The 57,671-nt window shown below is 70.5% G+C and carries 42 protein-coding genes and 1 pseudogene (2 of these 43 cut by a window edge); 24 read left to right on the top strand and 19 right to left on the bottom strand.

The window, feature by feature from the left end; translation table 11 throughout:
* Together ACTOWY_RS34890 and ACTOWY_RS34885 are read right to left on the bottom strand one after the other, a co-directional pair.
* Positions 1 to 1,904 carry the 5' portion of an alpha-L-arabinofuranosidase C-terminal domain-containing protein gene (locus tag ACTOWY_RS34890; RefSeq protein WP_441313864.1) on the bottom strand. The gene continues 580 nt to the left of window position 1, outside the view, so 1,904 of the gene's 2,484 nt are visible here — the first part of the coding sequence; its start codon is at positions 1,902 to 1,904; its stop codon lies beyond the left edge, outside the window.
* A gap of 16 nt (positions 1,905 to 1,920) precedes the next feature.
* Positions 1,921 to 3,246 (bottom strand): immunoglobulin-like domain-containing protein, encoded by a 1,326-nt coding sequence (locus ACTOWY_RS34885; RefSeq protein ID WP_441313863.1) that lies wholly within the window; start codon positions 3,244 to 3,246, stop codon positions 1,921 to 1,923.
* A 172-nt stretch (positions 3,247 to 3,418) separates the two neighbouring features.
* Here ACTOWY_RS34885 and ACTOWY_RS34880 point away from each other — a divergent pair, with 172 nt between their 5' ends.
* The 4 genes from ACTOWY_RS34880 to yjfF are packed head-to-tail and all read left to right on the top strand — an operon-like array spanning position 3,419 to position 7,940.
* Entirely contained in the window at positions 3,419 to 4,378 is a 960-nt protein-coding gene (locus ACTOWY_RS34880; protein WP_441313862.1) for an ABC transporter substrate-binding protein, read from the top strand.
* A 27-nt stretch (positions 4,379 to 4,405) separates the two neighbouring features.
* On the top strand, positions 4,406 to 5,938 hold the full coding sequence (locus ACTOWY_RS34875) for a sugar ABC transporter ATP-binding protein (RefSeq protein WP_441313861.1): 1,533 nt from the start codon (positions 4,406 to 4,408) through the stop codon (positions 5,936 to 5,938).
* Positions 5,935 to 6,951: an ABC transporter permease gene (locus tag ACTOWY_RS34870; RefSeq protein WP_441313860.1), complete on the top strand. Its 1,017-nt coding sequence runs from the start codon at positions 5,935 to 5,937 to the stop codon at positions 6,949 to 6,951. Before ACTOWY_RS34875 ends, ACTOWY_RS34870 begins: the two co-directional genes overlap by 4 nt.
* Positions 6,948 to 7,940, top strand: coding sequence for a galactofuranose ABC transporter, permease protein YjfF (gene yjfF / locus ACTOWY_RS34865; RefSeq protein WP_441313859.1), 993 nt, complete (start codon positions 6,948 to 6,950; stop codon positions 7,938 to 7,940). Before ACTOWY_RS34870 ends, yjfF begins: the two co-directional genes overlap by 4 nt.
* Before the next feature lie 72 nt (positions 7,941 to 8,012).
* Here yjfF and soxR read toward each other — a convergent pair whose 3' ends face one another.
* Positions 8,013 to 8,483 (bottom strand): redox-sensitive transcriptional activator SoxR, encoded by a 471-nt coding sequence (gene soxR, locus ACTOWY_RS34860; RefSeq protein ID WP_441313873.1) that lies wholly within the window; start codon positions 8,481 to 8,483, stop codon positions 8,013 to 8,015.
* A gap of 46 nt (positions 8,484 to 8,529) precedes the next feature.
* Between soxR and ACTOWY_RS34855 the strand changes: the two genes are divergently transcribed.
* Positions 8,530 to 10,017, top strand: coding sequence for an MFS transporter (locus ACTOWY_RS34855; RefSeq protein WP_441313858.1), 1,488 nt, complete (start codon positions 8,530 to 8,532; stop codon positions 10,015 to 10,017).
* A gap of 177 nt (positions 10,018 to 10,194) precedes the next feature.
* Here ACTOWY_RS34855 and ACTOWY_RS34850 read toward each other — a convergent pair whose 3' ends face one another.
* The 4 genes from ACTOWY_RS34850 to ACTOWY_RS34835 form a co-directional block, all read right to left on the bottom strand.
* Positions 10,195 to 10,674 (bottom strand): hypothetical protein, encoded by a 480-nt coding sequence (locus ACTOWY_RS34850; RefSeq protein ID WP_441313857.1) that lies wholly within the window; start codon positions 10,672 to 10,674, stop codon positions 10,195 to 10,197.
* 38 nt (positions 10,675 to 10,712) lie between these two features.
* Positions 10,713 to 11,051 carry a hypothetical protein gene (locus ACTOWY_RS34845; RefSeq protein ID WP_441313856.1) on the bottom strand — a complete coding sequence of 113 codons (339 nt, stop codon included), beginning with the start codon at positions 11,049 to 11,051 and terminating at the stop codon, positions 10,713 to 10,715.
* Between the two features lie 260 nt (positions 11,052 to 11,311).
* Positions 11,312 to 13,981 carry an ATP-binding protein gene (locus ACTOWY_RS34840; protein WP_441313855.1) on the bottom strand — a complete coding sequence of 890 codons (2,670 nt, stop codon included), beginning with the start codon at positions 13,979 to 13,981 and terminating at the stop codon, positions 11,312 to 11,314.
* Between the two features lie 195 nt (positions 13,982 to 14,176).
* Positions 14,177 to 14,467: a DUF4342 domain-containing protein gene (locus ACTOWY_RS34835; protein WP_441313854.1), complete on the bottom strand. Its 291-nt coding sequence runs from the start codon at positions 14,465 to 14,467 to the stop codon at positions 14,177 to 14,179.
* 149 nt (positions 14,468 to 14,616) lie between these two features.
* On the opposite strand from ACTOWY_RS34835, the gene ACTOWY_RS34830 reads away from it, so the two are divergent.
* On the top strand, positions 14,617 to 15,168 hold the full coding sequence (locus ACTOWY_RS34830; RefSeq protein WP_441313853.1) for a class I SAM-dependent methyltransferase: 552 nt from the start codon (positions 14,617 to 14,619) through the stop codon (positions 15,166 to 15,168).
* A gap of 181 nt (positions 15,169 to 15,349) precedes the next feature.
* Here ACTOWY_RS34830 and ACTOWY_RS34825 read toward each other — a convergent pair whose 3' ends face one another.
* Complete coding sequence (locus tag ACTOWY_RS34825; protein WP_441313852.1) at positions 15,350 to 16,243, bottom strand: NADP-dependent oxidoreductase; 894 nt, start codon at positions 16,241 to 16,243, stop codon at positions 15,350 to 15,352.
* Between the two features lie 91 nt (positions 16,244 to 16,334).
* On the opposite strand from ACTOWY_RS34825, the gene ACTOWY_RS34820 reads away from it, so the two are divergent.
* The 3 genes from ACTOWY_RS34820 to ACTOWY_RS34810 all read left to right on the top strand — a co-directional run bounded on the left by ACTOWY_RS34820 (position 16,335) and on the right by ACTOWY_RS34810 (position 19,367).
* Positions 16,335 to 16,916 (top strand): TetR/AcrR family transcriptional regulator, encoded by a 582-nt coding sequence (locus ACTOWY_RS34820; protein WP_441313851.1) that lies wholly within the window; start codon positions 16,335 to 16,337, stop codon positions 16,914 to 16,916.
* Positions 16,917 to 16,986: 70 nt separating this feature from the next.
* Entirely contained in the window at positions 16,987 to 18,138 is a 1,152-nt protein-coding gene (locus ACTOWY_RS34815; RefSeq protein ID WP_441313850.1) for an MFS transporter, read from the top strand.
* Between the two features lie 281 nt (positions 18,139 to 18,419).
* The gene (locus ACTOWY_RS34810) at positions 18,420 to 19,367 is read left to right on the top strand and encodes a bile acid:sodium symporter (RefSeq protein ID WP_441313872.1); all 948 of its coding nucleotides are present in this window, start codon (positions 18,420 to 18,422) and stop codon (positions 19,365 to 19,367) included.
* Here the strand turns inward: ACTOWY_RS34810 and ACTOWY_RS34805 are convergent.
* The 3 genes from ACTOWY_RS34805 to ACTOWY_RS34795 are packed head-to-tail and all read right to left on the bottom strand — an operon-like array spanning position 19,348 to position 21,651.
* Complete coding sequence (locus ACTOWY_RS34805; protein ID WP_441313849.1) at positions 19,348 to 20,082, bottom strand: ABC transporter permease; 735 nt, start codon at positions 20,080 to 20,082, stop codon at positions 19,348 to 19,350. The genes ACTOWY_RS34810 and ACTOWY_RS34805 overlap by 20 nt on opposite strands.
* A gap of 1 nt (position 20,083) precedes the next feature.
* Positions 20,084 to 20,794: a fluoroquinolone export ABC transporter permease subunit gene (locus ACTOWY_RS34800; protein WP_441313848.1), complete on the bottom strand. Its 711-nt coding sequence runs from the start codon at positions 20,792 to 20,794 to the stop codon at positions 20,084 to 20,086.
* Positions 20,791 to 21,651, bottom strand: coding sequence for an ATP-binding cassette domain-containing protein (locus tag ACTOWY_RS34795; protein ID WP_441313847.1), 861 nt, complete (start codon positions 21,649 to 21,651; stop codon positions 20,791 to 20,793). The genes ACTOWY_RS34800 and ACTOWY_RS34795 overlap by 4 nt, the downstream gene beginning before the upstream one ends.
* 80 nt (positions 21,652 to 21,731) lie before the next feature.
* Between ACTOWY_RS34795 and ACTOWY_RS34790 the strand changes: the two genes are divergently transcribed.
* Entirely contained in the window at positions 21,732 to 22,181 is a 450-nt protein-coding gene (locus ACTOWY_RS34790) for a GbsR/MarR family transcriptional regulator (protein WP_441313846.1), read from the top strand.
* A gap of 170 nt (positions 22,182 to 22,351) precedes the next feature.
* Here ACTOWY_RS34790 and ACTOWY_RS34785 read toward each other — a convergent pair whose 3' ends face one another.
* Both ACTOWY_RS34785 and ACTOWY_RS34780 read right to left on the bottom strand, forming a co-directional pair.
* A complete protein-coding gene (locus ACTOWY_RS34785) occupies positions 22,352 to 22,708 on the bottom strand; it encodes a hypothetical protein (RefSeq protein ID WP_441313845.1) in 357 nt (118 codons plus the stop codon).
* A gap of 88 nt (positions 22,709 to 22,796) precedes the next feature.
* Entirely contained in the window at positions 22,797 to 23,663 is an 867-nt protein-coding gene (locus ACTOWY_RS34780; RefSeq protein WP_441313844.1) for an epoxide hydrolase family protein, read from the bottom strand.
* A gap of 120 nt (positions 23,664 to 23,783) precedes the next feature.
* Here ACTOWY_RS34780 and ACTOWY_RS34775 point away from each other — a divergent pair, with 120 nt between their 5' ends.
* The gene (locus tag ACTOWY_RS34775) at positions 23,784 to 24,383 is read left to right on the top strand and encodes a TetR/AcrR family transcriptional regulator (RefSeq protein ID WP_441313843.1); all 600 of its coding nucleotides are present in this window, start codon (positions 23,784 to 23,786) and stop codon (positions 24,381 to 24,383) included.
* Positions 24,384 to 24,394: 11 nt separating this feature from the next.
* Here ACTOWY_RS34775 and ACTOWY_RS34770 read toward each other — a convergent pair whose 3' ends face one another.
* A complete protein-coding gene (locus ACTOWY_RS34770; RefSeq protein WP_441313842.1) occupies positions 24,395 to 25,507 on the bottom strand; it encodes a serine hydrolase domain-containing protein in 1,113 nt (370 codons plus the stop codon).
* A gap of 120 nt (positions 25,508 to 25,627) precedes the next feature.
* Between ACTOWY_RS34770 and ACTOWY_RS34765 the strand changes: the two genes are divergently transcribed.
* Together ACTOWY_RS34765 and ACTOWY_RS34760 are read left to right on the top strand one after the other, a co-directional pair.
* Positions 25,628 to 27,211, top strand: a complete 1,584-nt coding sequence (locus ACTOWY_RS34765) for a PucR family transcriptional regulator (RefSeq protein WP_441313841.1) — start codon at positions 25,628 to 25,630, stop codon at positions 27,209 to 27,211.
* Between the two features lie 564 nt (positions 27,212 to 27,775).
* The gene (locus ACTOWY_RS34760) at positions 27,776 to 29,263 is read left to right on the top strand and encodes a hypothetical protein (protein WP_441313840.1); all 1,488 of its coding nucleotides are present in this window, start codon (positions 27,776 to 27,778) and stop codon (positions 29,261 to 29,263) included.
* A gap of 4 nt (positions 29,264 to 29,267) precedes the next feature.
* Here the strand turns inward: ACTOWY_RS34760 and ACTOWY_RS34755 are convergent, their stop codons facing one another.
* Genes ACTOWY_RS34755 through ACTOWY_RS34745 form a run of 3 tightly spaced genes read right to left on the bottom strand, consistent with a single transcriptional unit; the run spans position 29,268 to position 33,704 of the window.
* Positions 29,268 to 31,388 carry an NB-ARC domain-containing protein gene (locus tag ACTOWY_RS34755; RefSeq protein WP_441313839.1) on the bottom strand — a complete coding sequence of 707 codons (2,121 nt, stop codon included), beginning with the start codon at positions 31,386 to 31,388 and terminating at the stop codon, positions 29,268 to 29,270.
* 54 nt (positions 31,389 to 31,442) lie between these two features.
* Positions 31,443 to 32,309 (bottom strand): acyltransferase family protein, encoded by an 867-nt coding sequence (locus ACTOWY_RS34750; protein WP_441313838.1) that lies wholly within the window; start codon positions 32,307 to 32,309, stop codon positions 31,443 to 31,445.
* Between the two features lie 30 nt (positions 32,310 to 32,339).
* Complete coding sequence (locus tag ACTOWY_RS34745; RefSeq protein ID WP_441313837.1) at positions 32,340 to 33,704, bottom strand: M1 family metallopeptidase; 1,365 nt, start codon at positions 33,702 to 33,704, stop codon at positions 32,340 to 32,342.
* Positions 33,705 to 33,939: 235 nt separating this feature from the next.
* Here ACTOWY_RS34745 and ACTOWY_RS34740 point away from each other — a divergent pair, with 235 nt between their 5' ends.
* The 3 genes from ACTOWY_RS34740 to ACTOWY_RS34730 all read left to right on the top strand — a co-directional run bounded on the left by ACTOWY_RS34740 (position 33,940) and on the right by ACTOWY_RS34730 (position 36,705).
* Positions 33,940 to 34,473 (top strand): DUF6817 domain-containing protein, encoded by a 534-nt coding sequence (locus tag ACTOWY_RS34740; protein ID WP_441313836.1) that lies wholly within the window; start codon positions 33,940 to 33,942, stop codon positions 34,471 to 34,473.
* 1 nt (position 34,474) lies between these two features.
* Entirely contained in the window at positions 34,475 to 35,575 is a 1,101-nt protein-coding gene (locus ACTOWY_RS34735) for a glycosyltransferase (protein ID WP_441313835.1), read from the top strand.
* Positions 35,576 to 35,697: 122 nt separating this feature from the next.
* Positions 35,698 to 36,705 (top strand): hypothetical protein, encoded by a 1,008-nt coding sequence (locus ACTOWY_RS34730; protein WP_441313834.1) that lies wholly within the window; start codon positions 35,698 to 35,700, stop codon positions 36,703 to 36,705.
* On the opposite strand, the gene rfbA is transcribed toward ACTOWY_RS34730, so the two are convergent.
* Positions 36,699 to 37,574, bottom strand: a complete 876-nt coding sequence (gene rfbA, locus ACTOWY_RS34725; RefSeq protein ID WP_441313833.1) for a glucose-1-phosphate thymidylyltransferase RfbA — start codon at positions 37,572 to 37,574, stop codon at positions 36,699 to 36,701. The genes ACTOWY_RS34730 and rfbA overlap by 7 nt on opposite strands.
* Before the next feature lie 149 nt (positions 37,575 to 37,723).
* Here rfbA and ACTOWY_RS34720 point away from each other — a divergent pair, with 149 nt between their 5' ends.
* The 6 genes from ACTOWY_RS34720 to ACTOWY_RS34695 are packed head-to-tail and all read left to right on the top strand — an operon-like array spanning position 37,724 to position 46,533.
* On the top strand, positions 37,724 to 38,551 hold the full coding sequence (locus tag ACTOWY_RS34720) for a hypothetical protein (protein ID WP_441313832.1): 828 nt from the start codon (positions 37,724 to 37,726) through the stop codon (positions 38,549 to 38,551).
* 16 nt (positions 38,552 to 38,567) lie between these two features.
* Complete coding sequence (locus ACTOWY_RS34715; protein ID WP_441313831.1) at positions 38,568 to 41,666, top strand: non-ribosomal peptide synthetase; 3,099 nt, start codon at positions 38,568 to 38,570, stop codon at positions 41,664 to 41,666.
* A 10-nt stretch (positions 41,667 to 41,676) separates the two neighbouring features.
* On the top strand, positions 41,677 to 42,816 hold the full coding sequence (locus ACTOWY_RS34710) for a DegT/DnrJ/EryC1/StrS aminotransferase family protein (protein WP_441313871.1): 1,140 nt from the start codon (positions 41,677 to 41,679) through the stop codon (positions 42,814 to 42,816).
* The gene (gene rfbH, locus ACTOWY_RS34705) at positions 42,813 to 44,141 is read left to right on the top strand and encodes a lipopolysaccharide biosynthesis protein RfbH (protein WP_441313830.1); all 1,329 of its coding nucleotides are present in this window, start codon (positions 42,813 to 42,815) and stop codon (positions 44,139 to 44,141) included. The genes ACTOWY_RS34710 and rfbH overlap by 4 nt, the downstream gene beginning before the upstream one ends.
* A gap of 32 nt (positions 44,142 to 44,173) precedes the next feature.
* The gene (locus ACTOWY_RS34700) at positions 44,174 to 45,580 is read left to right on the top strand and encodes an NDP-hexose 2,3-dehydratase family protein (protein ID WP_441313829.1); all 1,407 of its coding nucleotides are present in this window, start codon (positions 44,174 to 44,176) and stop codon (positions 45,578 to 45,580) included.
* Positions 45,580 to 46,533, top strand: coding sequence for a Gfo/Idh/MocA family protein (locus ACTOWY_RS34695; RefSeq protein WP_441313828.1), 954 nt, complete (start codon positions 45,580 to 45,582; stop codon positions 46,531 to 46,533). Before ACTOWY_RS34700 ends, ACTOWY_RS34695 begins: the two co-directional genes overlap by 1 nt.
* Here ACTOWY_RS34695 and ACTOWY_RS34690 read toward each other — a convergent pair.
* On the bottom strand, positions 46,522 to 49,221 hold the full coding sequence (locus ACTOWY_RS34690; RefSeq protein ID WP_441313827.1) for an ATP-binding protein: 2,700 nt from the start codon (positions 49,219 to 49,221) through the stop codon (positions 46,522 to 46,524). The two genes, ACTOWY_RS34695 and ACTOWY_RS34690, sit on opposite strands and share 12 nt — an antisense overlap.
* Before the next feature lie 673 nt (positions 49,222 to 49,894).
* On the opposite strand from ACTOWY_RS34690, the gene ACTOWY_RS34685 reads away from it, so the two are divergent.
* Entirely contained in the window at positions 49,895 to 57,232 is a 7,338-nt protein-coding gene (locus ACTOWY_RS34685) for a type I polyketide synthase (protein WP_441313826.1), read from the top strand.
* Between the two features lie 34 nt (positions 57,233 to 57,266).
* Positions 57,267 to 57,671, top strand: a pseudogene (locus ACTOWY_RS34680) (type I polyketide synthase) (its annotated part continues 2,172 nt past the right edge of the window); the annotation flags it as partial.

Here is a 57,671-nt window from a genome sequence, read left to right as displayed (position 1 = left end):
TAGTCCCGCCAGGCCGGATCGCCCGCGGTCACCAGGGTGTTCTCCGCGGTGGCGTCGGACTGCGCGTAGCTGCCGTCGGTCACCGCCCAGCTGCCACGCCCGGCGGCCTTGGTCCAGCGGGCGTCGGTGCCGGAGAAGTCCTCGGCGAACAGGGTCCGGCCGTCGGCCGCGGTCACCCGGACCTCGTCGTAGCTCGCCGCGGTGGCCCAGGTGGACAGGCCGATCGCGCCGGTGATCGGTTCCATTGTGGACGGTGTGCTGGAGGCGGTGCTGGGCACCACGTGGTCGCCCACGTTGGTCATGAACAGCTTCTGCGTCTCATAGCTGGTCGAGCCCCAGGAGGCGTGGTTGTTGAACCAGATCAGGTCCGGCCGCCACTGCACCGAGTCCTCGTTGGCCAGCAGCGGCGCGTAGGAGGCGAGCTTGACCACGTCGGCGTTGCGCTCCAGGCCGGTCAGGTAGGCGGCCTCCGCGAGGGAGTTGCGCCACCGGTTGTCCCGCGCGGCGTACTCGCCGAGGAAAACCTTGGGGCCGTTGCGGTCGTAACTGTCATAGCGGTGGTTGTTGGCCAGGAACCACTGCGGGCTCATGTAATAGTGCTCGTCCACCAGCTCAACCCCGGCCTCCCGGTTGAGCTGCCAGAGCCGGTCGAAGGTGGGGCCGGATTCGACCGGACCCGAGTTGCCCACCACCGTGATCTCCGGGTACCTGGCCGCGATCGCCTTGCGGAACTCGGTGAAGTGCGCGAAGTACTCCGCAGGCAGGTTCTCCTCGTTGCCCACCGCGAGGTGGGTCAGCCGGAACGGCGCCGGGTGGCCCATCGCGGCGCGCTCGCGGCCCCAGGTGGAGGTGGCGGGGCCGGTGGCGAACTCGATCAGGTCCAGGGAGTCCTGGATGTGCCGCCGCAACAGTTCCGGGTCCCTGGTGACCTGGTTCTGGCCGCAACCGGTGACCAGCGCGGGCACCACCGGCAGCGGCATCGCGCCGATGTCCTCGGCGAACTGGAAGTACTCGAAGTAGCCCAGGCCGTAGGACTGGTTGTAGCCCCAGAAGTTCCAGTTGGCAGCCCGCTGCTCGACCGGGCCGATGGTGTCCTTCCACTGGTAGGACCGGCGGCGCTCGTAGTCCGGCGCCTGATAGCCGTAGTGGCTGCCGGTGTTGACCAGGCAGCCGCCAGGGAAGCGGACGAAACCCGGTTTCAGCGCGGCGATCTTCTCCGCCAGGTCCCGGCGCAGCCCGTGGTTTTTGTAGGTGTCCCTGGGAAACAGCGACACCATGTCCAGCCGCAGGGTGCCCGCTCCCCCGCCCTCGACCCGCAGCCGGGCGGTGGTGCTGGTGGCGCGGGCGCGGAAGCCGCCGGTGTACTTGACCCAGCCATCGCCGCGGACCTGGACGCGCAGCGGGGTGGCCAGTTCCCTGCCCGCCGGGTCGGTCAGCGCGACCGACAGCGGGGTGCCGGTGGCGGCGTTGGTGCGGGCCCAGACCGAGAAGTCGTAGAACTGGTTGTCCCGCAACGGGATCCCGGTGTTGTAGCCGGAGTTGACCACCCCGGCGGGCAGGCTGAGCTTGAGGTGGCGGCGGTTGCGCTCGTGCAGCCTGCCGGCCTCGTCGACCACCTCGGCCACGCCGCCGGTGGGCGCCCAGGAGGTCAGGCCGGTGTAGCCGGCGTTGTCGGCGCGGTCGTACTCGAAGGAGCGGTTCTGCACCAGTTCGGCGTACAGGCCACCGTCGGCGGCGCGGTTGATGTCCTCGAAGAAAACGCCGTACATGCGCTCGTCGATGTCCGGGCCCCGGCCCGCCGGGTCGACGGTCAGGGTGTAGTCGGTCTCGGCAGCCGTGCCAGCACCGGGCAGGGCCACCAGCAGGCTCGCCGCGAGGGCGGCGCAGAGCAACACGCGGGACACGTGAACTCCTTCAGGATCAAGGGAATGCCGCGCGGACGCGGTCGAGTTCGGCCTTGGTGATCGGCAGCACGGTGCCGTGCCGTGGACTGCGTGGCAGCGCGTGCCCGGTGGACGGGGTCCAGCGGCCGGAGGCGAGATCGGTGGTCTCGAACGGGAGGTAGCCGCGGCCGCCGAACTCGTCGATGAACAGGTACCAGCGGCGTTCGGTGTTGGACTTGAATACCGTCGGCCCCTCGCCCTGGCTCATCGCGCCCTTGCCGATGCAGTCGGCGACGAAGCCGTACCTGGTGGAGCGCAGGTTGGTGGACTTCTCCGCGAGGATGAACTTGCTGCACGGGGTGCTGGAGGAGTTGTTCCGCTCGTCCTTGGTGAAGCGGTAGTAGGTGCCGCCGTCCTTGATCACGGTGGAGTCGATGACCGAGTAGCCGGGGTCCACCCACACCTGGGGCTGGCTGAAGGTGCGGAAGTCCCGGGTGGTGGCGTAGAGCATCCGGTTGTGCGTGTTGCCGGTGTGCTGCGGATCGCTAGCGGCGTAGAGCTTCGAGGCCCAGAACACCACGTAGGCGCCGATCGCGGTGTCGTAGTAGGCCTCGGGGGCCCAGGTGTTGCCCGCGGTGTCCGGCGAGACTCGCACGTGCCGCTGCGCGCTCCAGCGCACCAGGTCGGTGGACTCCCACACCTCGATGTGCTTGCTGCCGTGGCGTTGCGCGGCATCCCAGTTGCCGTTGCCGTGCATGCGCAGGTCGGTGGCGATCAGGTAGAACTTGTCGCCGGCAGGCGAGCGGATGATGAACGGGTCCCGCACCCCCTTGTCGCCGAGGGTCGAGGTCAGCACCGGCCTGCCCCGGTTCAGCTCGTCCCAGCGCAGCGCGTCGTTGCCACGGCTGGCGGCCAGGTAGACCTGCTCGCCGGTGGCGCTGCCCTCGCCGGTGAAGTAGCCGAACAGGTAGCCCTCGTAGGGCGCGGCGGCGGGCAGCGGGCGGACGTTGACGTCGAAGCGACGCTTGAGCTGGCGGCCGCCGAGCCGGACGGTGGCGGTGAGGGTGACCGGGGCGGGGGCCGCGCCGTGCGGTGGGCGGGTGACCTCGCCGGTTTCGGTGATCACGTTGCGGCGGTTGGAATGCCAGCTGACGGTGGCGCCCGCGGCCTCGGCGGGCAGGCTGACATTGCCGCGGAGATCCTCGGCGTCCCAGACCGTCAGGGTGTCCGCGGCGGTGGCGAGGGCGCGGGCGGTCGCGGGGTCACCAGGGGCGGCCTCCGCCGCGGGCACGGCGACGGCCAGCGCGAGGGTCAGGGCCAGGGTGGTGAGCAGGGGGCGGGGGCGAGCAGGGAATACCGGCATGACCGTACTTCCATCTCGACAGGGAAGGTGTTCCGGGTCACAAAAGTGAGCGCTAACATAACGAGGGCTCTCCACCGTGTCAACGCCACTACGGTCTGGTAACCCGAAGCTTGACGGACGAGTTGTGAGCGCTCACTCTTGTGGCCCACCAACGGCTCCATCGGAGGAAGACGTGCTGAAGAAGATCACGACCGCCGCCAGCGTGGTCCTGCTGAGCGCACTCGCCGCCTGCTCCGGTGGCCAGTCGCCCGCCGGCGCGGGCGGCGCGATCACCATGGGCTTCGCCCAGGTGGGCGCCGAGAGCGGGTGGCGCACCGCGAACACCAAATCGGTCCAGGAAGCGGCCAAGGCCGCGGGGATCGAGCTGAAGTTCTCCGATGCGCAGCAGAAGCAGGAGAACCAGCTCAAGGCGATCCGCTCCTACATCCAGCAGAAGGTCAGCGTGATCGCGTTCAGCCCGGTGGTGGAGACCGGCTGGGACACCGTGCTGCTGGAGGCCAAGCGGGCCAGCATCCCGGTGATCCTCACCGACCGCGCCATCGACTCCGATGACACCTCGCTGTACCGCACCTTCCTCGGCTCGGACTTCGTCGAGGAGGGCCGCAAGGCCGCGGACTGGCTGCTGGCCAACTCCCAGGGCCAGGTGAACGTGGTCGAACTCCAGGGCACCACCGGCGCCGCTCCCGCCATCGACCGCGAGAAGGGCTTCGCGGAGAAGATCGCCGCCCGCCCGGACATCAAGGTCGTGGCTTCGCAAACCGGGGATTTCACCCGCTCCGGCGGCAAGCAGGTGATGGAGGCGTTCCTGAAGTCCACCCCGAAGATCGACGTGGTGTACGCGCACAACGACGACATGGGGCTGGGCGCGATCGAGGCGATCAAGGCCGCGGGCAAGGTGCCGGGCAAGGACATCCGGATCATCACCGTGGACGCCGTGCGCGACGGCATGCAGGCGCTGGCCAACGGCGAGATCAACTTCATCGTGGAGTGCAACCCGTTGCTGGGCAAGCAGTTGATGGAGCTGACCAAGAAGGTGCTCGCGGGTCAGCAGGTGCCGGCCAGGGTGGTCACCGAGGAGGGCACCTTCACCAGCGAACAGGCCAGGGCCGCGCTGCCCACCCGGCAGTACTGACCACGGTCCCGCGACGAAGGCGGAGTCATGACCGAGCACAACGCGGTCGTCGAGATGCGCGGGATCTCCCTCGCCTTTCCCGGAGTCAAAGCACTCCAGGACGTCGACTTCCGGCTGTTCCCCGGCGAGGTGCACGCGCTGATGGGCGAGAACGGCGCCGGCAAGTCCACTGTGATCAAGACGCTCACCGGCGTGCACACCCCGGACACCGGCGAGATCCGCCTCAACGGGGCCGCGGTGGCCTTCTCCGGTCCCGCCCAGGCCCAGCGGGCCGGGATCAGCACGGTGTACCAGGAGGTGAACCTGTGCCCCAATCTCACCGTGGCGGAGAACATCCTGCTCGGCCGGGAACCGCGCCGGTTCGGCCGGATCGACGGCAGGGCGATGCGGCTCCGCGCGGCCGGGTTGCTGGCCAGGGTCGGGCTGGACATCGACCCAGCCTCCGCGCTGAGCGGCCACCCGATCGCGGTGCAGCAACTGGTCGCCATCACCAGGGCGATCGCGGTGGACTGCCGGGTGCTGGTGCTGGACGAGCCGACCTCCAGCCTGGACACCGCGGAGGTGACCGAGCTGTTCCGGATCATCCGGGTGCTCCGTGACGAGGGGGTGGCCATCCTGTTCGTCTCGCACTTCCTGGACCAGGTCTACGCCATCGCCGACCGGTTGACGGTGCTGCGCAACGGTTGTCTGGTCGGCGAGCACCGCGTCGAGGAGCTGGACCGGCGCGCGCTGATCGCGGCGATGCTCGGCCGCGAACTGGGTGTGCTGGCCGAGATCGAGCGCTCCGCCCGGCACGCGTCCCCGGCCGCGCCCGCCCTGGTGCGGGCCGAGGGACTCGGTCGCCGGGGCGCCATCGCGCCATTCGACCTGGAGATCCGGGCCGGGGAGATCGTCGGACTGGCCGGGCTGCTCGGTTCCGGCCGCACCGAGCTGGCGCGGCTGCTCGCCGGGGCGGACCGGGCGGACACCGGCAGGCTGCTCGTGGACGGCAAGCCACTGCGGCGTGGCCCACGAGGCGCGATTGGCGCGGGCATCGGGTTCTGTTCCGAGGACCGCAAGGGCGAGGGCCTGGTCGCCGATCTCAGTGTCAGGGAGAACCTGGTGCTCGCCCTGCAGGCCGCCCGCGGCTGGACCCGTCCGCTGTCCCGCCGGGCACAGCACGAGCTGGTCGCGAAATACCTTGCCACGCTGGACATCCGGCCGGCGAACCCGGACACGCCCGCAGGCTCGCTCTCCGGCGGCAACCAGCAGAAGGTGTTGCTGGCCCGGTGGCTGGTCATCCGGCCCCGGCTGCTCATCCTGGACGAGCCCACCCGCGGTGTCGACGTCGGGGCCAAGGCGCAGATCCAGCAGCTGATCACCGACCTGGCCGCGGCCGGCATGGCGATCCTGTTCATCTCCGCCGAACTGGAGGAGGTGGTGCGGCTGGCCGATCGGGTCGTGGTGCTGCGGGACCGGCGGGTGCTGGCCGAACTCGGGCACGCCCAGGCCGGGGTCGACGCGGTGGTCGAGTTGATCGCGGGCGACTCGGCGCCCGCGCCGGAAAGGGCGGTCTCGTGAGTTCCCGGTTGCGCTGGCCACTGCTGGCCCTGGCCGTGCTGCTCGCCCTCAACCTGGTGCTGGCGCCGGAATTCTTCTCGGTGCGACTGCAGGACGGGCACCTCTACGGCAGCCTGGTCGACATCCTGAACAACGGCGCGCCCACCTTGCTGGTCGCGCTCGGCATGACCCTGGTGATCGCCACCCGCGGCGTGGACCTCTCCGTCGGCGCGGTCGCGGCGATCGCGGGCGCCCTCGCCTGCACACACATCGCGGGTTCGGCCGATCCTGGTGGCCCGGCGGCCGCGCTCGGCGGCATGGCGCTGGCCCTCGGGCTGTGCCTGCTGCTGGGGCTGTGGAACGGATTCCTGATCGCGGTGCTGGGCATCCAGCCGATCATCGCCACGCTGGTGCTGATGACCGCGGGCCGCGGCCTGGCCATGCTGCTCACCGAGGGCCAGATCATCACCGTGGACAACAGCGCCTACCGAGTGGTCGGCGCCGGGTATCTGGTGCTGCCGGTGGCGATCCTGATCAGCGGAGCCGCCCTGCTCGCGGTCACCCTGCTGACCCGGCGCACCGCGCTGGGCCTGCTGATCGAGTCCGTCGGGGTGAATCCGGAGGCGAGCAGGCTGGCCGGGATCCGCTCCCGCCGGATCATCTGGACCTGCTACGCCTTCGCCGCGCTGTGCGCGGGCGTCGCCGGGCTGATGATCAGCTCCAACGTCAGCGCGGCGGATGCCAACAACGCCGGGCTGTGGATCGAGATGGACGCGATCCTGGCCGTGGTCATCGGCGGCACCGCGCTGACCGGCGGCCGTTACTCCCTGGCCGGAACCCTGCTCGGCGCGCTGCTCATCCAGACGCTCACCACCACCATCTACACCATCGGCATCGCACCGGAGATCACCCTGGTGTTCAAGGCGATCGTGGTGATCGGCATCTGCCTGGCCCAGGCGCCGAAAGCCCGCGCGCTGCTGCGCCGCCGTCCGCCCCGCGCCCGCGCCGAACCCGAGAAGGTGGTCACGCCATGACCGCTCCCGCCCGTGCCCACGCGCTGGTGCCAGTCCGGTTCCGGCCGGTGCTGTTGTCCTACACGTTGTTCGCGCTGATCTTCCTGTCGGGTGCACTGGCCTACGACGGCTTCGGCACCGGCCAGGTGCTGGTGAACCTGTTCGTGGACAACGCCTTTCTGCTCGTGCTGGCGATCGGCCTGACTTTCGTGATCCTCACCGGCGGCATCGACCTCTCGGTCGGCTCGGTGGTCGCACTGTCCACAATGGTCACCGCGACCGGCTTGCGGGCGGGTTGGCCGGTGCCGCTCGTGGTGGCGGCCGTGCTCGTCCTCGGTTCGATGCTGGGCCTGCTGATGGGTCTGGTGATCCACTACTTCGAGCTGCCGCCGTTCATCGTCACCCTGGCCGGGATGTTCCTCGCCCGTGGCCTGTGCTTCCTGATCAGCGTGGAATCAATCCCCATCAAGGACAACACGTTCCGCGCGCTGGCCACCGCCTCGATTGATCTCGGCGGCGGGCTCGCCATCACCTCCGGCGTGCTCGTCGCGGCGCTGGTGGTGGCGGTGGCCGCCTATGTGCTGCACCTGACCCGATTCGGCCGCACCGTGTACGCGGTCGGCGGCAGCGAGTCCTCCGCGACCCTGATGGGCCTGCCGGTCGGCCGGGTCAAGGTCGGGGTGTACGTGATCAGCGGGTTCTGCTCCGCACTCGGCGGGCTGCTGCTGAGCCTGTACATGCTCTCCGGCTACAGCCTGCACGCGGTGGGCATGGAGCTGGACGCGATCGCCGCGGTGGTGATCGGCGGCACCCTGCTGGCCGGCGGCGCGGGCTATGTGGCCGGTTCGGTGGTGGGAGTGCTGGTGCTGGGCGCCATTCAGACGCTGATCTCCTTCCAGGGCACCCTCAGCTCCTGGTGGACCAAGATCGTGATCGGCGTGCTGTTGCTGGCCTTCATCGGGCTACAGCGGGTGCTGCCCCAGCGATCCGCCGGCCGGGCGGCACGGTGAAGCTCACCGGGTCCGCGGCCGGGCTGCCCGCCGGTGTCCACACCCCGAAAGACCATCCCGCGCGGCTTCGTCTCACTGGCGATCGTTCCTGGTCATCCAGAGCCGCCGCGGTCCGGTGCCCGCGGCGCCCAGCCGGTCGTCCCGGTTGCGCAGCAGGCAGTTCTGCAACGAGAGGCATCCGCAGCCGATGCAGTCAGTGAGCTTGTCGCGCAACCGGACGAGCTGGCTGATCCGTAGGTCCAGATCCGCGTGCCAGCGCGCCGCGAGCAGCTCCCAGTCCTCCTGCGTCGGCGCGCGGTCGGCGGGCAGTTCGGACAGCGCCGCGCCGATCTCACGCAGCGGGATGCCGACCCGCTGGGCGACTCTGATGAGCGCGACCCGGCGCAGCGCGTGCCGCGGGAACCGCCGCTGATTGCCCGCCGTGCGCCTGCTGGTCAACAGGCCCTGTTCCTCGTAGAAGTGCAGCGCGGTGACGGTCACGCCGGCACGCCGGGCGAGTTGGCCAATGGTCAGTTCGGCTTGCGGGTCCACCACCTGCGGAATTCTACCTCTTGACCTCGGGTAAAGATGAGGTTTGAAGCTGTTCGGCATGACTCGTGACATCACCGGTCCCCCGCTGGCAGGCCGACGGGAATGGCTCGGCCTCGCAGTTCTCCTGCTCCCCGCGCTGCTGGCCTCGCTTGAGCTGACCATCACCCACCTCGCGCTGCCCGCGATCGGCCGCGACCTGGGCGCGTCCAGCACCCAGTTGCTGTGGATCGTCGACGGTTACGCGTTCCTGCTGGCAGGCACGCTCGTCGTGATGGGCACGCTGGGCGACCGGTTCGGGCGGCGCAGGCTGCTGCTCGGTGGCGCGACCGCGTTCAGCGCCCTGTCCGTGGTCGCCGCGTACGCCCCGAACCCGGAGGTGCTCATCGCGGTGCGCGCCCTGCTCGGCGTGGCGGGCGCGACGCTCATGCCCTCGGTGCTCGCGCTCGCCGTGGCGCTGTTCACCGAAGCACGCCAGCGCGCGCAGGCCGTCGGCATCGTCATCGCCACCGTCTCGGCCGGTACCGCGATCGGACCGCTCGTCGGTGGCTGGCTGCTTGAGCACTTCTGGTGGGGCGCGGCGTTCCTGCTGCCGATCCCGCTGATGCTCGTGTTGCTTGTCCTCGGGCCGGCGACGCTGCCCGAGGGCCGATCCCCCGGCGGGCGCCGGCTGGACCTGCCCAGCGCCGTGCTGTCCATCGCCACCGTGCTGCCGATCGTCTACGGGCTCAAGCAGGTCGCCGCGACCGGGCCGGACCCGATGGCCTTCGCCACCATCGCCCTCGGACTGGCCTGCGCCCTGGCATTCGTCCGCCGTCAGCGCCGCCTGGCCGACCCGATGATCGATCTGCACCTGTTCGCCTCCCCGGCGTTCACCACGGCCACCCTCACGCTCATGCTCGGGATCTTCGTGCTGTGGGGCACGAACTACGCGGTGGCGCAGTACCTCCAGCTGGTGGCCGGGCTGACTCCGCTGACCGCCGGGCTGTGGACGGCACCGTCGGCGATCGGGGTCATCCTCGGCTCCCTCGGCGCGACCCGGCTCGCGCGACGGCTGCCGCCACGGTGGATCATCGGCGGTGGGCTGCTGCTGTCGGCCGCGGGGTTCGGTGTGCTCGCCACCATCGGCCCGGCCACCCCGCTGCGCGTGCTCGTGACCGGGACGATCATCGTCTCGGCCGGGCTGGGACCGCTGATGGCGCTGGCCACCGACATCGTGGTGGGCAGCGCCCCTGCCGAGCGGTCAGGCGCCGCGTCGGCCATCGCCTCCGCCGCACCCCAGTTGGGCGGCGGGCTGGGAATCGCGATCCTCGGCAGCGTCATCACGGCCGCCTACCGCGCGGGCATGGGCAGCCTCGCCGGACCGGCAGGCGACACCCTCACCGGTGCCGTCGCCGCCGCGGGCACCCTGCCAGCGGCCGAGAGCGCCGCCCTGCTCACCACGGCCCGGGCCGCGTTCACCGCCGGATTCGAGGTCAGCGCTCTGGTCTCGGCCACGCTGACGGTGCTGCTCGCCGGCACCGTCCTGCTGGTGCTGGGCAGACGGTGACCTGCCGCGTCACGGGCCAGCATGCAAGGCAAGCTCGGCCTGCGCAACCGGCTGGAAATCGCGGCCTTGGCCTGGGAGAACCATCTCGTGCTACCGCGCTGTGCGCCCGGCCGGAGTTGATGTCCTGCACCGGCCGGGCGCACATGGGGGCCGAACTAAGGGCTCCGCCCGAACCGGTCAGCCCAGTCGGATGAACCAGCTGTTGCCGAGGCAGCCCGAGTCCTGCCGAATGGAGGCGACCACGTACCCCGGCGGGAGCGGGTGCTGGGTCTGGCAGACCCACAAGCCGTTGGCCGGGAGCCGGATGAACCAGCTGTAACCGGCGCAGCCCGAGTCCTGCCGGATTGAGGTCACCACGTACCCCGGTGGGATCGGCAGCTGAGTCTGGCAGATCCACATGCCGTTGACCGGGACCTGGACGAACCAGCTGTAACCGCCACAACCCGAGTCCTGCCGGATCGAGGTGATCACATGGCCCGCCGGAACCGGCGTGCCGGCACAGATCCAGCCCGAGAACAACGGCGCCGCGGCGGTGGCCGGAGCGACAGCGGGTGCGGCACTGGCCGGGGCGGCGGCGATGACGCCACCGATCATGGCCATCCCGGCGAACGCGGCGAGCTTTCCGAACATTCTCGACCAGCGCGAAGTGCCATTCATGGAACTATCCTCTCTGTTGTTTCAGGCGCCCGAACCGGTCAGCCAAATCGGATGAACCAGCTGTTGCCGAGGCAGCCCGAGTCCTGCCGGATGGAGGTGACCACGTACCCCGGCGGGATCGGCACGGAGGATTCGCAGATCCACAGGCCGTTGGCCGGGAGCCGGACGAACCAGCTGCGGCCGCCACAACCCGAGTCCTGCCGGATCGAGGTGATCACATGGCCCGCCGGAACCGGCGTGCCGGCACAGATCCAGCCCGAGAACAGCGGCGCCGCGGCGGTGGCCGGAGCGACAGCGGGTGCGGCACTGGCCGGAGCGGCGGCGATAAGGCCACCGATCATGGCCATCCCGGCGAACGCGGCCAGCTTTCCGAACATTCTCGACCAGCGTGAAGAGCCATTCATGGAACTATCCCCTCTATTGTTTCAGAAACTGCGGATAAATCAGGTTCGACTGCCGCAGCTCACATGCGCCTACGCGCACGGAATTGCTCGCGAAATTTCCCCTATTAGCGCGAGCTTGAAAAGCCCCTCTCCGAAAAGAGACGGTATCCGCACCGACGGAGGCCAGGAAATACGCCAAACAGCCTAATTCCACTACAAGGTGTAGCGAAATTCCCGCATGCGGGCGAGCTGGATCACTGGCGAGGGAGCCGGGCGACGAGCGCGGTACGCGAGGACACGCCGAGTTTGCGGTAGATCCGACCGAGGTGGGTCTCCACGGTGCGTTCGCTGACCACCAGCCGTTCGGCGATGGCCCGGTTGCTCTCCCCCCTGGCGACCAGCTCGGCGATCTCGGCCTCCCGCCGGGTCAGGCCGAGTGGGGAATGCCGCGCGGTGTGCGGGGCAGGCGCGGGGACGCGGCGGCCGAGCTTGCGCTGGTGCCGGGTGGCCAGTTCGACATACCGGTCTGCCCCGCACAAGGCGAGAACCGCCGCCGCACTGTCCAATTCGGACAGTGCCATCGACCGGTCGCCGCCCGCACCGTGGATCAGGCCGGCCAGCATCCGGGCCCGGCCGGCCTGCAGCCGCTGCCCGGTGGCCACGAAGATCTCCGCCGCCGTCTCGGCCCGGACCAGGGCCGTCCCCAGTTCCCCTGCCTGGTGCAGGGTGTGCGCCCGCGCCAGCGCGGCGAACCCCACGCTCCACGGCAGCACCTCATCGGCCAGCTCCTCCGCGCGGTCCGCCCAGTCGCCCGGCTCACCGAGTTCGGCCAGCTCGGCATAGGTGCGCAGGCGCATCCGGTAGAGCAGCTGGGGCAGCGCCGGGCCGCCCATTCGCTCGATCACCCGCGCCAGTCCGCCGCCCCGGCCGGTACGCCTGCGCAGCAGCTCGATGCCCAGTGCGAGGGGCTGGCGCCGGACCTCCGGGCCCTGCTCGGGTAGCGCGCACATCTCCTGGTAGGACCGGGTCAGCGTGTCCAGGTCCAGGCAGTCCACCGCGACCATGCCCTGGAAGAACAACGCCGCCTCCAGCAGCGGGGTCGCCCCGTCCAGCCTGGCCAGTTCCAGTGCCTCCGCCGCCGAGGCGGTGGCCTGGGCCAGCTGCCCCGCCGCGGCCTGGCCGACGGAGCAGTAGCCGTAGATGCCCGCGCTGCCCGTGACGTTGCCGGTCCGCTCCATCACCACCAGCTCCTGCCGCAACCGGCGCAGCCCGCTGTCCAGCCGGAGGTGCCCGTAGATCTCGGTGATCGGTGCGGCGTGGCCGATCCAGAAGAACGCCCGGTGCTCGGCTTCGCTGATGCGGTCGAACATCTCGGTGGACTCCGCCAGCAGCCGCACCGCCTCGCGCACCCGCCCCAGCTGCGGGTAGGTCATGGCCAGCATGGCCAGGGCCGCGCAGCGCACCGGGCAGTCGGCCCCGGCCGGACGCCGTCGCAGGGCCAGCGCCGCCACCTCGGCGGCCTCGGCGAACTTGAACTGGGACAGCTCCAGCACCGCCAGGTGCATGGCGATCATGGCGGTGAGCAGGTCGTCCTGGTCCGGCTCGCGGTCCAGCTCGGTGTAGAGCGTCTCGGTGGTCTCCTCCGCCCAGGCGAAGGACAGGCTGGTGCCCGCGTACAGCGCGGTCGCCCGCAGCCGCAGCGCGGGTTCGGCCATCAGGGCTCTGGCCAGCTCCCAGGCCTGGGCGCTGCGACCCGCCAGCGCCAGTGCCTGGGCCAGTTCCAGGCGCAGCTCCCCGCCAACCTCGTCCGCGGGCTCCGGATGCAGGTCCAGCGCCGCCTGGGCCCAGCTCACCGCGGTCGCCGGGGCCACCGGCAGGGCCTCCCTGGCCGCCGCGCGCAGCTCCTCCCGCGCCTGGGTGTCCCCGACCGCGGCCGAGCGGGCGATGTGCGGTGCGCGCACACCGATTCCCGCGCCCCGCCTGGCCAGTTCCCCGGCCACCCTGCCGTGGGTGGCGGCCCGCCACAGCGGACTGGCCGAGTGGTAGACCGCGTTGCGCAGCAAGGGATGCCGGAAGGCGACCCGGGCCCCGGTGCCGGTGGCGCGCAGCAGGTCCGCGGTGAACAGCTCCGCCGCGGCGGCCTCGGTCTGGGCCGGGGTCAGGTCGGCGGCGACCGCGACCAGCTCCGGCTCGACCTGGTCGCCGAGCACCGCCGCGGCCTGGGCGACCAGCCGCGCGCGGTCGGACAGCTGGCCGAACTCGGCCAGTAGCGCCCTGGTGCCGGTGTGCGGGCCGGTGGTGCGGGCCAGGATGCCCAGGTACAGCGGGTTGCCCTCGGCTGCGGTGTAGCGGGCGCGGCGCTGCGGCTGGGGCACATCGGAGAGCAGCTGCTCGGCTGCGGCGTAGTCCAGGGCGGTCAGCTCCACGCGGTGGACCGGGGCGGTCCACGGTTCGTGCAGCACCGCGGCCAGCTTGTCCGGCAGCTGCCGGGGCCGGTGGGCCAGCCACAGCACCAGCGGTCCGGCTGGCGGGCGGCGGCTCAGGTACGCGAGCAGGTGCACCGAGGCCTCATCGGCCCAGTGCAGGTCATCCAGCACCAGCACGGTGCGCGGTGTCAGCACGGCGGACACCGCCCGGTGCAGCGCCCGCCACCCGCCGGGCGAATCGTCGGCAGCCATCGGGAACCGGTCGGCCAGGGCGTCCTGGAACACCCCGAACGGCAGCTCCTGCTCGAACTCCCCCGCCCGGCCGGTCAGGACGGTGAAACCCAGTGCGGCCGCGCGCGGGCCCGCCTCGTGCAGCAGCCGCGACTTGCCGATCCCAGGCTCGCCGACGACCTCCACCACGGTGATCCCGGCCCCGGCCGTGGCCACCACTCCGGCCAGGAGATCCAGCTCGGCCTGCCTGCCCACGAACGGCTCCACCGGCCCACCATAGTGAGACGGACCTCGGCGCCCGCCGGAGGCCATTCCATTTCGGACAGTGCGCGGCGGTCCGCTCAGCGCCACCGTTGCGTGGTGGAGCGAGCAGCGGAACGACTGGTGGACGGGTCGGTTCGAGGCCACCGGAAGTCCTCGAACCGGCCCGGTGCGGCTCCGCGGGCCGGCGCCCCGCGCTGGTTACACCCGCTCGGCGTCGACCGTCGTCGCGGGTGCGGCGCCTGCCTGGCGGCGGTTCTCGAGCTTGATCCCGCACTTGCCGGCCAGGGCGACGCCCGCGCCGATCGTCATCGCCACCGGGGCGGCCAGCGCCGCGACCAGCCCGACGGCCACCGGTACCTCCAGCAGCACGTCGTCCTTGCGGTCGCGCACGACCACGCGACGGTTGATGCCCTCGCTGACCAGCCCGCGAACGGCGTCGACCATGGAGTCGACGGCGGAGGGGGTGGACTCGGGCTTGGACTCGCTCATGATTCTCCTCGTGCTGCGGAACTCCCTTGACGCCACCATCGTGCCCGCGGCCCGGCGCCCTGCCATCAGGGTTTGTCCCTGACCTCGCCTGATTTACCCCGCCGGCCTCCTCGAACCCGCCGCCCGGGTCCTGTGCCAGGGTGGACACCATGACCTGGGATGGCGAGGACTACCAGCGCCGCTTCGACCGCCTGGCCGACACCGGCGCCGACGTGCACGGCGAGGCCGGCTTCGTGCGCGCCTACCGGCCTGGTTCGGTTCTCGACGCGGGCTGCGGCACCGGCCGGGTCGCCATCGAACTCGCCAGGCACGACATCGAGGTCGTCGGGGTCGACGTGGACGCCTCCATGCTTGAGGTCGCCAGGGAACGGGCGCCGCAGGTCACCTGGCATCGCCGCGATCTCACGACGCTGGCCCTCAACCGCCGCTTCGATGTCGTCGTCATGGCGGGCAATGTCCCGCTGTTCACCCCGGCGGGCACCCAGCAGGCACTGGTTTCCGGTGTGGCGGGCCACGTGGCGCCCGGAGGCGTGCTCATCGCGGGCTTCTCCCTCGACCGCGGCTACACCGCCGAGGACTACGACACCCACTGCGCGGCCGCGGGGCTCACCCTGGTCGAGCGCCACGCCACCTGGGACCGGGAGCCGTTCACCGGCGGCGGGTACGCCGTTTCGGTCCACCGGGCGCCACTCGCGCACTGAGCTGAACCCACACTTCCGCGGCAGCCGGGGCTGCCCAGCGGGTTCGCCTCGCCGGCGTGTTGGCCGTTGTCGTACCCAGTCTTGGCCGAACTGGCACGCCCAGTCCGGCCAACTCACCGTCCACAACGGCCAACTCACCGTCCATAACGGCCAACACGCCGTCCGCAACGGCCAACACGGTTCAGGGGAGTAGGACGCGGCGGCCTCGGGTGTGTCCGGCCTGGCTGTCGAGGTGCGCGGCCGCGGCTTCGGCGAGCGGGTAGGACTTCTCCACCGGGATGTGCAGCTTTCCCCGCGTGATCAGGTCGGCCGCCTCGGCCAGTGCCGCCGGCATGCTGCCCGCCTTCCCGGAGAAGTGCACACCGAACTCCGGCGCGCTGGGATCGGCGATGGAGACCACCTTGCGCGGGTCCCCGGTCAGCTCGACCAGCTCACCGAGCACGCCCGAGCCCGCCACGTCGAGCGCCGCCTGGACCTGGCCGAGCCGCCGCACCCGCTCGACCCAGCCCGCGCCGTAGGTCACCGCGTGCGCGCCCAGGCCGCGCAGGTAGTCCTGGTTGGCGGCGCTGGCCGTGCCGATCACCGTGATGCCGCGGTCGCGGGCGATCTGCAGCACCGCCGAGCCGACTCCCCCGGCGGCGCCGCTGACCAGCAGCGTCTGGCCCGGTCGCACCCCGGCCTCGCGCAGCACCCGCAGCGCGGTCTCCACCACCGAGGGGTACCCGGCCGCCTCGGCGAAGTCCAGCCCGGCCGGCATCCGGGTCCAGGCCGAGAGCACCGCGAACTCGGCGTAGGTACTCGAACCCGCGCCGAACACGTGCTCGCCGACCTCGACTCCTTCGACGCCAGCGCCCACCTCGTCCACCACCCCGGCGGCGTCGATCCCGATCCCGGCGGGCAACTCGACCGGATGGGCGTGCTGGAGCCCTCCGGAGCGAATCCGCCAGTCCACGGGGTTCACGCCCGCCGCCCGCACGGCGACGCGCACCTGCCCTGGACCCGCGTGCGGCTGTTCGGCGGCTTCCAGGCGCAGCACGTCCGGGCCACCGAACTCGGCGAAGGTCACTTTCCACATGTCGTCGTCCCCTCTCGTCCTGCCATCGAACGTAACACTAACGGTTAGCTTTAAACAACAGCTCCACTTTTGGACCTGATAGCATCAGCGCATGACCGCACCGCCCGGACGTCGGGAGCGCAAGAAGGCCGCGACCCGCCAGAAGATCGCCGACACCGCCCTGCGGCTGTTCCTGGCGCGCGGGTACGACGCGGTGGGCATCCGGGACGTGGCCGCCGAGGCCGACGTGGCCGTCACCACCGTCTTCTCCCACTTCGCCTCGAAAGAGGCCCTGGTGTTCGAGCAGGACCAGGAATTCGAGCAACGCCTCATCCAGGCGGTCACCGGCCGGGCGCCGCACGAACCGCTCATTCCGTTGCTGCGCCGCGAGATCCACGCCCTGGTGCGGCACTGCTCGGCCGAGGGCTCGGCCCCGATCTGGCGCCTGATCCAGGAATCCCCCGCCCTGCGGCAGTACGGCGAGTCGATGAGCCTGCGCCACGCCGAATCACTGGCCGCGGCCCTGATCGCCGACCCGGACCTGTCCCGGAGCAGCACGGCCTGCCACGCGCTCGCGCGGTTCGCGATCGAGGCCTTCTCGCTGGCCAGGGAGGCAGCCGAGCCGGACGCCGCGGTGGCGGAGATCTTCCAGATGATCGAGGCGGCCTGGGCGGCGACCGCCGTACGCCGGTGAGGTGTTGTCGGCGAGTGAACCCCGCCGAGCGGGTCGTCACCGCACTGCACAGCACCGGCGAGGACGTGTTGTGACCGCGCCGAAGCAGGCCATGTGGCCGTTGTACGCGGCCGGGTTCACCACCGCCTTCGGCGCGCACGGCATCGCCGCCAACCTGGGCGGCTCGGCCGAGGACGCGGTCACTTCACTGCTGGTGCTGGGTGGGCTGCTCGCCCTCTACGACGGCGCGGAGGTGCTGCTCAAGCCGGTCTTCGGCACGCTCGCCGACCGGGTCGGCGGCAAACCGGTGCTACTCGGCGGCCTGATCGCCTTCGCGCTCGCCTCCGCGCTCTACGCCGTCGCGGACAGCCCCGGCTGGCTGTGGGCGGCCCGTCTCGGCCAGGGTGCGGCGGCCTCCGCCTTCTCCCCCGCGGCCTCCGCGATGGTCGCCCGGCTCAACCCGGCGGCCAAGCGTGGCCGTGCCTTCGGCAGCTACGGCTTCTACAAGTCCATCGGCTACACCCTCGGCCCGCTGCTCGGTGGCGTCCTCGCCTGGGCAGGCGGCCTGCGGCTGCTGTTCACGGTCATGGCCGGGTGCGCGGTGATCGTCGCGATCTGGGCCGCCGTCGCCGTGCCCGCCGTGCCACCCCTGCCCCGCACCCGGCAGACCGTCGCCGACCTCGCCCGCCGCCTGGCCGACCGCTCCTTCCTCGCCCCGACCACCGCACTCGCCGCCGCCACCGCTGCGCTGTCGGTCGGTGTGGGCTTCCTGCCGGTCTCCGGCGCGGCGGCCGGGCTCGGCGCCATCGCCACCGGCGCCGCGGTCTCCGTCCTGGCCGCCACCGCCGCACTCGTCCAGCCCTGGGCCGGTCGTGCCCTGGACGCCGGACGGCTCAGCACCCGCACCGGACTGCTCGCCGGGCTGCTGATCACCGCGGCCGGACTCGGTGCCGCGGCCCTGCCCGGTCTGACCGGTGTGCTGCTGGCCGCCGCCCTCATCGGCGTCGGCACCGGGCTGATCACCCCGCTCGGCTTCGCCGCCCTGGCCGCCGCCACTCCCGAGGCCCGCATGGGCCAGACCATGGGCGCGGCCGAACTGGGCCGCGAACTCGGTGACGCCGGGGGCCCACTGCTCGTCGCGGGCGTGGCCACGCTGACCACCCTGGCCTTCGGCTACGCGGCCCTGGCCGTGCTGCTGGCCGTGATCCCGTTGGTGACGCTGCTGACACGTCGGCGGAGCTGACTTGACCTTCGAGTCGAGGTGAGGGTTTACCGTCAACGGGTGCGCACGATGCGGATCTCCCAGCGCGGCCAAGCACCTCGGGCTGCCGCTGGCCGTCGCCGAGCAGGAATGCTGCCCGTTCTTCGACTTCCGGATCCACCTCGACGGCCCGATGCTGCGCCTGGAAGTGCGTGCGCCCGCCGAGGGAGCCGGGCTGCTCACCGAGTTGTTCACCCCGGCCGCCTGATCGCCGCACCCGCGAGGAGTTTGCGTTGTCCCAGTCGTCCGGTCTGGTCGCGGGCATGGAACGGCACCAGGTCGCCCTCTATCTGGGTGCCCTGACCGCCGGGGCGCTGGTGGGCTGGGCCGTCCCGGCGGTGGGGCCGGGGCTGGAACTGGCTGTCACCCCGGTGCTCGCGGCCCTGCTCTACCTGACCTTCCTGCAGGTGCCCGCCGCCGAACTCGGCCGCTCGCTGCGAGATGGGCGGTTCCTGGCCGCCGTGCTGGTGGTCAACTTCGTGGTGGTGCCGCTGGTGGTCGCGGCGATGTTCGCCTTCCTCCCGGCGGAGCCCGCGGTGCGGCTGGGGGTGTTGCTGGTGCTGCTGACCCCGTGCGTGGACTACGTGATCGTCTTCAGCGGCCTGGCCGGTGGCAGCAGCCGCCGGTTGCTCGCGGCCACGCCGCTGTTGCTGCTGGCGCAGCTGATTCTGTTGCCGGGCTTGCTGTTGCTGTTCCTGGGCGCCGAACTGGCCGAGGTGGTCGAGGCCGGACCGTTCGTCGAGGCGTTCCTGGTGCTGATCGTCATCCCGCTGGCGCTGGCCTGGCTCACCCAGGCCTGGGCGGCCCGTCGCGCGGCCGGGCGCAGGGTTGCCGAGGCGCTGGGGACGATCATGGTGCCGCTGCTGGCGGTGACCCTGCTGACGGTGGTGGCCTCCCAGGTGCCCAAGCTCGACCGGGACCTGGGCCAGGTGGTCGCGGTGGTGCCGTTCTACCTGATTTTCCTGGTGGTGATGGCCTTCGCCGGACTCGGCGTCGCGCGCTTGTTCCGCCTGGATGTCCCGGCCGGGCGGGCGATCGTGTTCAGCGGCGCCACCCGCAACTCCCTGGTCGTACTTCCGCTTGCCTTGGCGTTGCCCGGCACCTTGGCCATCGCCGCGGTGGTCGTGGTCACCCAGACCCTGGTCGAGGTGGTCGGGATGGTGGTCTACGTGCGGGTCGTGCCCCGGCTGCTTACCCGGCGCGGCGAGTGAATCCGCGGTACAGCAACGTGATCAGCACACCGTGGTAGGCCAGGCCAGCCGCCAGGTAGGGCCACCAGGTCCCGCCTGCGGCGGCGGTCAGGAACGCCTGCGCGGGCCAATAACTGGGCACCAGACCAAAAACCAGGTGCCAGTCGATGTCCAGGATCGCGGGCAGCAGGGGCAGACCGGCCACCACGATGCCCAGTGCCCGGATGACCGCGATGCCCTCCACCTTGTTCCTGGCCAGCGACAGGATCACCAGCGCGACCACCAGCGCGGACCCGCCTGCCAGCAACGCGATCGGGAACAGTGGCGGCACCAGGCGCCAGGACAGCAGGCCGCTGGCGGACATGGTGGCCAGCACGTAGAGCGCGGTGACCGTGACGCCGAGCAGGGCGCGGTAGCCGAGGTAGGCGCGCATCGGCAGCGGGCTGACCCGCAACGCGGTCAGCGTGCCCGCGTCCCGTTCCTCCAGCACCAGCAGGCCGAGCACCGCGCCGATCACGATCGCGCTGGTGAGCAACAGGAAACCGACCAGGATCAGCGGGTAGTGCGGCACCAGGTCGAACCGGTGCCGTTCGGCGAGGAACCGGGTCACCGGCGGGGTGCCGAAACGGACCGCGGCGATCCAGACCAGCGGGGCCAGCAGCACCCCGCCCACCAGCAGGTCCCGGCCCGCCCCACGGACGTCGTTGCGGGCCAGGACGGCGAGGAAACCGGGCATCTCAAGCACCTCCGGTGCGGGCCACCAGGTAGCGGTCGAACAGGCGCCCGGCCAGCAGCCACAGGCCCGCGGCGAACAGCGGCGGATAGCTCAGGGCGTAGGGCAGTTGCCAGTCGGTGAGCTGGTACTGGTCGAAAGCCGCGCCCAGCAGCAACAACGGCCCGTAGGTGGGCAGCAGGTACAGCCACGGGGTGTCCCACAGGCCGGAGTAGCCGAGGATGGGCAGGTTGAACAGCGCGATCGGCAGCACCGCGGGCAGGAACCAGTCGCTGACCGAGTGGAACGGCAGCGCGGTGAGGAAACCCAGCAGCAGCATCAGGATCGTGCCCAGCGCGGCGCCGGTCAGCAGCAGCGGCAGGTGGTAGTCCAGCCCGCTGGTGACGGTGGCCACGAACACCGCCAGCAGCACCGACAACGCGGTCAGCACCAGCACCTTGGCCGCCAGGTATTCGGTGAAACGCAATGGGCTGGCGACCACCGCGTAGAGGGTGCGCTCGCCCTTCTCGAAGAACACCGCGGCGGCCACGAAGAAGAACCCGACGATCATCAGATCGCCGAGGATGACGTAGGGTTCGGCCGCGCGTCGCGGTCCCGGTGGCAGTGGGAGCAGCAGGGCCAGCCACAGCAGGCCGGAGAACAGCGCGGCGTGCAGGAATTTGTACCGGTGTTGCAGGGTCAGTTCCAGCCGCAACGCGGCGCCGAGGCGGCTCATGTCAGGCTCCGGCCGGTGGCCTCGACGAACACGTCGTCCAGGCTGGCTTCCTGGCTGTGCAGGGTTTCCACCCCGCCCGCGCGCAGCAGGCCGAGAAAGCCGGGGTTGTCGGCCAGGCCGTCCAGGGGGAATTCCGTCGCGGCCAGGCCGGATTCGGCGCGGTGCTCCACGCGGACGGCTCGTCTGCTGCGGGCGATCTTGAGTTCCTTGGGTGTGCCCAGTTCGACGATCCGGCCGTCGACGACGAAGGCGACCCGGTCGCACAGTGCCTCGGCGGTGGCCATGTCGTGCGTGGTCAGGAAGACCGTTGTGCCGTTGTCCCGTTCCGCCAGCACGATCTCACGGACCCGGCGGGCGTTGACCGGGTCCAGGCCGGAGGTCGGCTCGTCCAGGAACAGCAGGTCCGGCTGGTGCAGCAGGGCACGGGCGAAGACCAGGCGCATCTGCATGCCCTTGGAGAACTTGGCCACCCTGGTGTGCGCGTCGGCGGCCAGGCCGACGGAGTCCAGCAGTGCCAACGGATCCCGGGTCTGGCCGTGGTGCAGGGCGGCGAAGAAGGCGAGGTTCTCCAGCGCGGTCAGCTTCTGGTAGTGGTTGGGCAGCTCGAAGGAGACTCCGACCCGGCGGTAGTAGTCCTGGCCCCAGGCCGCGGGTTCGCGGCCCCACACCGACACCGCGCCGCCCTGGCCGGTGAGCAGGCCGACCAGGATCCGTTGGGTGGTTGACTTGCCCGCTCCGCTGGGGCCGAGGAACCCGAAGATCTCGCCGCGGTCCACGGTGAAGTCCATGCCGCGCACCGCGGGTTCGGCGCTGCCGGGGTAGCTGAAGGTCAGCCCGGCCACCTCGATCACTGTCATGCGTCGACCGTACCGAGTTTTCGCACTTTTGGAAACATTCGAAAATGCTAGGGTGGCGTCGAACGTGGAGAGGAAGATCGATGACGGATGCCATGGCCGCCGCCGAGCAGCTCGCGCTGACCTTGAGCAAGGGCGGTCTGCAACGGATGACCGCGCGGGTGATGAGCGCGCTGCTCTTCGCCGAGCAGGAGACCATCACCGCGGGCGAGCTGGCCGAGCGGCTGCGGATCAGCCCTGGCACGGTGTCCACCGCGATCAAGAACCTGACCGTGGTCGGGCTGATCGAACGGGTGCCCGCACCGGGTAGCCGACGGGAGCACTTCCGGTTCCGCGAGGGCGCCTGGGCGATCCTGATGTCCGGGCAGAACGAGATGATCCAGGTGATGCAGGACGCCGCCGAGCAGGGCATCGCGGCCGCGGGCGAGCACAGCATCGCCGGGCGCAGGCTGGTGGAGATGCGGGACTTCTACGCCTACCTGATGGCCGAACTGCCCGCGATCATCCAGCGCTGGCGCGATTCCCGGGGCTGAGCAACGAAAAGCCGGCCGGCGCGCTGGCGACGGGGGCCGCGCGGCCGGCCGGCTGGGGATCCGGCTGGCCGTCATGCCGCACGCCCTGCACGCGCGGTACCACGAGGCCGGATCCCCTGTGCTGAGCCAACCCTGTTCCGCCCAGGCGGACAAGCTCGCGGGCGCCGAACTTACGCGGCCTTAGCGGCAGGCCGGGCCCGGATCAGGGTGGCGAACAGGCTCGCGCCCGCCGCGCACAGCAGCAGCACCAGCGCGTCATGCCGGGACTGCGCGGTGAACTCCAGCGTTCCGTGACCGCCCAGCACGAATCCGGTGTGCACGCACCAGCCGAACGCGGCGGTGACCAGGGTGGCGCCCGCGGTGCTCAGCAACGCGAGGACGTCGACGGCCAGTACAACGCCGATCACCGACAGCACCGGCTGGCCGGTGGCGCCGAGGGCGCGGGCGATCAGGACCGCCACCACGGCCAGGGTCATGCCCAGCGGCAGGCCGAATCCTCCGGGGACAACTGGCGGCTGAGTGCGCATGCGGTCAGTGCAGCCCGCGCGCGGCCAGGACTGAAGGGGCCCTGACACGATCCCTACGCGGCGGCGGGATTTCCTTACCGGGCGAAGGTCAGTCGCGGAACTGACGGAACGCGGTCCACAGCTCCGCGGCGAACACATCCGGCTCCTCGAATGCCGCGAAGTGACCGCCGCGATCCACCTCGTTCCAGTGGAAGACGGTCGACCACGCCTGCGCTGGAGAAGAACTCCGGCCCCTGGTCAGCGCGTCCTCGGCCCGGCCGTTGTTGTCGGTCCACTCGTGGAACTTCTCGTACATCCACATCGCGAGGGCCAGCGGGGAGTCGTTCAACGCGTAGCCGATCGTCTGCGGGCGGGTGTTCATCTGGTCGGCGTAGCCGGTTTTGCTGGTGACGAACAGGTTGATGCGGGCGAGGGCGTGCGCTTCCGCCGCCGTGGGGTGCGCCGGGAGGACGGGCGGGACGACCATCGGCAGGTTCACGTGCGCGGCGAGCAGCCCCTCTGGCGCCTGGCTCGCCAGGGCCGTGGTGATCGCCGATCCCCAGTCGCCGCCCTGGGCGACCCAGCGCTGATAGCCGAGACGCCGCATGAGCACGGCCCACGCCCGTGCGATGCGGCCGGGGTCCCAGCCGGTCTCGCGCGGTTTGTCGGAGAAGCCGTATCCGGGGATGGCGGGGATCACCACGTGGAAGGCGTCCTCGGCCTTGCCGCCGAAGCGCTCCGGGTCGGTGAGGCGGTCGATGACGTCCAGGAACTCGATGACCGAGCCTGGCCAGCCGTGCGTGAGCAGGATCGGCAGGGCGTGCTCGTGCTTCGAGCGGGCGTGGATGAGGTAGACGCCGACGCCGTCGATCTTCGTGCGGAACTGCGGGTACCCGTTCAGGCGGGCCTCGAACGCGCGCCAGTCGTACCGGTGCAGCCAGTGGTCGACGAGTTCCTGTGCTGCCTGGAGCGGCACTCCCTGGGTCCAGTCCTCGACGAGTTCCCGATCCGGCCATGGGGACTCCGATCGTCGTCCGCCGGGTTCGGCGGAGGCCAGTTTGTAGCGGCTGCTACAAATAGGTGTACCGTGCTCGCCATGGCACGGAAGATCGCGTTCGACTACGACCGGGCGGTGGCGGCGGCCACGAGGTTGTTCTGGGCGAACGGCTACGTCGGCACCGGACTGCGTGACCTGCTCAAAGCCATGGGGATCGGCGAGGGCTCGTTCTACAACACCGTGGGCAGCAAGAAGAATCTGTACCTGGTGTGCCTGCGCCGCTACGAGGAGACCGTCATCGCCGATCGGATGCGGGCACTCGCCGAGCCGCCGACCGCGGCCGAGGGCATCCGGGGGTTCTTCGGCGCGATCCTCGACTGCCTGGACGATCCGGCCACACCGTCGCGGCTGTGCATGCTCGCGGCGATGTCGACCGGGGAAGTGCTCGCCGAGCCCGACCTGCGCGCCCGCGCGGACGAGGCCATCGCGAACCTGCGCACCGCGCTGCACGAGCGCATCACCGCCGACCTGGACGCCGGCGCGCTGACCGCGTCGGTGGATCCCCTGGCGGTCGCCGCGATCATCACCACGTTCACGCAGGGCCTGTGGCGGGTCGCGCTGGTGTCCTACGACCGCGCGGCATTCGAGCGGCAGATCGAGGCGCTGCTCACCGCTCTCGGACTCTGGAAACGCGGGTAGGTCACGCCCGATCAGCGCAGATCGCGGATCAGTCCGCCGATGACCAGGTCGACCTCGGCCGAGTCGAAGGTGTCGGCGCCGATCAGCAGGGTCACCGACCGGCGGCCGTCCTCGGTCACGGCGTTGCGGAACTTGTGGCCGCTGGGCATGCTGCCGCTGTGCCCCCAGGTGATCAGGTCCGGGGTGAGTCGCCTGCGTTCCACGCCCAGGCCGTAGCCGTCGCTGAGTTCGTCCGGCACGGTCCGTTTCAGCTCGGCGAGTTGGTCTGGGGCAAGGAGTTCGCCGGTCAGCAGCGCGGTCCAGAAGGCGGTCACATCGGCCCCGGTGGAGATCAGCGAGCCGGAGGCGCCGGCCTCGGAGGTGTTCCACTCCGTCCGGTCCAGCAGCATCCCGGCGCGCCGCAGGTAACCGCGTAGCTCGGGCCGGGGCAGCGTGACCCGGTCGCCGGGCCAGTAGGTGTCGCGCAGGCCAAGGCGTTTGATGATGCGCTCGGTGATCTCGGTGCCGACATCGCGGCCGGTGACCTTGGTGACGAGCAGTCCGGCCAGGTTGTAGTTGGTGTTGGCGTAGGCGAAACCGGCCGGGCCCCAGCGCTGCGGCGGCGGCAGGGTCAGTGCCTGCCGGACCGTGCGCACCGGTTCGATGTGGTCCCAGCGGCGCCGCTCCTCATCCTGCCAGAACGGCGCTTCCAGGTAGTCGGGCAGGCCGCTGGTGTGCTGTAACAGCTGCCGGACGGTGATCTCGCGCCCGTCGTAGCGGCTGGTGCGGATCAGGCCGGGCAGGTGGCGGTCAACCTTGTCCGCCAAGGCGATCCGGCCTTCGCCGACCAGTTGCAGCACCACCGTGGCCGTCCAGGCCTTGGTGTTGCTGCCGATCCGGCTGTGTTCGGTGCCGCGCACCACCCGGCCGGTCCAGCGGTCGGCACGGCCGACCCCGCTGTTACGCAGGCCGCAGCGTGGACTGCGCGTGGTCAGCGCGATCCCGGCGCCGACCCGGGCCAGGGCGGTCAGCGCGGTCCGGATGGGTCCGGGGTCGCAGCGCGGGGTCGCGTTCGCCGCGGCCGGTGGCGCCAGCAGCACCGCGGTGATCGTCAGGGCCACCGCGACATTTCCGTTGCCTCGCATGGCATCTCCTCTCCCTTTCCTCTCCCTTGCACCGAGCCTCGCGGCTGGGCCGGGCCGGGTGCATACGTTGCGGTCCAGAGATTCGGCGAAAGTGTTGGCCGTCTGGCTAAAGTGGTGCAGGTGCCCGACTCCGCGGCGCCCGATCTCGGGCAGGTCCTCGACGAGCTGGGCCCCGCGCTGCTGCGGCCGTTGACCGTGCTGCCCGAGCGGCCGGTGCCGGTCTCCGGCGTGCTCGTCTTCGAGCGGCGAGCCGCATTGCCACCGGTGCGGGGCGCGATCCTGCTCGCCGTCGGCGTGACGATGGCGCAGGCGCCCGAACTGCTCGGCGCGGCGGCCGAGGCCGGACACGCCTGCCTGGTGGTGAAGAGTTTCGCCGAGCCGGTCACCGAACTGGTGGCCCTCGCACAGCACTGCGGCGTGGTGCTGCTGGCCGCCGAGGACAGCGTGCCCTGGCACCACCTGGGCGCCCTGATCTCCTCCGCCCTGGCCGCCGCCGCGCGCTTCGCCAGGGCCCCGGGCATCGGCGACCTGTTCGCGCTGGCCAACGCGATCGCGGCGATGGTGGGCGGCGCCACCGTGATCGAGGATCCGCGGCGGCGCATCCTGGCCTACTCGACCGTGCCCGGCCAGCGCATCGACGAGGGCCGCCGTCAGGGCATCCTCGGCCGCCAGGTGCCGGCAGGTCCGGACTACGACGAGCAATACCGCGCCCTGGCCAAGGACAAGCGGCTCCGCCGGTTCCCAGCTCTGCCCGGCGGTCTGCCGCGACTGGGTATCGCGGTGCGCGCGGGCGGCGAGCAACTGGGCTCGATCTGGGTCGTCGACGCCGAAGATCACCTGGACCCGGCCGCGGAACAGGCCCTCGCCGACGTGGCCGACACCGTCGCCCTGCACCTGCTCGCCGCCCGCACCGCCCTGGACGCCGCCCGCCGCGGCGCCGCCGACCTGGTGCGGCGGCTCTTCGGCGACCCGGACAGCGTCATCGAGGTGGCCAGGCAACTCGGCCTGGACCCGAACCAGCCGGTCGCGGTGGCCGCCTTCGCCATCGCCGCCGAGGACGTGCGCGCGGCGCACGCGGCCACCCGGCTCGCCGACCTGGTGAGCCTGCACTGCGAGGCCCACCACGGCAGGCAGGGCTGCGCCTTGCTCGACGGCACGGTGTACGCGCTGCTGCCGGGCGGCCCGTCGCCACCCGCGCACCGCGAACTCGTCGCCGACATCGCCCGCCGAGCCCACAGCGCGCTGCGGGTGCCCGTGCTGGCCGCGGTCGGCTCACTCGTCCCCGGGCTGCGCACGATCGCACGTTCCCGCGCCGACGCGGATCTGGTCCTGCGCGCGCTCACCGACCGGCCGGGCCCCGCGGAGCCCTGCCAGGTGGCCACCCTGGCGGAGGTGTGGGCGGGCGCGGCACTGGCCGCGCTGGCCCAGACCCTGGCCGGGCACGAGTCGCTGCCCGACCGGCTCGGCCCGGCGGTGCACGCCCACGACCGAGCGCACGGCACCACCTACGCGGCCACCATGCTCGCCTACCTGAACGCCAACAGCGATGTCTCAGCCGCCGCCCACCGGCTGTCCGTACACCCGAACACGGTCCGATACCGGCTGTCCCGCGCCGAGCAGATCTTCGAACTCGATCTCGCCGACCCAGACCAGCGCCTGGTGCTATGGCTGCGCTTGCGACTGGCAGACCAGCCCGGCCAGTAAGCCGAATCGCCCCAGCCCCACCGTGTTGGCCGTTGTCGTACGGTGAGTTGGCCGTTGTGGACGGTGAGTTGGCCCAACTGGTACGCCGGTTTGGCTCAAGTGGGCGTACCAGTTGGCCCAAGTGGCACGAACGGTTTGTCGCGGATCTGCTTGCCGCACACGGTGATCCGGCCGCACTCGACCAGGCTTCCGCCGAGCCGGCGCGCCGCAGGGAACCACGGCTCCGGGTTTCGCCAGCTGGTCGCGCGGTCACCGGGTGAGCGTGGCTGGCGGGTGCTGGTGCTCGACGCCGGGGCGGCACAGGCACGGTGATCGAGGACACTGGCGGTGCGGCTACGGCCAGGGCGGGGGGTTCGTAGACTGTCGCGATAATGGGCGGCGGAGGGACACGATACGGTGATGGCACAACCGTCGCTGCCGCCATCCGCTCCGCCGACGGTAAGATGGTCAGGCCGGGAGCCGGGAGCCGGGAGCCGGAAGCCGGAAGCCGGAAGCCGCTGGGACACCATTCGCCCCGAGCGTGAAGTCCTGGTCATCGCCCGCAACCCCGCCGTGCTCAACCGCATGTGGGACGTCCTCCCCCTGCTGCTGACCGACCGCCGGGTCGCGGTGACCTTCGCCGTGGACAACGGATCCGTGTTCTCCCACCGCATCCGCGACCACCTCGCCGAGGCAGGCGCCCGCACCGTCGACTGGGACACCGCCCTCACCCTGCGATACGACCTCGCCCTGGCCGCCAGCGACAACGGCGAGCTGCACCGCGTCCGTGCCCCGCTCATCCTGCTCCCGCACGGCATCGGCTACCACCGCCGCTCCCCCAGCGACCCCACCGCGATCTCCGGACTCCGGCGCTCAGCCCTGGTGCGCCGCAACCGGATCATCCCCAACACCCTGGTCGTCGCGCACGATCACCAGCTCGCGGTCATCGCCTCGGTCGAGCCCCGGCTGCTGCCACGGGCGCTGGTGGCAGGGGACCCGTGTCTGGACCGCATTCACCTCAGCGAGCCGCGCCGGCGCGAGTACCGGACCGCGTTTGGCGCTGACCGGCGTGAGCTGGTCCTGCTCTGCTCAACCTGGGGCAGGCACTCACTTTTCGGCGCCCGCACCGAGCTGCCCGCGCGGATCCTCGCGGCACTGCCCACCGACCGCTTCCGCTGTGCGCTGGTGCTGCATCCCAACGTGTGGGCCCAGCACGGGGCACTGCGGATCAACGCCCTGCTCCGCCGCGCCACCGACGCGGGCCTGGCGGTGGTGCCACCCGAGCAGGGCTGGCAGGCCGCGATCGTGGCGGCCTCGCTGGTGATCTCCGACCACGGCTCGCTGAGCAGCTACAGCGTCGGCGCGGGCAGACCGCTGTTGCTGGCCACCGACGGCGGCCCCGAAGTCGTCCCCGGCTCGCCACTGGATCACCTGCGTCAACGCCTTCCCCGGCTCCGGCTGGACGAACCCCTGGAAACCCAGATCGAGCAGGCCCTCGGACAGGACCCGGGTTCCGCGACGGCGATCTTCGCCCGGACCGGGCAGGCCGCGGCCATCCTGCGGGCCCGGATGTACGCGGTGCTGGGCCTGCCGGAACCAGCCTGGACGGCGCGGCCCGAACCACTGCCCACACCCGAGATCACCACGGCCGAGCCCGACGCGCTCCGGGTGCGAGTGTCCGGCACGACCACCCTGACCCTGCACCGATACCCGGTCGTGCCAGGCGAATCCGAGCCGCCCGGCCACCTGGCGGTCAGCGAGCACGCCACCGATCCGGAACACCTGGAGCGGGCCGCGGTCGTGTGGAGCGCCGCCCGGCAGGACTGCCCGGCGGACGCGGCCGAGTGGGGCACGGTGACGCTGCGACGCTGGCCCGGCGCCCAGGTCGCGGTGACCGAGGTGGCGCCCGGTTCGATCGTGGCCCTACTCCGGGACGGTCACCGCGTCACAGGCCAGGCCACCGTGCCGCGATCAGTGGCCGGATCGGCGCTGTACCAGTGGATTCTGCTGGGCCGACCGGGCACGGAGTTGACCATCCAGGCGGGCGCGAACTCGGGTGTGCTCCGCTGGTGACCGGTCAGGTCGTGGCCGGCAACCCGGCCAGCTGCCGGGCCGTGCGGGTAATGGTGGCCGCGCGCGGGCTGCCCATCCGCTCGAAGATCGCCGCGGCCCGCTGCCGGAACTCGATACCGGCCGCTCGGTCGGCCCGCCGCTCGGCCAGCTCGGCGAGTCCGAGCAGCGCGTCCGCGGCCGGTGCGGTGGCACCGCGTTCCCCGGCCGTGGCCAGCACTTCGGCGTAGGCGTGTTCGGCGGCCTGGTCCGCGCCGGAAGCCGCCAGCACCACCGCGGCGCTGAGCTGGACCTTCAGCAGAATCGAGGTGGCATCGGTGCCCGCCAACAGATCCCGGGAACGCGCGAAGGCCAGCGACGCCTCCTCATACCGCCCCAAGGCACCCAGTGCCCGGCCGACCAGCATGCTCTGCAACGCGGTGCCCCGGGTCAGTCCGAGCCGCTCGTTGATCTCCAGTGCGGCGCGGAACCGGGCCAGGGCTTCCTCGGCGCGGCCCTCGCGCAGCAGCACGTTGCCGGTGAAGTCCTCGACCGAGGCCAGCAGCCGATCCCAGTCCGCGGCCAGTTCCCTGGCCCGATCCAGGTGTTCGTGGGCCTCGGCGAAGCGGCCGAGTTCCTGGTACGCCCTGGCCAGCAGGCACCGGCAGCGAGCCTCGTACCCGGCGTTGCCGAGCAGCACGGCCCAGTCGACGGCCAGCTTGCCCGCACGTACCCAGGTGGCGAGGGGTTTGGTCGCGTCGAACAGGGTGTGTATCGCCTCGAACAACCGGCAGACCTCGGTGTGCCAGCCCTGCGCCGCGGCGGCCGCCATGAGGTCGACCAGGTTGGCCTGCTCCTGCCGCAACCAGGCCAGGGCCGTGGCGGCCGGGATCTCCACCGGCGTGTCGTCCAGCACCGCGGCCGGATCGGTCACCCGCAGCGGCTGCCTGCCGTGCACGGCCACATCCGCGGCCGCCGCGCCGATCAGCCACCACCGGACCGCCGCACGCAGCGCGCCGATCCGCTCGGCCTCGCTGTCCTCGGCCTCGGCCACCCGCAGCGCGTGCACCCGCACCAGGCGGTGCAGCCGGTGCACTCCGCCGGGCTCGGCCTGCACCATGCCGGTCTGGCACAGCTCGTCCAGATCGCGGCGCACGCCGCGCACCGGCTGATCGAGCATGGCCGCGAGCACCTCAACGCCAAAGTGCGGCCCCACCAGCACACTCAGCAGCCGGTACAGCCGCCGTGCCGACTCCGGCAGATCCTGGTAAACCCGGTCGAACATGGCGAAAACCTTGGCCCGAGCCGATCGGTCCGCCGAGGAGTCCCCGGGATCGCGGTCGGTCTCCCGGAGGTCCTCGACCAGCTCGCGCACCGCCAGGTGTGGTCGCGCCTTCAGCCAGGCCGCGGCCACACCGAGTGCCAGCGGCAGGCCGCCGCACAACTCGACCAGGTCGACCACCGCCGGGCGTTCCGCGGCCACGCGCTCGGCGCCGCACACCTTGGCGACCAGGCTGACGCCGTGCTCGGCGCGCAGAGGTTCGAGGGCCACATCGAGCACCTCCCGGTCCTGGTACAGCTCGGCCAGGGCCTGCTGCCCTCCGGCCGCGACCAGGACCAGGCTGGCCGGTGAGTTCGGCAGCAACGCGATCACCTGGGCCGCGTCCCGGACATCGTCGAACACCGCGAGCAGCCGCAGCCCGGCGCTCAACGAGCGGAAGAGGTCGACTCTGGCCTCGAATGCGGCGGGGATGCGGGATTCGGGCACACCCAGCGCGGCCAGGAACCTGGACGCGGCCTCGGCGGGTGAGTTGCCCGCCACCCCGTACTGCACGTGCAGCACGCCATCGGGATAGCGCTCCCGCAACTGCCAGGCGGCCTGCCGCAGGAACGCGGTCTTGCCCATGCCCACCATGCCGTGCACGGCGGCGACCATGGGCCGGGTTCGGTCGCCGATCGGGGTCCCGGCCAGCGCACCCACCCGCGCGAGTTCCTCATCCCGGTTGGTGTAGGTCTCCGGCGGCGTGGGCGCCTGCGCGGGAACCACCGACGGCAGCTCCGGGTCCGCGGGCGCGCCGGAGAGGATGACCGACTCGATCACGCCGGCCTGCACCACGCTGTGCGCGGTGCCGCCCAGCTCGTTCCGCACCCGATCACCACGCACGGTCCCACCCCCGGTCGTCCCTGCTACGTTCCGCGACGATCACGGTACTGGACGCGACCAGGTCCTGCCCCGCCGCTCAGGGCACGGGCGCGTGATCGGCCAGCTCGAACACCGCGCGCCGCACACCCGCGCCACCTTGAGCCGGGGCGTGCTCCAGCGGCGCAACAGCAGACGGCGGGCGGGCTTCTCCACCTGCTCGTAGAGCAACCAGGACAGCAGCAGCGACACGGTGAACACGGCGGTGAATGCGGTCAGCGCCCACCAGAACGGCAGTCTGGGCGCGGGGCCCAGCACCATTTCCGCCAGGCGCAGCACCAGCAGGTGGATCAGGTAGAAGGAGACGGACCACTCCCCCAGCACGACCAGCCTGGGGTGCCGCCAGATCGACTGTGTGCCAGTCAGATCGGCCATGGCGGCGGCCGGGAGGAGCAGGGCGAAACCGAGCACGAACTCGGGCAGCCTGGCCAACGGGAAGGAGTACAGCGCCAGTCCCAGGAACGGCAAGGCCAGCACCACCAGCACCGCGGCGGCGGCGACCGTGTACAGCCAGGCCGCCGTTCCCTTGCGCAGCAACACGAACAGCAGTGGGAAGCACAGGTAGAAGAACGCCTCGCACACCAGCGACCAGCTGACCGGGTTGAGCGCCTGCCACCAGTCCGGCCACCAGGAACTGACCAGCAGCAGGTTGGCCGCCGTTTCGTTGCCGCTACTGGGTAACAGGCTCGGGACCAGGGTGGCGCCGAGGGTCAGCGCGAGCACCGCGGTCACCAGGTGCACGGGGTAGATCTGGGCGAATCGCCTGCGCCAGAACGTGGTCACCGGCTCGCCTGGTCTGGCCGACCAGGCGAGCACGAAGCCGGAGAGGATGAAGATGCCCGCTGGAGTCAGGGTAGTTCCGTGACTCACGTCACACTGTCTATTGTGGAGGCACGGCGGTCACGGTTTCAGCGGGCCCGGCCACAGGTATTCGTCGGCGGGCACTGTCGCGCCGCGGAACCAGGCGGCGAAGAAGCCGTCGAGGTTCTGCCCGGAGACCTCCGCCGCCAGTGCCTCGAACTTCGGCCAGTCGGCGTAGGAGGCGCGCTGCTCCTGCGGCCACCGCCGGAGCAGCTGCTCGAAGGCCTGTTCGCCGAGCTGCCTGCGCAGTGCGTGCAGGGCGAGCGGGCCCTTGTTGTACATGGTGATCCCCGGTGTCACGCCCGGCTGGTAGAGCCGTTCCCAGAACGCGGGCTCGCCCCGTTTCGCGGCGACGATCCGGCGGTAGCGGGTGTCCAGCTCCGCGCCCTCCTTGGCCTCCTGCCACAGCCAGGGCGCGTAGGAGGCGAAGCATTCGGACAGGCAGCTGTCCGCGGACTGCCGGGGCGCGGCGGAGATCCCGTACCACTGGTGGGCCTGCTCGTGCACGACCGTTTCCAGGGTCAGGTACCGCGGGTTGCCCGCGCCGAGGTACACCGGCCGGGTCTGCGGCGCGGTGGCCGGCGCGTCGTCGCTGACCTGGAGGAAGACGTTGCCCGCCGCGGCGAAGGGGTAGCGGCCGAACTTCGCGGACAGGAAGTCGAGCACCTCCGGCAGCCGGTCGGCCAGCGGTTTGGTCGCCGTCTGCAGGCCCGGCGCGTACGCGGTGACCACCGGGGTTCCGTCGGCCAGCGTGCCGCGCTCGGTGGTGAACCGGTCGATGGACACGCTCACGTGGTCGGGGTCGACCTCGGGTTCCGCCCAGTGGAACGTGGTCGACCCGGACCCCGCGTGCGGCTGTCCTTCCCGGCCGACCGAGACCACGCCCCAGCCGTCCGGCACCGTCATCGCCAGCCGGAACTCCGCCTTGTCCCTGGCCTGGTCGCGGACCGGGAACCAGGATCGGGAGCTGCCCAGGAACGCGTTGGCCCCGCCCGTGGTGGTGGCCAGCCAGCCGGGGCCGGGGGTTCCGCCGTACTCGACCCGCACCTGGAAGCCCGCGCCAGGGCGGATCGTGGTCGCGGGCTGGATGAGCAGTTCGTCGTCGGCGTTGTGCGCGAAGGACTTCACCGGGACCGAGTCGACCGTGACCGCGCTGGCCCGCGGCCCGGCCAGGCGCACGGTGACCCGGTCGAGCGCGCTGCGAGCCTTGGCGCTGATCACAGCCGTGCCGCGCAGGGTCTGGGCGCCGGGCTGGTGGTCCAGGGTGAGGTCGTAGCCGGTGACGTCGAAGTCCTCGGCGGTCTCGGCGTTCGCCGTGCCTGCCCCGGCCACCGTACCCGCGAGCACGGCGGCGAGCAGAACGCAGCTGAGTCGGCGAGGTCGCTGTCCCGCGATGGGTTTCATGCCCCCCACCGTCGTCCGGTCCTGTCCCCACCAGGTAGCGGCCATGTCCCGGTCCCGTCGCAACACCCCACCCCCGTGTTGGCCGTTGTGGACGCCGTGTTGGCCGTTGTGGACGTCGAGTTGGCCGATCTGGACACCGAGTTGGCCCAAGTGGGCGTACCAGTTGGGCCAACTCGGCGTACGACAACGGCCAACACGCGGGCGAGGGGTGGACCGGGTGCTTAGGATTCCGGTCATGAGCGCGGATGCCGAGGTAGTGGCCTGGTTGCGGCACAAGGGGACCGGGGAGATCGCCCACCCCGGCGGCACCCTCTACGCGCACCTGTGCCGGGTGCGCGACCGCCTCGACGTCCTGGGTCACGGCCTCGACGTCCAGCTGGCCGGACTCACCCACGCCGCCTACGGCACCGACGGCTTCGCCCTCGCGCTGCTCGACTGGCAGGACCGCGCCCCGCTGCGCGCCCTGATCGGCGACACCGCCGAGGAACTCGTCTACCGGTACGGGTCCTGCGACCGGGACCGCAGCTGGCCCCGGCTCGCCGCGACCGGCCAGGTCACCGACCGCTTCACCGGCGAGGTCCACACGCTCGCCGGTGACCGGTTGACGGAGTTCGTGGATCTCAGCATCGTCAACGAACTCGACGTGATCGAGCAGGACCCGGCCCTGCTGACCAAGCACGGGGACTACTTCCGGGAGCTGTTCACCGCCTGGGCGCCGGTGGCCCACGCCACGCTGCGCGCCGACCTCCGGCACCTGCTCGATCGCTGACATGCGTTTGCTGTTCGCCGCGATGGCGGCCCATGGCCACACCTACCCCTTGGTACCGCTCGCACAGGCCGCCGTCCGCGCCGGTCACGACGTCGTCTTCGCCGCCGGAGCACAGTTCGTGCCGGTGCTGCACGCGGCGGGCCTGCCCGCGGTACCGGCCGGGCTGAGCCTGCCCGAGGCGCTCGCGGCGGCCACGGCGGCGGGTCTCCCGGCCGGGGACCGGCAGGTCGGGCACGCCCTCGGCCAGGTGCTGGCCGGGCGGTGGGCCGATGACCTGGCGGTCCTGCTCGCCAGGCACCGCACCGAACTCCTGATCCACGACGTGACCACGTTCGGCGCGGCGCTGGCCGGCGCCAAGGCCGGGATTCCGGTGCTGGGCCACACTTTCGGCCGGGTTGACCCAGGCCCGACCTGGAAAATGATCATGTGGGTCTTCACTGAGCTGGCCGAGGAAGCCGGACTGGACGCCGAGGCCCTGCTGCACGGCGGGCGGGTGCTCGACATCTGCCCCGATTCGGTGCAGGCACAGCGTTTCCTGGCCACCGCGGACCGGATCCCGCTGCGGCCGGTCGGCTGGTCTCCGCCCGGCGCGCCACCACCGGTCCGCCGCCGCCCCCTGGTCTACCTCACCCTGGGCACCGCGTTCGCCACCAGTGACCTGTTGCGGCAATGCCTGTACGGACTGGCGACACTGCCGGTGGACGTGCTCGTCACCACCGGCCCCGCCGTGCCAGCCGCCGCACTGGGCGAGGTGCCCGGCAACGTGCGCGTCGAGTCCTGGGTGGCGCAGCAGGATCTGTTGCCCAGAGCGGATCTCCTCGTGCACCACGGCGGCAGCGGCACCATGCTGGGCGCGTTCCGGGCCGGACTGCCGCAACTGCTGCTGCCCCGGGCCGCCGACCAGTTCGGCAACGCCGAGGCCGTGCTCACCGCGGGCGCGGGCGCCCGGCTGCTGCCGGATGACGTCACCAGTCAGGCCGTGGCCGCACTGGCCGAGGGCCTGCTCGCCGACCCGGCTCCGCGGGCCGCGGCCCGCCGGATCGCCGCGGAGATCGGTGCCATGCCGTCCCCGGAGCGGGTCATCGCGGAGCTGACCGGGTAGGCCGCAAGCCGTACTGGACGCGCGGGCCGGGGCGAGGTACCGTGCCATTTGTTAACTATCTTTCCTAATGAGTGACCTTGCCGTACCAGCCGCCGCCATGGCCCTGCGTCAAGGAGAGTCCCGTGCGCGTCCACAGCAGACTTGTCCTCGCTGCCCTGTCCGTGCTCACCGTGAGCCTGCTGGCCACCGGCGCCGCTGCCGCGCCGCCGAACGGCAAGTGGCCGGGTGGCCCCGAGGTCAGCACCGCCGACGGCGCGAATGTCTTCGGTGGCAACCTGAGCGGCCTGGCCTTCCACAGTCCTGGTGTGGTGTGGGCGGTGAAGAACGGCCCCGGCACGCTGTACCGGCTGGTGCCGGACGGGGCGGGCTGGCGGCCGGACCCCAGCGGTGGCTGGGCGTCGGGCAAGGCACTGCATTACCGCGACGGCAAGGGCGATCCGGACGCGGAAGGCGTGACGGTCACTCCGGACGGGGTGTTCGCGGCCACCGAGCGCAACGGCGACAACGGCAAGGTCAGCCTGGCCAAGATCCTGCGCTTCGACCCGGCCAGCACCTCCGCCGCACTCAACGCCACCGCGGAATGGGACCTCACCGCGGATCTGCCCAAGGTGGCCGCGAACAGCGGTCCCGAGGCCATCACCTGGGTCCCGGACAGCGTGCTCACCGCCCGCGGCTTCCTCGACGAACGGACAAAAGCGCCGTACCGCCCCGATTCCTACCCCGGCCACGGCAGCGGCCTGTACCTCGTCGGCCTGGAGAACAACGGCGTGGTCTACGCCTACGCGCTCAACCAGTCCGGCGGCGGGTACACCCGGGTCGCCACCATCCCCAGCGGCCTCCCGGCGATCATGGGCCTGGAGTTCGAGGCCGACACCGGCCGACTGTGGGCGACCTGCGACAACACCTGCCAGGGCCGCTCGGCCACGCTGGAGGTCCGCGGCGGCAAGTTCACCGCCACCGCCACCTACGACCGTCCCGCGCAACTGGCCAACCTGAACAACGAGGGCTTCGCGATCGCGCCGCCCTCGACCTGTGCCGGGGGCCGGAAAGCCGTGCTGTGGGCCGATGACGGCAACACCGGCGGCCACGCCTTGCGCCGGGGCACCTTGCCCTGCACCGCCGGTCACTGAGCCAGGGTGCGCGCCACCTCCATCACGTAGCGGCCGTACGCCGAGTCGATCATCGTGTGGCCCAGTTCGTAGCAGGCGTCGCTGGTGATGAAGTCCATGCGCAGCGCGATTTCCTCGATGCAGGCGATCTTCATCGCCTGCCGGTGCTCCAGGGTGCGCACGTACTGACCGGCCTCCAGCAACGACTCGTGGGTGCCCGCGTCGAGCCAGGCGAAGCCGCGGCCCAGCGGGATGAGCTGGCCCCGGTTCTGTGCCACGTACACCCGGTTGACGTCGGTGATCTCCAGTTCGCCGCGGTGCGAGGGTTCGATGCCGCTGGCGATGTCGAAGACGTCGTTGGCGTAGAAGTACAGGCCGGTGATCGCCTGGTCGGACTTGGGGTTGCTGGGCTTCTCCTCGACCGAGACCAGGCGACCCGCCTCGTCCAGTTCGGCGATGCCGTAGCGGTGCGGGTCGGGCACCGGGTAGCCGAACAGCACGCAGCCGTCCAGGTCCTTGCGGGCGTCGGTGAGCACCTGGGAGAAACCGGTGCCCTGGAAGATGTTGTCGCCCAGCACCAGCGCCACCTGGCCGCCCGCGGCGTGCTCCGCGCCGAGCAGCAGGCCGTGCGCGATGCCGCGGGGCTGGTCCTGCGCGGCGTAGCTGATGTTCATGCCGAGGTGCGCGCCGTCGCCGAAGAGCCGCTCGAAGGCGGGCAGCGCGTCCGGGGTGGCGATGATCAGGATGTCCCGGATGTCGGCCAGCATGAGCACGGACAGCGGGTAGTAGATCAGCGGCTTGTCATAAATAGGCAGCAGTTGTTTGCTCACCGCCTGGGTCGCCGGGAAAAGCCTGCTTCCCCGGCCCCCGGCAAGAATGATCCCCTTCATGAAAACCACAGTAATTGTGGGCGCTCCCTCGGTCTCAACCCCTAACGACCCCTATCCCCGGTCACCCTGTCCTGGGTTTAGCCGCGATTAAGACTGCCGCTAGACGCGACGGCCACGATCTCGGGGACGAATGGTGAAAGGGGGCAACGATGTCGCTGGCAGAAACCTGGAAGATGCTTTCCGCGGACAGCGGGCCGGAGCTGGTGCTGGCCCTGGACTTCGACGTCACCGGACGGCCGCAGGCCGGTTTTGGTGAACTCACCGCGAATCTGCGGATCGGGCACTCGGTGTGGTTGTCCCTGCCGCCGGACGCGGACACCGGAAAAGACCTGGACGAGACCGCCTATCTCGACCGCTGGCTGGCCGCGCCGCGTTCCTCCGGTAAGCCGGTCCGCGCGGTGCTCGGTTACTGCGTGGGCGCGGTGTACGCGGCCGCGATCGCCGAGCGGGTGGCGGACTGGCAGCGCACCCCGCCGCTGCTGGTGCTGCTCGATCCCGAGCCCGCGGTGGGTTTCACGCTGTACTCCCAGTTCCGCAACGTGCTCTCGCTGCTGACCGCGCTGGTGCCGCCGGAGCAGCTGGACGCGGTGCAGGAAGCCGGGCGGCGGGCCTATGAAGCCACCGGCGACCTGGACACCCTGGCCAAAACGCTGATCACGATCTTCGAGGACCTCAGCGGCGAGGCACTGGCCCGCGCCGGGCTGGACGAGATCAGCCGCCGGGAGCTGACCGGCACCTTCTTCGCCTTCATGACCTACCTGACCACGGCCGCGCGGTTCGACCCGTTCCCCGGCTGGCGCTCGGCCACCGCGCTGAGTTCATCGAGCCCGGCCAGCGGACTCAACGCGGTGCGCTCCTACCGCACCGGCACGGCGGATCCGTTGGTGGCTCAGGAGATCCCGTTCGCGACCGACCACATCGGACTGTTGCGCGCGCCCGAGGTGGCCGCGACCGTCACCGACCTGCTCAACGCCTGACCGGGAGAAGGCCCAGATGCGACCAGCAGAGACCGCCAGCGGAACCGCGCTCGGCCCGGCGCCCGCCACCCGCAAGGAAGAAGCGCTGTGGCTGCTGGAGAGCATGGTGCCGGGCAGCGCGATCAACAACCTGTCCTTCGCCTTCCGGGCCGAGGGCCGGCTGGACCCGGTGTGGCTGCGGGCGGCGCTGGCCCATGTGGTGCAACGGTTCGAGGTGCTGCGCACCGTCTTCCACGCGGCCGGGGCCAGCCTGGCCAAGCAGGTCCTGGACCGGGTGGACATCAAGATCGAGCATCTGGACCCGGCCGGGCGGGACCCGGAGGAGGTGCTCACCGCCTTCCTGGCCCGCCCGTTCGCCCTGGACGGCCGCCCGTTGCTGCGGGCGGCCCGGTTGCGCGGCGCGGACGGCGCGGACCGGTTCTGCCTGGTGCTGCACCATCTCGTCTTCGATTCGCTGTCCACCCCGGTCCTGCGCGCGGAGTTCGCCGCGGCCTACACCGCGCTGGCCAAGGGCGAACAGCCCGAGCCAGGTGAACCGGTGCGGGCACTGGTGGAACCGCCGCCGAGCGCGGACAGCCTGGCCTTCTGGCGGGAGCGGCTGGACCAGTTCGATCCCGGCACCCTGGAGCTGGCCATCGGCACCCAGGGCGTGCCGGATCCGGTGCTGCGCGGCGCGCAGGTCACCCACGAGCTGTCACCGCGGGCGCGCTCGGCAGTGCGGGCGCTGCAACGGGAACTGCGCGCGCCCGAGGCGGTGGTGCTGCTCGCCGGGTACTACCTGCTGCTGGCCCAGCACGGCGCCGGACCGGACCTGACCGTCGGCTTCCCGGTCAACACCCGCGGTTCCGAGGACAGCGGCGCGATCGGCTTCCACGTCAACGTGATCCCACTGCGGGTGCGGGTGCCTGCGGCGCAGAGCTTCCGGGAGTTCACCCGCGCGGTCCGCACCGTTTTCTTCGACGGCCTGACTCACGCCGACGTGCCGGTGGAGCACCTGTCCGGTTTCCTGCCGCGCCGCAGCGCCTCCTGGCGGGAAGCGCTGTTCAAGCACGTGCTGAACTACGTCGCCGCCGACGAACGCGCCCCGTTCGACCTCGCGGGCGCACCAGCCGAGCCGCTGTTGCTGGAGAACGGTTCGAGCCGGTTCGACCTGGAGTTCTTCGTGCTCTCCACCGCGGAGCACCTGCGGGTGCGGGCCGCGTACTGCGTGGAGTTCTACGAGCACACCGAGGTCGAGGCGCTGCTGCACCGGTTCGAGGAGCTGCTGATCCGGCTCGCCGACGACGTGGACCGGGTGCTCGGCGAGGTGGAGGTCTGCTCGGCCGCCGACCGGTCGATCATCGACGCGGCCAACGACACCGCGGTTCCAGTGCACCCGGCCGACGTGCTGACCGGGGTGCTGCACCAGGTGACAACGCGGCCGGGGGCGATCGCGGTCGAACACGAGGACCGGCAGGTCAGCTACCGGGAGCTGTGGGACACCGCGGCCGCCGTGGCCGGACAGCTGCGGGCGGCGGGTATCGGCGCCGGCGAGGTGGTCGCGGTGGCGGCCCCGCGCTCGCCCGAACTGGCCGCGGCCGTGCTGGGGATCTGGTTCGCGGGTGCCGCCTACCTGCCGGTGGATCCCGAGCACCCGGCCGAGCGAATCACCTACCAGCTCACGGATTCCGGCGCCAAGGCCGTACTCACCACCGACCCCGGACTACTGCCCGCCGGTCCGATCCCAGTGCTCACCATCGCCACCGCATCCGCACAGTCCACTATGGACTCATTCACGCTGGCCGCAGACTCCGCCGCGATGATCATCTACACCTCCGGGTCGACCGGCCTACCCAAGGGCACCTGGATCTCGCACGGCAACCTGGCCAACGTCATGTTCCACTTCGGACAGACGCTGCGGGTGTCCGAAGAGGATGGATTCCTCTGGCTGACCACGTTCTCCTTCGACATCTCCGAGCTGGAGTTGTTCCTGCCGTTGCTGGCCGGTGGCCGGGTGGTGGTGGCCCCGGATGAAGCGCGCACCGACGGCAAGGCGTTGCGCCGGGTACTCGAAAACCACCCGGTGCACCTGGTACAGGCCACGCCGACGACCTGGCGGCTGGTACTGGAGGACGCCGCCCCGGCACTGGCCGGTTGCCGACTCTCCTCCGGTGGCGAACCGCTCACCGAGGATCTCGCCCGCAGGCTCAACGCGGTCGCGCCCGAGGTGTGGAACTTCTACGGGCCAACGGAAACCACCATCTGGTCCACCACCGACCGGATCACCGGCGGACCTGTGGGCATCGGCGGACCGATCGCCAACACCCAGGTCTTCGTCTGCTCCCCCACCGGCGCCGAACTCCCGATCGGCGTGCGCGGCGAGCTGTGCATCGCCGGGGCCGGAGTGGCCCTGGGCTACCACACCCGGCCGGAGCTGACCGCGGAGCGGTTCCCGTGGCACCCGCGATACGGCCGCTACTACCGGACCGGCGACCTGGCCCGCTGGCGCCCGGACGGGAGCATCGAGTTGTTCGGCCGCAACGACCGGCAGGTCAAGTTGCGCGGCAACCGGATCGAGCTGCCCGAGGTCGAGGCCGTGCTGCGCGAACACCCGCGGGTGCGGGCCGCGGCGGCGGTGATCGTCCCGGACGAGACCAGCGGCGGCCTGCTCGTCGCCTGCATCGAGGGCGCCGAGGAACCCACGCTGGCCGCCCAGTTGTGGGGCTACGCCGCCGAGCGGCTCCCGGTCGCGGCCACCCCCAACGACTTCGTCTTCCTCGACGCCTTCCCCGAAACCGGCAACAACAAGGTGGACTATCCGGCGCTGACCCGGCTGGCCACCGAGCACCGGCGTGACCGGGTGCCCGCAGCCGCGGCGACCGAGCCGGGTGACGGTCTGGTCGGCGCGCTGGTCGCGCTGTGGCGGGAGTTGCTGGAGCGGTCCGATGTGGACGCCGAGGCCAACTTCTTCGCCCACGGCGGCCATTCCGTGCTGGCCGCGCGGATCGTGCAGCGGCTGGCCGAGTCCACCGGGGTGCGGATCAAGTTGTCCGGCGTGTTCGAGCACCCCACCCCACAGCTGCTCGCGCGGCACCTCGCCGCGGCAGGCGTCGCCCCACTGCCCCAGGAGGCATGAGTTGATCAACGTGTTCCGGCCCAGTCTGGGCGCAGAGGAACTGGCCGCCGTCAGCGAGGTCTTCGCGAGCAACTGGCTCGGCTACGGCGCGCGGGCCAAGGCGTTCGAGGCGGAATTCGCCGCCCATCTGGACGTGCCGGCGCCCAACGTGCTGTTCATCAACTCCTGCACCGCCGGGCTGTTCCTGGCCGCGCGGATGCTGGACCTCGGCCCCCAGGATGACGTGGTGCTGCCCTCGGTCAGTTTCGTCGCCGCCGCCAACGCCATCGCCGCCACCGGCGCCCGGCCGGTGTTCTGCGATGTCGACCCGCGCACCCTCAATCCATCCATTGAGGACATTGAGCGGGCCGTCACACCGCGGACGAAAGCCGTGCTGGTGCTGCACTACGGCGGCTACCCCGGCAACATCGCGAACATCGCGGCGTTCTGCCGCAACCGCGGCCTGCGGCTGATCGAGGACGCGGCCTGCGCGGTCGACTCCCGGGTGGACGGCAAGGCCTGCGGAAGCTTCGGTGACATCGCGATGTGGAGCTTCGACGCGATGAAGATCCTGGTCACCGGCGACGGCGGCATGCTCTACACCCGCGACGACGAACTGGCCGCCAAAGCCCGCGGACTGGCCTACCACGGCCTGGCCCAGTCCAGTGGCTTTAGCGCGGCCAAGGTCTCGCACCGCTGGTGGGAACTGGACGTGCGCGACTTCGGCGGCCGGATGATCGGCAACGACCTGACCGCGGCCATCGGCAGCGTGCAGTTGCGTAACCTGCCGCAGGCCATCGGCAGGCGGCGGGAGATCGTCGAGCAGTACGACCAGTTGCTGGCCGGGGTGCCGGGAGTCGTGCTGCCGCCGCCGCTGCCCGAGGGGCACAGCTCCTCCTACTACTTCTACTGGGTGCAGCTGGATCCACGGATCCGCGATGTGGTGGCCGCCGGACTCCTGGAACGCGGGATCTACACCACGTTCCGCTATCCGCCGCTGCACAAGGTGCCCGCGTACCAGGCCGATGTCACCCCGCTGCCGGCCACTGAGGCGGCGGCCGATGCCACGTTGCTGCTGCCGCTGCACCACGGCCTGGCCGACGCGGAGGTCAAGACCGTGGCCGCCGAACTGACCGAACTGGTTGCACAGCACCGGGTGGAGGGGCGATGAACCGGAGTGACGACGTGAGCGAGAGCAAGGCGCTGGTCCTGGACCTGGCCCGCAAGTACCACCAGGAAAGCCAGAGCGGCAGGCAGTTCGTGCCGGGTGTCACCGAGATCTGGCCCTCCGGCGCGACCCTGGACGAGGAGGACCGGGCGGCGCTGGTGGAAGCCGCCCTGGACATGCGCATCGCCGCCGGGCGGAGTTCGCGGATGTTCGAGTCCGCGTTCGCCCGCCGGATGGGCAGACGCAAGGCGCACCTGACCAACTCGGGCTCCTCGGCGAACCTGCTCGCGCTGACCGCACTGACCTCGCCCCAGCTGGAGGACCGGCGGTTGCGGCCGGGCGATGAGGTGATCACGGTGGCGGCCGGCTTCCCGACCACGGTCAACCCGATCCTGCAGAACGGCCTGATCCCGGTCTTCCTCGACATCGAGCTGAAGACCTACAACACCACCGCCGAGCGGGTGGCGCGGGCGATCGGGCCGCGCACCAGGGCCATCATGATCGCACACGCGCTCGGAAACCCTTATGAGGTAGCGGAACTGGCCGAGCTGGCCGAGCAGCACGACCTGATCCTGGTCGAGGACAACTGCGACGCGGTGGGCTCGACCTACCGCGGCCAGCTGACCGGGACCTTCGGTGAGCTGGCCACGGTCAGCTTCTACCCCGCGCACCACCTGACCATGGGCGAGGGCGGCTGCGTGCTGACCTCGAACCTGGCGCTGGCCCGGATCGTGGAGTCGTTGCGGGACTGGGGCCGGGACTGCTGGTGCGAACCGGGTGAGAGCAACACCTGCCTCAAACGCTTCTCCTACCAGATGGGCACGCTGCCCGCGGGCTATGACCACAAATACATCTTCTCCCACATCGGCTACAACCTGAAGTCCACCGACCTGCAGGCCGCCCTCGGCCTGACCCAACTGTCCAAATTGGACTACTTCGGTTCGGTGCGGCGGTCGAACTGGCGCAGGCTACGCGAGGGCCTGGACGGGGTGCCCTGGCTGATCCTGCCGGAGGCCACCCCGGACAGCGATCCGAGCTGGTTCGGGTTCATCATCACCGTCGATACCGAGGCGCCGTTCAAGCGGGCCGAACTGGTCGACTTCCTGGAGAACCGCAAGATCGGCACCCGCAGGCTCTTCGGCGGCAACCTGACCCGCCAGCCAGCCTATGTCGAGGCGCCGCACCGGGTGGCGGAGGAGCTGACCAACAGCGACATCGTCACCGAACACACCTTCTGGGTCGGCGTCTACCCCTCACTCACCGAGGAGATGCTCGACTACGTGCTCGACTCGATCAAGGAATTCGTGCAGGCGCGCAGCAGGCGCTGAGCCGGCGACCGCCCCAGCCAAGGAGCTGTGTCATGGTATCCAACCTCGCCGACAGCGCGGCCGCGTCCTCTCGGCTCCAGCCGAGAGAGGACGCCGCGCTGGTCAGCAGGCTCACTCTCTCGGCCAAGGCCCTGGAAGGCAGGTTCGGCGGCGTCGAGGACTTCCACAAGTGGTGGGCCGAACGCGTGTCCGCCCAGCGGCACCGGGTCGAGCACATCCCGTTCTCCGCCATGGACAAGTGGTCCTTCGACGCCACCACCGGCAACCTGCGGCACGACAGCGGGCGGTTCTTCACCGTCGAGGGACTGCGGGCCAGCGTGGACGACGGCGCGCAGGTGCAGTGGTACCAGCCGATCATCAACCAGCCCGAGGTCGGCATCCTCGGCATCCTGGTCAAGGAGTTCGACGGCGTCCTGCACTTCCTGATGCAGGCCAAGATGGAGCCGGGCAACCCGAACCTGGTGCAGCTGTCCCCGACCGTGCAGGCCACCCGCAGCAACTACATGAAGGTGCACCAGGGTTCGCCGGTACGCTACCTGGAGCATTTCAGCACCACCCGCAACGGCAGTGTGGTCGCCGATGTGCTGCAGTCCGAACACGGTTCCTGGTTCTACCGCAAGTGCAACCGCAACATGATCGTCGAAGCCTTCGACGAGGTGCCGGTGCACGAGGACTTCCGCTGGCTGACCCTGGGTCAGATCGGCGAACTCCTGTTAGAGGACAACCTGGTGAACATGGACTCGCGCACCGTGCTGGCCTGTGTGCCCAGCCAGAGCGAGGAAACCGGCGCGATGGGGTCCGATGTGGACCTGCTGTCCTGGATCACCGCCGAACGGGCCCGCAACCAGGTGCACGCGCAGCTGATGCCACTGGGCTCGCTGCCCGGCTGGGTGCACCGGCCCTACTCGATCGACCACGAGAAGGGGCAGTACTTCAGCGTGGTGGCCGTGTCGGTGCACGCCGACTCCCGCGAGGTCGCCTCCTGGACCCAGCCGCTGATCCAGCCGTGTGGGCGCGGGGTCGCGGCCTTCCTGACCCGGCGACTCGGCGGAGTGCCACACGTGCTGACCCAGTCCAGGGTCGAGGGCGGTTTCCTGGACACCATGGAACTCGGCCCCACCGTCCAATGTGTACCGAGCAACTACCTGGACCTGCCCGAGCCGGCCCGGCCGCGCTACCTGGACCTGGTGCTTGACGCGGACCCGGCCCGGATCCGTTATGAGGCAGTGCATTCGGAGGAGGGCGGCCGGTTCATCAACGCCGAAAGCCGCTACCTGGTGGTGGAAACCGACGACAACCAGACGCCACTGGACCCGCCGCCGGGCTTCCGCTGGGTCTCGCACGGCCAGCTCATCTCACTGGTACGGCACAGCCACTACGTCAACGTCCAGGCCCGCACCCTGCTGGCCTGTCTCAACACCATGTGGGCGCAGGGGTGATGGACCCCCTGCGGCTCGGCGTCCTCGGCTACGCGGGCATCGCCCGGCGCCGGGTGCTGCCCGCCGTCGGGCGGACGCCGGGGATCGAGATCGCGGCGATCGCCAGCAGGGACAAGGATCGCGCGGCCGCCGCGACAACGGTGTTCGGCGGCTGCCCGGTACACGGCTATGACGCGTTGCTGGCACGGGCCGATGTGGACGCGGTGTACGTGCCGCTGCCCGCCGCCCTGCACGCGGAGTGGGTGGCGGCGGCATTACGGGCGGGCAAGCACGTGCTCGCGGAGAAGCCGCTGACCACCAACGCGAACGGCACCGCGGAACTGCTCGCACTGGCCGCCCGGTCCGGGCTGGTGCTGATGGAGAACATCATGTTCGTGCACCACGCCCAGCACGCCGAGGCCCTGGCTCTGCTGGCCGACGGCGCGATCGGCCAGGTGCAGGTCTTCCAGTCCTGCTTCGCCATTCCGCCGCTGCCGCCCGGCGACATCCGCTATCAGTCCGATTTGGACGGTGGCGCGCTCTGGGACGTGGGCGTCTACCCGCTGCGGGCGGCCTCGCTGTTCCTGGGCGCCTCGCTGGAAGTCATCGGCGCCTTCCTCACCCCCGGCACGCGGGGTGTGGACGTCGCGGGCGCCGCGTTGCTGCGGGCCACCGGTGGCGTCGCGGCGCATCTGACGTTCGGGTTCGAGCACGCCTACCGGTCGATGTATGAGGTGCGGGGCGATGAGGGGCGGCTGAGCGTGGAGCACGCCTTCACCCCGTCCGCCGACCACCGGCCCACCCTGCACCTGCGGCGCGGCCCGGACGTCAAGGAGATCGTGCTCGAACCCGACGACCAGGTGGCCAATACGATCGCCGCCTTCGTCGCCGCGGTCCGGGCCGGCGTCTCCCCCGCACCGGAGTCCAGCCTGGAACTGGCCCGGTTGCTGGCCGAGGTCCGCTCACGGGCGTGACCTCAGCAAACCCGCCAGATCCTTGCGGTCCTTGACCCCCAGCTTGCGGTAGATCCGGGTCAGGTGCTGCTCCACCGTGCTGACCGTGATGTGCAGCCGCACCGAGATCTGCCGGTTGGTGGCCCCGTGCGCGGCCAGCGCGGCCACCCGTTGTTCGGCGTAACTCAGCGACTCCAGCACCGGATCGTCCACGGCCAGCGCGTCCAGACCGAACTCCAGCTGGGGCCACACCGGATCGGCGTCGTAGTCCTTGACCGTCTGCTGGGCCCGCTGGAACATCGTGCGCGCCGACCCGTCCTCACCGAGTTGCTCATAGGCGTGGCCGAGTTTGGTGAGTGCGCGGGCCAGTTGGAGGTGATCGCCGGAGCGGTTGAGCATCTCGGTGGCCTCGGTCAGCACGGCGTGTCGTTCGGCGGGCTGGGTCAGCTCGGCCATCGCGGTCAGGCTCACCCCCCAGGTGCGCGGCTGGTCCCGGCTCAGCCGGGCGAGCTGATCGGCGATGAGGTGCCGGGCGTCGTCGTGGTCCCCGGCCCGGCGCCGCGCCTCGGCCGCGCCGATCCGCCAGGAGATGAAAGTGGGCGAGTCCAGTTCCCAGGCCTCCATGAGCTGGCCGCACTTGTCGAAGTCCGCGGCCGCCGCCTCCAGCTGGCCTGCGGCGAGGTGGTGCAGGCCGCGGGCGTAGACGAAGTGCAGTCCGTAGCGGGTCTGGTACATCTCCGGCGGCACCGGATGCCCGACGTAGCCACCGACCTCGTCCTCCCGCCGCAGGTCCAGGCACACCTCGATCAGGATGGCCAGCGGCAGGCCCACCGCCACCCCCCACGCGGCGGGCGCCAGCACGGTGAGGCTCTCCCTGGCGTGCTGGTAGGCGCCGGCGAGGTCGCCCTGGCGGAGCAGGGCCTGAGCCCGCAACGCGAGCAGCTGGGCGCGGAACTCGGGACGCTGCGCGCTGACGGCCTCGCGTTCCACCTTGTCGCACCAGGTGATCGCCTTGTCCGCCTGCTCGGAGTGGATCAGCAGGGTGATCAGGCTGAACACCGGCTCAAACGTTTGCGCGGTGAACTCCGTGTAGCGCAGGGCCTGTTCCGCCTCGGTCACCTCTGTCGCGGACGCGCCGTGCCGCAGCGCGGATTTCAGCATCCGGAAGGCGCGCAGCCGGAGGTCGCCGTCGGCCGGGATCGCGCCCTCCGCAACGGTTTCCGCCGAGGTGGGCTGGCTGACCGAGAGCCAGCAGCGGATCACCTCCGCCTCGGCCGCGGCCTGTTTGTCGTGCAGTGCGGCCCTGGCCTCCAGCGCGGCCAGCACCTCCTCGGCCCGGTCGCCGTGGCAGTACCAGACCAGGTTGCGCACCAGCGAGAACGCGTACCTGACCGGCAGCTGCCCGGCGCGCAATTCGGCGAGCAGCGGGTAGAGCGTGCGGATGGTGGCCTCGGGGTTGCTGCCCCAGGTGTACTCCAGCAGCTTGGCCTTGATCGCGGATTTCAGGCCGGCGTCGGCGAACTGCGTGGTGGCGTACTCGAAGGTCTCCCTGGCGAAGGCGGTGTCGTTCTCGGCCAGCGCCTGGTCCACCGCCTCGGCCAGCAGCGGGGCGCTCCACTGGGTCGCGGTGGCGCCGCCCGCGATGAGGTGGTGCGCGACCTCCACCGCGGGCGCGCCCTGTTCGTAGAGCAGCTGGGCGGCCCGCCGGTGCAGCACGGCGCGTTCGTCCAGGGCCAGGTTGGCCAGCAGGGCGGTGCCGATCTGCGGATGCCGGAAGTCCTGCTCGTGCACCAGGCCGAGCTGGGTGAGGATGCGCAGCGCGTGGTCGGCCGCGCCCGGTCCGGCCTCGAAGGAGTGCTCCAGCAGCTGATTGGGGCTGGCGCCGGAGAACAGGGCGCGGCCCTGGGCCATCCGCAGCACGTGTGGCTCGTGGCGGCGCAGCAGTTCGACCACGGCCTGCTGGTAGGCGTGGCCGGGGACCAGCCCGGCGCGCTTCTGCATGTCCTGGATCAGCGCGTGCAGCAGCAGCGGATTGCCGCCGGTGAGCAGGAAGGACTCGGCGGCGGTCGGCTCCGGCGGCGCGGTGCCCAGGTGGTGGGCGAGCAGCCGCTCGGTGCCGCCGCGGCTCAGCGGGGCCAGGCTGAACCGCCGCACGTGCGCCCGGCGCAGCAGGTCGCCCAGGATCAGCGAGTGACCGGGCGTCATGTCCTCCCGCTCGGTCAGGATGACCACGATCCGCTCGTTGCGGATGCGCCGGATCAGGTACAGCAGGCAGTGCAGGGAAACCCGGTCGATGTCGTGCACATCGTCGATGCAGAGCACCAGCGGGTGAATCTTGCCGAGTTTGGCGAACAGTTTGTGAAAGCCCTCCGAAAAGCGGACGGAGAGTTCGAGCACGTCCAGTTCGGCAATGTCCTTAGTGGACTCAAGGAGGGTGGTCACCTCATCGGTCAGCGAGCCAGGCAACTCCGACTGGGTGAGCAGCTGTTCCATGATGCCGAGCGGGAAATGCCGTTCCGAACGCACGCAGTTCGCGATGAGCGTGAGCATCTGCTCGGAGCGCGCGTGGTCGGCGAACTGGTGCAACAGCTCGGTCTTCCCGCAACCGTCAGGCGCGGTGACCAGCAGCACGCTGCCACGGTGCTGTTCGCTCTCCTGGAGACTTTTTTCGAAGACCTTCGTCTCATCACTTCTTTCAATCAGGAACATGATTGGTTTATCCCCCAGCGCTGTGACCGTCAAGACGACGAGAGGTCGCACCGGGAGGCGCAACCTCAAGATCAGGGCGGGCAGGCGTAATCCCCACAGAAGCCAATTCCGGCGTCGATGTACAAACGGTGTACCGGCTGCCTCCGGCACCTGATCGACAAATCGGAACGGCCGCGCCGCCGACCGCGGTCGGCCACCAGGCGGACCGGCGCTCCGGTCGGGCACGCCCGCACCGGCCGGATCTCAGGTCCACCGCCTCACACGCGTGTTCTTCCCCCTTATCAGCTGCGCGTAAACGAAGGGAAGAACTCTTTCCTAATACCGCCCCAGTCGACCCCCAGAAATGCCACAGGGTTGTCCCCACCCCAGTTGAGCACTGCTGCCGGAATGATCTACAGCGCTCTGGCTTCGCACTGATCCTACTCCTCGATCATGGTTCCCGGGCGATCTCTGGGCATGTCCCGGATAACGGCCCGGTAGCGACGCCTCTGGAACAGGACGTCTCGGACAGGTCTGCCGCCGGACCCGGCTCACGGCCGGGCCGGTCCGGGGAGCGGGCCGAGTTCGGTGACAGCCGGCGACCCGGAATACGGTTTAGAGCCTGTTTAGAGGCGCACTAGCCCGCCCGGCAATCCTACGCCGAGTGATTACTGCCGGCCTGGGGGGAGTAATAATGGTCAACGCCGCCAATGGTGCTGCCCATGACGACGCGATCGCGGTGACCGGAATAGCCTGCCGTCTCCCCGGTTCCGCCGACCCACTGGCCTTCTGGCAGCTGCTGCGAAACGGGCGCAGCGCCATCACACCGGTACCACCGAACCGCCCGCCCGCACCGTCAGCCGGGTCGGAAACCCGCTATGAGGGCGGCTTTCTGGACGAGGTCGACGGTTTCGACGCTGGTTTCTTCCGCATTCCGCCGCGCGAGGCCGCGATGATGGATCCGCAACAGCGACTGATGCTGGAACTGGGCTGGGAAGCCCTGGAGGACGGGCGCATCCGCCCCGGCGACCTGGACGGCACCCGGACCGGGATTTTCCTCGGCGCGATCTGGGACGACTACACGACATTGCTCAACCAGGGCGGCCGCGAGTCGTTCAACCAGCACTCGCTCACCGGCACCCAGCGGGCCATCCTGGCCAACCGGCTCTCCTACACACTGGGCCTGCGCGGCCCCAGCCTGACCGTGGACACGGCGCAGTCCTCCTCCCTGGTCGCCGTGCACCTGGCCTGCGAGAGCCTGCGGACCGGCGAGTCCGCCCTCGCGCTGGCCGGCGGCGTCAACCTGATCATCGCCGCCGAGAGCACCGACCGGACCGCGGCCTTCGGCGGCCTCTCCCCCGACAGCCGCTGCTTCACCTTCGACCACCGGGCCAACGGCTACGTACGCGGCGAGGGCGGCGGCCTGGTGCTGCTCAAGCCGCTCGCGCGGGCGATCGAGGACGGCGACGCCATCTACTGCGTCATCCCCGGCAGCGCGGTGAACAACGACGGCGGCACCCAGGGCCTGACCGTACCCAGTGCGACAGCCCAGGCCGACGTGCTGCGGCGCGCGCACGAGCGGGCCGGCGTCGCCCCGGCGGAGGTCCAGTACGTCGAGTTGCACGGCACCGGAACCCGGGTCGGCGACCCCGTCGAAGCAGCCGCCCTGGGCGCCGCGCTGGGGTCGGCACGCTCCCCCGGTGACCGGCTGATCGTGGGTTCGGCCAAGACCAACGTGGGGCACCTGGAGGGCGGCGCCGGGATCGTCGGCCTGCTCAAGACCATCCTGAGCATCAGGCACCGGGAACTCCCGCCCAGCCTGAACTTCGAGACCCCGAACCCGGACATCGACCTGGACCGCCTCAACCTCAAGGTCCAGGCCGAGCTGACCCCGTGGCCGCACCCCGACCGGCCGTTGATCGCCGGGGTGAGTTCCTTCGGCATGGGCGGCACCAACTGCCACGTGGTGCTCGCGGAACCTCCGGCCACCAAGGCACCAGCGACCAGCGAACCCCGTGCGGTGGTGGTGCCCTGGGTCCTGTCCGCCACCACCGGCCAGGCCCTGCGCGCGCAAGCCGCCAACCTGGCCCGCCAGTCCGGCTCCCACCCGGTCGACGTGGCCTACTCACTGGCCACCACCCGCACCCGCTTCCCGCACCGCGCCGCGGTCATCGCCAGTACCGCAACGGAATTCACCACCGCACTGACCGAGCTGGCCGCGGGCCGCCCGCACCCGGCCGTGGTGCGCAACCGCCTGGACGGGGACGCTCGCGGCCTGGTGTTCATGTTCTCCGGCCAGGGCAGCCAGCACCCCGGCATGGGCAGTCAGCTCTACCAGACCCACCCGGTGTTCGCGGCAGCCCTGGACGAGATCTGCGCCGAGCTGGACCCACACCTGGACCACCCACTGCGCGAGGTCATGTTCGACCGGCAATCCACGCTCCTGGCACAAACCCGGTACACCCAAACAGCCTTGTTCGCACTGGAACTGGCCTTGTTCCGCTTGGTCACCCACTACGGCCTGCAGCCCGACTACCTGATCGGCCACTCGATCGGCGAACTCACCGCAGCCTGTGCCGCAGGTGTGCTCTCCCTGCCGGACGCGTGCAGCCTGGTCGCCACCCGCGCCCGGTTGATGAACACCCTGCCACCCGGCGCGATGCTCAACATCCAGGCCACCATCGAACTGCCGGACCACATCGACATCGCCGCCTACAACAGCCCCGCCCACACGGTCGCCTCCGGCTCAATCGAAGACATTGATCATCTCGCCGAACTCTTGCGAGCAAAGGGAATCAAGACCCGGCGGCTGCACGTCGCCCACGCCTTCCACTCCGCACACACCGAACCCATCCTGTCTGCCTTCACCGAGCACGCCGCCACTCTCACCTACCGGGCACCCACCACCCCGATCATCTCCAACCTCACCGGAACCCTTGCGACAGAGGAACAACTGACTGATCCGGGCTACTGGGCACAGCTCATCCGCCAACCAGTCCACTTCGGACCCGGCATCACCACCCTGGAAAACCTCGGCGCCACCACGTACTTGGAGCTGGGCCCGGACACCACCCTGGCCACCCTCGCCAAGCACACCCTCAGCACCGCCCTGGCGACCTCCGTCCTGCGCCGCGACCAACCCGAACCCAACACCCTCACCACCGCGCTGGCCCAGGTTCACCTGCATGGCCACAACCTGGACTGGGAAGCCCTCCTCGGCGCACACCACCCGCGCCCGGTTTCCCTGCCCACATACGCCTTCCAGCGCACCCGCCACTGGCTGAACACCACTACCCAGGCGGAACCCACGTCGTTGACCGCCCTGGACAGCCGCACGGTCGAGGATCTCGTGCAGGCCGGTGTGCGCGCGGTGCTGGGCCACGCACCCACCGACCCGGTGGACCTGCACAGCACGTTCAAGGACCTCGGCTTCGAGTCCTTCGCCGCCCTGGAACTGCGCGGCCACCTCAACGCGGCCACAAACCTCAACCTGCCCACCACCCTGCTCTACGACCACGCGACCCCGCAGGCACTGATCCGGCACCTGAGCGAAGAACTCGCCGGCCACGTCAGCGTCACCACCACGGCACCACTGGCCCACCACGAACCCGTCGCGATCATCGGCATGGGTTGCCGCTACCCGGGTGGAGTCCGGTCACCCGCGGAGCTGTGGCAGCTGGTGCTCCAGGAAACCGACGCGATCTCCGGGTTCCCGGCCGACCGGGGCTGGCCCGAAGAGGTCCACTTCGCCGCGGACGGCGAGTCCTACGCCCGCGCGGGCGGTTTCCTGCCCGACGCCGCGGATTTCGACGCCGACTTCTTCGGCATCAGCCCCCATGAGGCCCTCGCCATGGACCCCCAGCAGCGGATCTTGCTGGAGATCGCCTGGGAAGCGCTCGAACACGCGGGCATCGACCCCACCGCCCTGCACGAGAGCCCCACCGGCGTCTACGTCGGCGCGATGGCCGAGGAGTACGGCCCCCGGAGGTACGAGCACTCGGCGGAGCTGACCGGCCACCGCCTCACCGGCACCAGCCTCAGCATCATCTCGGGCCGGATCGCCTACAGCCTTGGCCTGCACGGACCGGCGATCACCACGGACACCGCCTGCTCCTCTTCCCTGGTGGCGCTGCACCAGGCCGTGCAAGCCCTGCGGGCAGGCGAGTGCACGATGGCCCTGGCCGGTGGCGTGACCGTGATGGCCACCCCCGGCATCCTCACCGAGTTCAGCCGCCAACGCGGTCTGGCCCCGGATGGCCGCTGCAAGTCCTTCGCCACGGCCGCCGACGGCACCAGCTTCGCCGAGGGCGCCGGACTCGTTGTCCTGCAACCCCTCTCCGCTGCCCTGCGCGAAGGCCGCCGCGTCTTCGGCGTCATCCGGGGTTCGGCGATCAACCAGGACGGCGCTTCCAATGGCCTCACCGCCCCCAGCGGCCCTGCCCAGCAACGCGTGATCCACGCGGCCCTGGCCAACGCGGGCCTCACCGCCGACCAGATCGACGCCGTCGAAGCACACGGCACCGGCACCACCCTCGGCGACCCCATCGAAGCCCACGCCCTACTGGCCACCTACGGCAGGCACCGCAACGGCAATCCGCTCCACCTCGGCTCGCTGAAATCCAACCTCGGCCACACCCAGGCCGCCGCGGGCATCGGCAGCGTGATCAAGATGGTGCAGGCCCTGAACCACGCCACCCTGCCCAAAACCCTGCACATCGACGAGCCGTCGCCACACATTGACTGGTCCAGCGGCACCCTTCAGCTGCTCACCAAGACCACCCCTTGGCCGGAGACCGATCACCCGCGCCGGGCTGCTGTGTCCTCCTTCGGGATCAGCGGCACCAACGCCCACGTGATCCTCGAACAACCCCCGGCCGCTGAAATCCACACCAAATCGCCAATCACCGCGGTCGTGCCGTGGATTCTCTCCGCCAAGACCGACAAGGCCCTGCGCGCCCAGGCCACCAACCTCGCCCGCCGGACCGACCTGCACCCCATCGACGTGGCCCACGCACTGACCACGCGCACCCTGTTCCCGCACCGGGCAGCAGTGATTGCCAGCAACACCAACGACCTCACGGCCGCACTGGAAGCCCTCACCGCAGGCCGCACCCACCCCGAACTGATCAGCCAGGTCAACGACGGTGGCCAGGGCAAGTTGGTGTTGATGTTCTCCGGCCAGGGCAGCCAGCACCCCGGCATGGGCAGCCAGCTCTACCCAACACACCCCGTCTTCGCCGCAGCCCTGGACGAAATCTGCACCGAGTTCAACATCCACCTCGACCACCCACTGCGCGAAGTGATGTTCGACCGCCAAGGCACTCTCCTGGCACAAACCCGCTACACCCAAACCGCCCTGTTCGCCCTGGAACTGGCTCTCTTCCGGCTGATCACCCACTACGGACTCCAGCCCGACTACCTCATCGGCCACTCCATCGGCGAACTCACCGCCGCCTGCGCCGCAGGCGTGCTCACCCTCCCCGACGCGTGCAGCCTGGTCGCCACCCGCGCCCGGCTGATGAACACCCTGCCACCCGGCGCGATGCTCAACGTCCACGGCACGGCCGATCTACTCGACCAGTCCGACATCGCCGCCTACAACAGCCCAACCCACACCGTCGCCTCCGGCTCACCCGAACACATCGACCAACTCGCAGAACTCCTGCAAGCACAGGGAATCAAGACCCAGAAGCTGCACGTCGCACACGCCTTCCACTCCGCACACACTGAACAGATCCTGCCGGAGTTCACCAAACACGCAGCCACCCTCAGCTACCACCCACCCACGATCCCGATCATCTCCAACCTCACCGGAACCCTTGCCACCCAAGAACAACTGACTGATCCCGGCTACTGGGCCCAACTCATCCGCCAGCCAGTCCACTTCGGACCCGGCATCACCACCCTGGAAACCCTCGGCGCAACCACCTACCTCGAACTCGGCCCAGACACCACCCTCGCAACCCTCGCCAACCACAACACCACCGCACTCATCACCGCCACCCTCAACCGCAACCACCCCGAGCCGAACACCCTCACCACCGCCCTCGCCCAAGCCCATCTCCACGGCCACCCCCTCAACTGGCAAACACTCCTCGGACCCCACCAGCCACAACAGGTTGAGTTACCCACCTACCCGTTCCAACGCACCCGCTACTGGCTGAACCCCAGCACTGCCGCTGACAGGAACCGCTGGCGCTACCGGATCACCTGGAAGCAGCTCAGCATCCAGTCCCCGTACCGCCTGAGCGGCCGATGGCTGGTAGTGGCACCAGACGGCGACCCCACGGCCGACACCCTGACCGAACACCTCGCCGGGCAGGGCCTCGACATCCTCAACCTCCGCCTCACCCAGAACGAACTCGACCACAGCACCCTGACCGACCTGCTGAAATCGGCCCTGTCCTCCGACGACGAGGTCACCGGCATCCTGTCCCTGCTCGCCCTGGACGACCGCCCGCACTCACCCGATCTCCCCGTGCCCACCGGCTTCGCCGGAACCCTTGCACTGCTCCAGGCAATCCAGGACAGCGACACCACCACTCCACTGTGGACGGTCACCCGGGGCGCGGTCGCCACCGACGAGACCGAGACGCCAACTCATCCCGATCAGACCCTGGTGTGGGGCATGGGCCGCGTCGCCGCACTGGAACTGCCGCAGCACTGGGGCGGCCTGATCGACCTCCCCGAGTCCCTCGACGAACGGACGCTGACCACGCTCTGCTCGGTGCTGGCCCGCCCCGAGGGCGAGGACCAGATCGCCATCCGCCCCTCCGGCGCCTACGCCCGACGACTTGTCCGGGCCACGCCCAGGAAGGCCAAGCGCGAGTGGCGCCCACGGGACACGGCTCTCATCACCGGGGGCACCGGCGGACTCGGCGCGCACCTGGCCCGCTGGCTGGCCCGCAACGGGGCCAGGCACATCGTGCTCACCAGCCGCCGCGGCGACCAGGCTCCTGGTGCGACCGAGCTGATCGCCGAGCTGGCCGGACTCGGGGTGACCGCCCAGGTGCTGGCCTGCGATCTGGCGGACCGGGATTCGGTCGCCGCGCTCGTGCACAAGATCGACCTGCCGGATGCCCCACTGCGGGTGGTGGTGCACGCCGCCGGGGTCAACCGCGAAGCGCCACTGACCCAGACCACGCTGACGGAGATGCGCGATGTGCTGTCCGGCAAGGTCTTCGGCGCCCAGCACCTGGCCGACCTGCTCGCCCCGCGATCCCTGGACGCGCTGATCCTCTACTCCTCGATCTCCGGGATCTGGGGCGCGGGCAACCACACCGCGTACGCCGCGGGCAACGCCTTCCTGGACGCCTTCGCCCAGCACTGCCGCCGCCACGACCTCCCGGCACACGCCATCGCGTGGGGACCGTGGGCAGGCGGCGGGATGGCGACCGACGACAACTCGTTCCGGGAGCGGCTCACCGCCCACGGTCTGTCCACCATGGCGCCGGAGGCAGCCCTCGCCACGCTGCAACAGATCCTGGACCAGGACGAGGTGAGCAGCGTCGTCACCGATGTGGACTGGACCCGGTTCGCCCCTGCCTTCACCCTGACCCGCCCGAGCCCGCTGCTCGCCGAACTGCCCGAGGCCCAGGTCCAGGAATCGACCGCGCCCCAGGACAACTCGACGCTCGTGGCGCAGTTGACCGGGCTGTCACCGCGGCAGCGGGAACGCGCACTGCTGAAGCTGGTGCGGGCGCAGGTGGCGGAGATCCTCGGCCACGCGGACGCCGAGGACGTCGGATCCGCGCGCAGCTTCAAGAGTCTCGGCTTCGAGTCGCTGACCGCCGTGCGGCTGCGCAACCAGCTCGCCGCGGCCACCGGTCTGCGCCTGCCGAGCACCATGATCTTCGATCACCCCACGCCCGCAACGCTGTCCGCCTTCCTGAGCGGCAGGATCCCGCTCCCGGACGGCAAAACACACCAGCCGGTACGCACCCAACCGGATTCCGCGGCGCCCGAGGATCTCGCGACAGCCACCGACGAGGAGCTGTTCAGCATCCTGGACAACGAATTCCAGGCGCCGTAGCCCGCTACCAGACCACCACAGACTCTTCTTTCGACTGGGGACCACCGGCATGAGCGACGAGAAGCTCCGCGAGTACCTCAAGCGGGCAACGGCAGATCTGCGCAAGGCACACAAGCGCATCCAGGAGCTGGAGGCCAGGGAAGGCGAGCCCATCGCGATCGTGGGCATGGGTTGCCGCTTTCCCGGCGGGGTCACCTCGGCGGACGAACTGTGGCAGCTCGTCCACGCGGAAACCGATGCCATCTCCGGGCTTCCCACCAATCGCGGCTGGCCGATCGAGGATCTCTACGACCCCGAACCGGGAAAACCGGGCAAGGTCTACGTCCGCGAGGCCGGATTCCTGCACGACGCGGGCGAGTTCGACGCCGAGTTCTTCGGCATCAGCCCCCGTGAAGCTCTCGCGATGGACCCGCAACAGCGACTCCTGCTGGAAATCGCC

Origin of the sequence: Crossiella sp. CA198 (assembly GCF_052078295.1) — a bacterium.
Taxonomy (GTDB): Bacteria; Actinomycetota; Actinomycetes; order Mycobacteriales; family Pseudonocardiaceae; genus Crossiella.
This window is presented reverse-complemented; position numbering and strand designations above follow the sequence as displayed.

Coding starts and splice junctions, on each gene's coding strand:
- ACTOWY_RS34885 (WP_441313863.1), bottom strand. CDS start 3,246: ATGCCGGTATTCCCTGCTCGCCCCCGCCCCCTGCTCACCACCCTGGCC.
- ACTOWY_RS34875 (WP_441313861.1), top strand. CDS start 4,406: ATGACCGAGCACAACGCGGTCGTCGAGATGCGCGGGATCTCCCTCGCC.
- yjfF (WP_441313859.1), top strand. CDS start 6,948: ATGACCGCTCCCGCCCGTGCCCACGCGCTGGTGCCAGTCCGGTTCCGG.
- ACTOWY_RS34855 (WP_441313858.1), top strand. CDS start 8,530: ATGACTCGTGACATCACCGGTCCCCCGCTGGCAGGCCGACGGGAATGG.
- ACTOWY_RS34850 (WP_441313857.1), bottom strand. CDS start 10,674: ATGAATGGCACTTCGCGCTGGTCGAGAATGTTCGGAAAGCTCGCCGCG.
- ACTOWY_RS34845 (WP_441313856.1), bottom strand. CDS start 11,051: ATGTTCGGAAAGCTGGCCGCGTTCGCCGGGATGGCCATGATCGGTGGC.
- ACTOWY_RS34835 (WP_441313854.1), bottom strand. CDS start 14,467: ATGAGCGAGTCCAAGCCCGAGTCCACCCCCTCCGCCGTCGACTCCATG.
- ACTOWY_RS34830 (WP_441313853.1), top strand. CDS start 14,617: ATGACCTGGGATGGCGAGGACTACCAGCGCCGCTTCGACCGCCTGGCC.
- ACTOWY_RS34825 (WP_441313852.1), bottom strand. CDS start 16,243: ATGTGGAAAGTGACCTTCGCCGAGTTCGGTGGCCCGGACGTGCTGCGC.
- ACTOWY_RS34820 (WP_441313851.1), top strand. CDS start 16,335: ATGACCGCACCGCCCGGACGTCGGGAGCGCAAGAAGGCCGCGACCCGC.
- ACTOWY_RS34810 (WP_441313872.1), top strand. CDS start 18,420: ATGGAACGGCACCAGGTCGCCCTCTATCTGGGTGCCCTGACCGCCGGG.
- ACTOWY_RS34805 (WP_441313849.1), bottom strand. CDS start 20,082: ATGCCCGGTTTCCTCGCCGTCCTGGCCCGCAACGACGTCCGTGGGGCG.
- ACTOWY_RS34800 (WP_441313848.1), bottom strand. CDS start 20,794: ATGAGCCGCCTCGGCGCCGCGTTGCGGCTGGAACTGACCCTGCAACAC.
- ACTOWY_RS34795 (WP_441313847.1), bottom strand. CDS start 21,651: ATGACAGTGATCGAGGTGGCCGGGCTGACCTTCAGCTACCCCGGCAGC.
- ACTOWY_RS34790 (WP_441313846.1), top strand. CDS start 21,732: ATGACGGATGCCATGGCCGCCGCCGAGCAGCTCGCGCTGACCTTGAGC.
- ACTOWY_RS34785 (WP_441313845.1), bottom strand. CDS start 22,708: ATGCGCACTCAGCCGCCAGTTGTCCCCGGAGGATTCGGCCTGCCGCTG.
- ACTOWY_RS34775 (WP_441313843.1), top strand. CDS start 23,784: ATGGCACGGAAGATCGCGTTCGACTACGACCGGGCGGTGGCGGCGGCC.
- ACTOWY_RS34770 (WP_441313842.1), bottom strand. CDS start 25,507: ATGCGAGGCAACGGAAATGTCGCGGTGGCCCTGACGATCACCGCGGTG.
- ACTOWY_RS34760 (WP_441313840.1), top strand. CDS start 27,776: ATGTGGGACGTCCTCCCCCTGCTGCTGACCGACCGCCGGGTCGCGGTG.
- ACTOWY_RS34745 (WP_441313837.1), bottom strand. CDS start 33,704: ATGAAACCCATCGCGGGACAGCGACCTCGCCGACTCAGCTGCGTTCTG.
- ACTOWY_RS34740 (WP_441313836.1), top strand. CDS start 33,940: ATGAGCGCGGATGCCGAGGTAGTGGCCTGGTTGCGGCACAAGGGGACC.
- ACTOWY_RS34735 (WP_441313835.1), top strand. CDS start 34,475: ATGCGTTTGCTGTTCGCCGCGATGGCGGCCCATGGCCACACCTACCCC.
- rfbA (WP_441313833.1), bottom strand. CDS start 37,574: ATGAAGGGGATCATTCTTGCCGGGGGCCGGGGAAGCAGGCTTTTCCCG.
- ACTOWY_RS34720 (WP_441313832.1), top strand. CDS start 37,724: ATGTCGCTGGCAGAAACCTGGAAGATGCTTTCCGCGGACAGCGGGCCG.
- ACTOWY_RS34715 (WP_441313831.1), top strand. CDS start 38,568: ATGCGACCAGCAGAGACCGCCAGCGGAACCGCGCTCGGCCCGGCGCCC.
- rfbH (WP_441313830.1), top strand. CDS start 42,813: ATGAACCGGAGTGACGACGTGAGCGAGAGCAAGGCGCTGGTCCTGGAC.
- ACTOWY_RS34700 (WP_441313829.1), top strand. CDS start 44,174: ATGGTATCCAACCTCGCCGACAGCGCGGCCGCGTCCTCTCGGCTCCAG.
- ACTOWY_RS34695 (WP_441313828.1), top strand. CDS start 45,580: ATGGACCCCCTGCGGCTCGGCGTCCTCGGCTACGCGGGCATCGCCCGG.
- ACTOWY_RS34690 (WP_441313827.1), bottom strand. CDS start 49,221: ATGTTCCTGATTGAAAGAAGTGATGAGACGAAGGTCTTCGAAAAAAGT.
- ACTOWY_RS34685 (WP_441313826.1), top strand. CDS start 49,895: ATGGTCAACGCCGCCAATGGTGCTGCCCATGACGACGCGATCGCGGTG.